Below are 56,556 nucleotides of genomic sequence, written 5' to 3' on the forward strand. Positions count from 1 at the left end.
AGCGTTCAATCTGAGCCATGATCAAACTCTTCAATTTAAGATTTTGTTCGGCTCAATGAATACTGAACATTACATAAGTAATGTTTGAATTGACTGTGCTGAATCTTTCGATTCAATGGTCACTTCGTTTCATTGACACCTAATTTGATACCGCTTTCCGTTAAGAAAGAAATATCTAATTGGATTATCATCAACGAGTGCCCACACAGATTGATAGGTCTATATTGTTAAAGAGCTTGCTTCGTAAGCTTTGCTATCGAAGCGGAGGCGTATTCTAAGGAATTAATTTTCAGTGTCAAACACTTTTTTAAATTAATTTTTAGAAGTTTTCTTTCGCCTTCTTGCCAACCGCTTTTGCGTTTCCGCTTTGCCCTGACAACGGAGGCGCATTATAGGGAGATGATTTTTCTTGGCAACCCCTTTTCAGAAAAAAATCAAAAAAAAGCGTCGAATGATTAAATCTCACTCAAACGCTTATTTTTAGCACTCAGTTGTTAACTTCAAGTAGCAAATAGGCAATCAATATGTGTCTAGCCAAGACTCTTCAAAGCCTGTGATATCGAGACTCATTGATTGCGCCGCTTCGATTTGCTCGATAGCCTCCAATTCTTTATTTACACTGCTCATCGTCAGTGTGTTGTTGTCTAGCTCAAACACCTGACTTTGAGTCGTATAGTAGAACTTAAGGATCGTCAGCGCTTTTACATCGCCATTGTTCGCGGCTGCTTTAATGCTTTTTAGTTTACGAAAGATCTTGTTGTGCAGCTGCTTGAGTTTCCAAACGTACAGCACTTCTTCCATGTATGGTCGAGTTTTAATTTGATTCAATAAAGAGAGGGAAGTTGCAACTGCGAGAACGACACCAATCAAATTCCAATGGAAATTGCCCGTTGATTGTTCTGGTACGACTTCAGTGTTGCCAAACAAAACAATCAACAAGGTACTAAAGGCAAGAGAGGAGATGGCGAGCAACGCAACAAAACCGCCAATCACAAGGTTTACTTTCTTTTTATAAATGTCTTTATTTATCTGTTTGATTTCCATATACCACTCCTAACAGGGTTGCCTCCTATTCTAGCCAGCACACCCAGCTCCACAATCGAAGCTTTGTAAGTAAGTTCACATTTGCTATTAAACTCGCATCCCTTCCCTGCTTGGGTATATACTTCCGCGCATTCACTCTTCCTATATAGAGGCTAAATTCATGCGCTCTTTTGTTTTACGAGCTCGCGCGGCGCCAACCACCAGCAAAGCACTGTTAGAAGGTGTTGGTAATGAAGCGCATACAGAGATTCTTGCTCATACCATGATGAACACGATGTTCGTTGCTCAATCACACCGTGAAGATGTGGTTGTTCACTTGGTTTTAGAAAGCACAAAAGATTTCTCACGCACCATTACTATTCGCTCCAACGACATCACCAACATTGGCGGCTTCCATGAGTCAACCTTGATTGCAGCAGTGGCTCGCGCTTTGGATGCTTCGGTTGGTATGGGTAAAGAGCAACTTCGTGAAGTCGAACCTGGTATTACCGTTCGTACAGTGAGCTTTGAACGCCTAGTACAAGAACTGGCAGAAGATCACCAACTATATATGCTGGATAAGAAAGGCGAATTTGTTCGTGATGCAGAAATTGGTGAAAATCCATGTTTCTTGCTAACTGACCATATACCGATGCCGAAAAAGTCTTTTAACAGCTTAAAGCGCCTTGGCACAGAGAAGATCAGCTTAGGTCCTAAGATGCTTTTCGCTTCTCAGTGTGTAGTATTGATCCACAATGAGTTGGACATACGCGAATTCTAGTTATTCGCGCACACGTTGCTAGATAATGAAAGAGGACTCTATTGAGTCCTCTTTTTGTTTCTATAGTAATGCTAAGTTTACTTACCACCAATGCTCAAACGAGCAAAACGAACGTCTGGCGAGAAGAAAGTTCGGCTATCGTTAATTAGCTGAGTATCACCTACTGCCTCAACTTCTTGCAGCATATTGTAGAAGTTACCCGCTACCGTGATCCCACGAACTGGTTGAATGCGCTTACCATCACGGCACAAGAAACCACTCGCGCCAAATGAGAAATCACCACTCACTGCATCCGCACCAGAATGGACACCTTGAAGTTCGACTAACTCTAGGTACTCACCCGCTTTTACTTCTGACGGACTGCTGTTACCCGTCGCAATCACTTTGTGATTAGCTGATACGTCTAGGCTCGATTTTGCACCGCGAGCGGCACTTGCTGTCGAGACTGCGCCCAAGTAACTTGCGGTCTGGCTGTTATGTAGCAAGGTTTTCAACTCACCATTAGCAATCATGACATTATCTTGAGTAGCGAAGCCTTCACTATCAAAACTCGCGATTGCCATACCATTTGGCATGTAAGCCGTATCAGTAAAGGTAATTAAATCACTCGCAACACGTTGACCAAGCTTGTCACCCAGTGGCGTAATGCCTTTCATCGCGCTTACGCCAGAGAAAGCACTGCCGAAAGCACCGAATAAACTTGCTAGCGCATTGATGTGGAAAATAGCAGGGTAGTTACCTGTCGCAACCGGAGCGCCTTCCAGAAGATCACGAGCAAGGTTGTAGCCACCTTCTATACAGTAAGCTGGATTCAACTCATCAAAACGGCGACCCAGTGACATTCTACCCGCCATTGACTGTTTGCCGTCTTTTTCAAACAAGGTATACGCGTAACAAGTGAACGAGCGCTCGAAGTGTTGACACAATGTGCCTTGAGTATTGGCAATGATCAGTTGTGTTTCGCCATCGCTGTAACCATTGTAAGGTGCGCTAGAAGCGTGAGGCAGAGCCACTACGCCTTGCTCAAGTGCGAGAGACAGTTCAATTTTTTCATCAACCGAAGTTGTGTCTTCTTGAGCAATCTCAGCCACGTCAGTCGTGATTTGGCTGTTCACACAACTAATGGTCTGATGTTCATCTTGCTTGGAAAAACGAGCGCTTTGCAGTGCATTAGTCAGCATCAAATCTAAGCTTGGTTGTTCTAACGACTCAGAATAGCTCGTTGCAACACGCGCATCTTTCACAACACGAACACCCAGCACTTGGCTTGAACTTACTTTGTACTCATCCAGCTTTCCTTGGTTCGCTTTCAGAGAAAAGCTGCTGTTGCGGTTTACAATGACGTCCGCTTCTGCACCTTGGCGTTTTGCTTCTGATAGGACGTAATCAACCGCATTGAGAAGTTGTTGTTCTTGGCTCATTAGTTACCGCCTCCTACCAGAATGTTATCGACTTTCAGCGTTGGCTGACCGACTGTTGTTGGCACTGAACCACTTACGGAACCACACATGCCCGGCGCAAGCGCCATGTCTTTGCCGACCATGCTGATTTCTTTTAACACTTTTGGACCCGTGCTGATCAGCGTTGCTGTTTTCAGAGGCTTGGTGATTTTGCCATTTTCAATGAGATAAGCTTCACGAACAGCAAAGTTAAACTCACCCGTACCCGGTTGAACCGAGCCGCCGCCCATCTTCTTCGCATAGATACCACGTTCAATGCCTGCAAGCATGTCATTAAGTGAATGCTCGCCCTCTTCGATAAAGGTGTTACGCATGCGCGAGGTTGGTGCGAACTTGTAGTTTTGACGACGACCAGAACCCGTAGGCTCATAACCTGTCTTCATGCCACCCATTTTATCGACCATGAAGCTGGTTAGCTTACCGTCTTTGATCAGTTGAGTGCGCTGAGTCTTCATACCTTCATCATCAATGTGAATCGAGCCCCATTCGTTGGTCATGGTGCCATCATCGACTGCATTCACTGCGGTGTGAGCAACCATTTCGCCCATCTTGTCGTGGAAGACTGATGCTTTCTTCGCAACGGAAGTGGTTTCTAGCAAGTGACCACATGCTTCATGGAAGATAACGCCGCCAAAGCCGTTACCAATCACCACCGGCATTTCACCCGATGGACAAGCATCCGCGCCAAGTTTTACTAACGCTTGCTGCGCGATAGTTTGACCTAGCTCTTTGGCATCAAGCTGTTCACTGAATTCCCAACCAGCAAGAGCGCCAGGACCTTCCATACCAGAAGACTGCTCATTACCTTTTTGAGCGACAGTATTACCAGCAACTCGTATGTAGTGACGGGTATCGTCAACGTGTAGACCTTCTGAGTTGAAGATAGACACTTGCTGTTCACGCTGAAGCACACTGCCAATGAACTGGCTGATATGTTCACTCTCTGCGCGTGCGGCTTGGTCAACTTGCAACAGGAAAGCAATTTTAGAATCTAGGTTAGCGTCTTTGCCAAGTGGCATACGACAACCATGTTGAATTGGGTAGCGGTTCAGATTGAGAGAACCTGCTGACGCGATTTGCTCACGCTTGTCTTTTGCTGCAAGCAGTGAGGTTACGCGTTTAAGTTCGGCTTCATCGGTGCTGTTGGTGTAACCGTAAAGCACTTTATGACCGAAGAAGAGACGAATACCGATACCAAAATCGATACCCGAGTTAACCTTGTCCACCTCACCAGATGCGATCTGGACAGTGTTGGTTTGGTGATGTTCAACGAATAGTTCAGCGAAATCAGCCCCCAAAAAGAGTGCATGATCGATCACTGACTTCGCTGTTACAGAATTAAGCATGAAGTCTCCTTGCTCGATGATCGTCTTAGCCTTCCTAATTAACTGTGAAAAAGTTCAACAAAGTTAAATTGGCAACACGTTAAATTTTAACAGTTTTTTAACCTTGTTTTGTGCTAATCCTTGCTTAACGAGACCACGATTATTTATTAAATATTCCAGGTTCTGCTCATTCACCAGAGCGTTGCACTAGTAAATTCCACACAGCAAACCATTTAGGTGCTTACTTTATCACTCACCTCGCATAATTGAATACTCATTATAATTACGCTCAAAAAACGTATCCCTTCCGCAATGGTCCTGCTATCATCCGAACGAAATAGTCGGGGGGCCACACGACAAGTGTTGGCTGAGATCGAAATTCGAGACCCGTTGAACCTGATTCAGTTAGCACTGACGTAGGGAACTATGCACACTTTGCCTTTCGTCGCCCCTCTTAGGTAAGCGATAGCGATCGAAAAATCGATCTATCTGCAACGGTCAAAGTCAGTTCCTATACGTCTTGTAGTAGGAGCGACCATGACGCAGCAATCACAACCTCATTCACATCAAACGCCAGCCTTGCCTACCCCTATCGTATTGACCATCGCGGGTTCAGACAGTGGTGGCGGTGCAGGTATTCAAGCCGACATCAAAGCGATGTCCGCAACCGGCAGTTTTGCTTGCTCGGTAATCACGGCGATTACTTCGCAGAATACCCAAGGCGTTTCTGCGATTTTCCCCATTCCTCTCGACCATGTAGAGAGCCAACTTGATGCAGTATTTACCGACCTCAACATCGTTGCAGTCAAAGTGGGCATGCTGGCCGATTCCAACATCCTCAAAGTCGTTGCAGACAAAATTAAACAATACCAGCCAAAACACCTCGTGATTGACCCTGTGATGGTGGCCACCAGCGGCGATCTATTACTGGAACAATCGGCAATCAGCACTTTAAAAGAAGAATTGATTCCGCTCGCAGACATCATTACCCCTAACCTACCCGAAGGCGCAGCATTGACGGGTAAGCCAATGCCTCAATCAGAATCTGAAATGAACGATATGATTACCGACCTTCGTGCGCTTGGCGCCAAAGCTATTCTGCTCAAAGGCGGTCACCTTGAAGAAAATGAAAACAGCAACGATCTGCTTATCATGCAAGACAGTGCCGAGTTAATCAGCGCTAAACGCTTTCCAACCAAAAACACTCATGGCACAGGCTGCACGCTGTCTTCTGCTATCGCGTCTTATCTTGGCCAAGGCAACAACCTACACAAAGCGGTGCACCTGGGTAAGCAGTACATCAGCCAAGCTATCGCACACGCTGATGAATTGGATGTAGGTAAAGGCCATGGCCCTGTGAACCACTTTTTTGCGGGTCATACTTATGTTCGCTAACGCGATTGGCATTCAGCTTTCCGATGCTAGTCTGCGATACAAAGATAGCCAAACACCGACTTTAGCAGGAATGAACATGACCATTCCCGTCGGTAAATGGACGGTATTACTCGGACGAAGTGGCTGCGGGAAAACCACAATATTGCGTTACTTAGCTGGCCTGCTGGATGACCAAGTTGACTGGCATGGCGAACTCATCACAACGGATGGCGCTGCACTGCATGACCGTATCGCTTACATGGCTCAGCAGGATTTATTGCTACCGTGGTTGAATGTGTTAGACAACGTCTGCCTCAGTTCTCGATTTTCTCAAGAGCAAGCACCAGAGAAAAATAGACAACGTGCACTGATTTTACTAAGCCAAGTGGGACTCGCCGATTACGCGGATGCTAAGCCAGCTCAGCTCTCTGGCGGCATGAGACAACGTGTTGCCCTTGCTCGCACTCTGATGCAAGACAAGCCTCTAGTTCTGATGGATGAGCCTTTCTCTGCACTGGACGCGGTTACTCGTCATAAGTTGCAAACCTTGTCTGCCGAATTGCTGAAAGATAAGACGGTTGTTCTGATTACCCACGACCCACAAGAAGCGGTGCGATTAGCTCACCAACTCTATGTGTTGCAAGGCACACCTGCGCAAGCTCAGCACTTGGTCGTTCCAGACTCCAAGCCGCCCCGAGTTCTCGATGGAGAGTGCGCCGCGCTTCAACAAGCGATTTTGGATCAATTGGAGAAAGACTATGAGTGATATGACTCAGTACAACTCCGTTTCGGCACGTATTAGTAAAAAAGAACGCGTGACCCATCCGGCTCTGCGCTTAGTTATCAGCACAGCGGTGATCTTGGGATTGTGGCAGTTGGTCGTGGTGATATTCGACATGCCAAGCTTCATCTTACCTTCACCAATTGAAGTGCTGGATAGATTGGTCACTCGTTACGATGTCCTGCTCAAACATACTTGGGTTACCGCGCAAGAGATCTTATTTGGCTTGGCGCTTGGATTATCGATGGGTTTGCTGTTCGCATTGCAAATGCTGATGTTCGAGCCGCTGAAGCGTTGGTTATTGCCTATTCTGATTGCTAGCCAAGCGATCCCTGTGTTCGCCATCGCGCCAGTGCTCATGCTTTGGCTGGGTTACGGCATTGCATCAAAAGTAGTCATGGCGGCGATCATCATCTTTTTCCCCGTCACGACATGTTGCTACGACGGTTTGCGCAATACACCAACAGGTTACCTCGACCTTGCCAAGACCATGGGCGCCTCTAAATGGCAGTTACTTCGTCATATTCAATTGCCAGCCGCGCTACCAACGTTAGCTTCAGGTATTCGTGTTGCCGTCGTTATTGCGCCAATTGGAGCAGTGGTCGGTGAGTGGGTAGGTTCAAGTGAAGGCTTGGGTTATCTGATGCTCCAAGCCAACGCTCGCATGATCATTGATGAGATGTTTGCGGCGCTGTTTATCCTCGCCATGCTGTCTATCTCACTCTACTTCATCACCGATAAATTATTGAAAAAAGCCATCCCTTGGGAAAGCAAATAATTGCAAAAAATAACCAAAGGAAATTGGGAAAGAAAAGGAAGAACCCCGTGAATAAAAACAAACTTATGAGCGCTGCTGCTCTACTCGCTTCAGTGGTATCAACCAACGTGCTTGCCGCTGAAAAAGAGATGACACTGATGTTGGATTGGTTCGTCAATCCAAACCATGGTCCTATCGTGATTGCCAAAGAGCGTGGTTACTTCAAAGAGCAAGGTTTGAAGGTCAACATTCAAGAGCCGGCAGATCCAAGTACACCACCTAAGTTGGTCGCGGCGGGTAAAGTCGACATGGCGATTTCTTACCAACCAAGCCTGACCATCGATGTCGCGGCTGGTTTGCCACTAATCCGCTCTGCGACTCTGATTGCTACGCCACTCAACACGCTGATGGTGTTGGACAACGGTAAGAATGAAAACCTTGGCGACTTAAAAGGCAAGAAGATCGGTATTGCGATCGCAGGCAACGAAGAAGCGACAATCGGCACCATGCTAGCGCAAGAGAACGTGAAGTTTTCTGACGTACAAATCATCAACGTAGGTTGGGCGCTGTCTTCGTCTCTTGCATCTGGCAAAGTGGATGCGATTTGGGGCGGTCTACGTAACTTCGAAACCAACCAACTGGCACTAGAAGGTTATAAAGCTAAAGCCTTCTTCCCTGAAGAACACGGAGTACCAGCGTATGACGAGTTAGTCTTCGTAGCCAATGCAAAAACCTACGACAAACAAGCCATCAAGGCATTCAACAAAGCACTAGAGCAAGCGACCACTTACATCGTTAACCATCCAAAAGAGTCGTGGAAAGAGTTTGTGGCTTATTCACCAGACACACTCAACAACGAGCTTAACCAACGCGCTTGGAATGACACTCTAACTCGTTTCGCTCTTCGTCCATCTGCAGTAGATCTGAAACGCTACGATGATTATGCCGAATTCATGTATTCACAAAAAATCATCGAAACACTGCCAAAAGCGAAAGATTACGTACCGAACTTTGACTAATGCTACTGACCTTAGGATCTAAGCCTAGGGTCTTTTGATAACGAGATACCCATAATGAAATACCAAGATTTGATCGACGCTTGCCGCCAAGATTGGCAAGAATACACTGAGCATGCTTTCGTACAGCAATTGGCAAAAGGCACTCTGACTCAGCCTTGTTTTCTGCATTACCTAAAGCAGGATTTTCTTTTCCTAAAGCAGTACGCACGAGCTTACGCATTAGCGATCTACAAAGCGCGTACTTTGGATGACATGCGCCGCGCTCTCCCAAGCGTACATGCATTGCTCGATTCTGAAATCGCCCACCACGTGACTTACTGTGAGCAATGGGGACTGACAGAATCCGACTTAGAAAATGAGCCAGAAGACTTCGGCACGGTAGCTTATACCCGTTACGTATTAGATGCTGGCATGACCGGCGATCTTGTTGATCTATACGCGGCACTGGCGCCATGCTCTATCGGTTATGCAGTTATCGGTAAGATGCTGATTGAAGATGAGAACACGGTAATCGAAGGCAACCCATACGCAAGTTGGATCAACCTCTACGGTGGTGAAGAGTTCCAATCTGGTGTCGCAAAAGGTACAGAACACTTTAACCAGCTGCTAGCAGAAATCGACATCAACAGCCAACGCGGTCAAAACCTGATTCAGGTATTCAAAACTGCAACGCGTATGGAAGTAGCATTCTGGCAACAAGGTCTGAATGCTCAGCAAGATTAATCGGAGAGTCTCATGTTAATTGAACAAATCACCCAAGCATTAACCGCAGTGCGCCAGCAAAAACCATTAGTCGTCAACATAACTAACTACGTGGTGATGAACAACACGGCAAACGCCCTATTGGCTATTGGTGCTTCTCCAATCATGGCACACTCCAAGCAAGAAATGGCAGAGATGATGTCGTTCGCTGGCGCACTGGTTATCAACATCGGTACCCTAGATAGCGTTTGGACACCGCGCATGAGCTATGCCGTAGAGCAAGCCAATGCCAATGGTAAAATCGTTGTACTCGACCCTGTCGGTTGCGGAGCAAGCTCACTACGTACAGAGACATCACGTGAGATCGCACGCCTTGTAGACAAGTTGATCATTCGTGGTAACGCTTCAGAAATCATTGCTCTTGCCGGCGAGCAAGCACAAAGCAAAGGCGTCGATGCGTTAGACAGCAGCGACGCAGCACTTGGCGCAGCCAACTTCTTAGTCTCAGAGTATGGTGCGAGCGTGGTAATTTCTGGCGAGACTGATTACATCGTCACGAAGGAACAAACCGTGCAACTGAACAATGGTCACGAGATGATGCCATACGTAACCGGAATGGGTTGTACGCTAACGGCACTGACGGGTGCTTTTGCTGCTGTTGGTGATAACACCGGACTTGCTGCAGCGGCGGTACTAGGCGTTGTTGGCGAGATTGCAGCGGAACAAGCTCGCGGCCCAGGTAGCCTGCAAATGAACCTGTTGGATGAGCTTTACCAGCTAGATGAAGAGACACTGGCAAAGCGCCTAAAACTGCAAGTGAGCTAAGCTTTTCTCTCTTTTAACACTAGCCTCTCAATCCTCTTTCAATGAGAGGCTTAAAGGAAACCCAATGAACGCCTATCGTTTATATTTGGTCACCGATGACCAACAAGATTTAGCCACACTAAAGCGTGTTGTGAGAAAAGCCGTGGAAGGTGGCGTGACTATGGTACAAGTCCGCGAAAAACACGGTGATGTGCGTGCGTTTATCGAACGTGCTCAAGCCGTCAAGACGATTCTTGAAGGCACTGGCGTCCCGTTAGTCATCAATGATCGTGTTGATGTTGCCCTTGCCGTCGATGCCGATGGTGTTCACCTCGGGCAGTCAGACATGCCAGCAGAGATCGCTCGTCAATTGATTGGCCCAAACAAGATTCTCGGCTTATCGATTGAGACTGAAGAGCAGCTGGCAGAAGTAAACTCTCTGCCGATTGATTACATCGGTTTGAGCGCTATCTTCGCGACGCCGACCAAAACCAACACAAAAAAACATTGGGGTATTGATGGTTTGAAAATGGCGTTAGAGACGACTTCACTGCCGATTGTTGCCATTGGCGGCATTAACGAAAGTAACATTCCACAGCTTAGCGCCACTGGTGTTCACGGCTTAGCTTTGGTTTCAGCGATTTGCCACGCAGAAGATCCAAAAGCCGCATCGGAATATTTATTAGGGTTGGTGAGCTAACCTTGCTCACGCCTGAACAAAGCGCTTATGGATGAGCGCGTTTGCCTTTCAGTACTTTCAACAACCTCTCCTTTCACAACGAAGAGCTGCAATATCACTTTCACGCTCGAATTGACAGAGCGTTGATAAGTTTTTCACGCCAGATAACGTAAGATAAGCCCCTTATTTTAACGTGGTTGAATAACCCTCAATAAAAACAAAACGCTCTCAATGAAAACCAAAAAATATGGATTGATGATGCTCGCCTTGTTTGTTCTTGGCATCATCCCAATGTCGCTGTTTGGCTCTTATCACAATCTCACTTCACAGGTGCCTGAAAGTCTGGGTATTACTTTTACTTTGCTCACAGATTCTGCTGGTAGCAAAGGTTTTTTAATTACGTTAACACTGCTACTGCTTTCTTTATTTCGCTTTAAACCAAGTCGCATTGAGTGGATACAAAAACTCTCAATGTTAGGGTTGTTACTGGTGATTGGCTTTGCCAGCAAAACGGGGCTAAAACTGATGACAGAAAGCCCGCGTCCCTACGCCGAACTGCTTGCTGCAGAGCAATTGATTGAGCACCCAGAAGCGTTTTATCAGTTGGATACAAAGCAGCAAGCCAACGTAATTAACCAGATTTCTGAACACGTCAGTGATTGGCGAACGCGCCATTGGCAAGGCGAGAAAGACTATTCTTTCCCATCCGGCCATACGATTTTCGTTTCGATTTGTTTGGCTTTCTTTGGCGGGTTGTTCTTACAGAACAAGTGCTATATCTCTGCACTGTCATTATGGATGTGGGGAATGAGCGTCGCATATAGCCGCTTATGGCTGGGGATGCATCGCCCTGAAGATTTAATAGGCTCAGTCTTGTTTGTCGCGATTGTATTTACTTTACTCCCGACATTTCAAATTAAGAAACAGATGCCATTTGTTTCTCTCGCTTCGCGCTAATGTGAACGATTACTAGATAAAAAAGAAGCCAGCGATTCGCTGGCTTCTTGCTTTAAAACGCTACTTTTTTCTAACCATTTCTTGGTGGTTCAAACGCTGTTAGTTCTAATTCTGGGCCAGTGTATTTTTCAATACGAACCAGTGCCGAGTTCGCCGCACAGCCGTTTGCAAGTCGAGAGGTCGGAATATCCAACGTTAACACGTTACAACCGCCGTTCTTACAAATGCCGGTTTTCGGATCCAGATCCGGCCAGCCGCCTTCATGAATACACACTGAACCTTGCTTGATTCGGTCAGTCACTTCTGCACCAACCAATACTTGGCCACGGTTGTTAAACGCACGAACTAAATCGCCCGTTTTAATACCACGCGCTTTCGCATCTTCAGGGTGAATCCAAATAGGTTCACGGTTTGCAATTGCGTACTCTTCGCGAATCTTCGCGTAGTTAAACTGGCTGTGTAGACGATGCGCTGCGTGCGCGGTCATTAGCTGCAACTCGCCGTCTTTTGCATTGCCAGTGTACTCGGTTGGTGCCATCCACGTTGGGTGTGGAGGACAGTCTTCCAACTGATAACCTTCAATGGTTTTCGAGAAGATTTCGATCTTACCACTTGGTGTACCGAGTGGATTCATGATCGGGTCTTCACGGAAATCTGCGTAACGAACAAACTGTGCGTTCTTCTCGTTCCACTTCATCTCGATCAGTTGGTTATCTTCCCAGAACTTGCTGAAGTTCGGCATTGCTACGCGAGAGCCACGGCCACCTTGTTGCGCCGCCTTGTAGAAGCCGTACAGCCATTCCATTTCAGTTTTGCCTTCGGTGTATACGTCACGGCCACCCGGAGCTAGCATCTCGGCCATGTCCGCGAATACATCGAAGTCATTACGCGCTTCACCTTGCGGCTCAACCACTTGCTTCATTGGCACCAAGTGTTGGTTACTGTAGTCACCCGTCATCGTTAAGTCGTTACGCTCGAACGATGTGGTGATTGGCAGAACAATGTCCGCGTGCTTCGCAGCCGCCGTCCAGTAAGGCTCTGAAATCACGATCAGCTCAGGCTTTTGCCACGCTTTGATCAGACGGTTGGTGTCTTGGTGGTGAGTAAAGTTCGCACCACCTGCCCACCAAATCATCTTGATGTCCGGGAACGTCAGTTCATGACCGTTATGATGGTAGGATTGACCTGGGTTTTCCAACGCCTCGACAATACGCGCCACAGGGAAGCTTTGCACCGCGCCAGACACCGCCCAGTCGTTCCCCGCAGAAGAGCCGCCACCCAGCGATGCCGAAATCGCAGGAAGTACGCCAGCATCACGAGCAGGGTTACCACCGTTTGAGTAGTGGTAAGAGAAACCAAAACCACCGCCCGGTAAACCGATTTGACCCAACATTGTTGCCAGTGTAACCAGCATCCAGTGACGCTGCTCACCGTATTGTTGGCGCTGCATGCCCCAACCCGCCATCAGCATGGTGCGGTTTTTACTGAAGATGTCAGCCAGTAGCTCAAGTTGCTTCGCAGGTACGCCACAGATTTGTGATGCCCATTCTGCTGATTTTTCTACGCCGTCTTCTTCGCCCATCAGGTACGCTTCAAACTTGTCGTAACCTGCGGTGTATTTATCGAGGAAGGCTTTATCGTGCTTACCTTGTTTCACTAAGGTGTGTGCGATACCCATCATCATTGCCACGTCGGTCATTGGGTGAGGAGCAATCCACTCCGCATTCTCGCCAAAGAACTCGATGGTTTCAGAACGAATTGGGTCAATCGCAATGATCGTCTTGCCTGATTTTTTCAATTGATGGAAGAATTCAAGACCAGCACAGTCTGTTGAGCTCCACGCGATTTTTAGGGTGTTGATTGGGTTTAAGCCCCAAAGCACAACCACATCACTGTGCTCTAGTACCACTGGGTACGTGGTTTGTTGCTCGTACACTTCGATAGAGCCCACAACGTGCGGCATGATGATCTGCGCAGCACCCGTTGAGTAGTCACCCAAGTGGCCTGAATAACCGCCCGCCATGCTCATGTAACGTTGCAGCAAGGTTTGTGCTTTGTGCAGCACGCCACTTGAACGCCAGCCGTAAGAACCAGCAAACACAGAAGCCGGGCCATATTCTTTGCGAATTCGCATGTGCTGTTCGTGGATCAGCTTGTAAGCCTCATCCCAAGACACACGCACAAACTCATCACTACCGCGCACACCTTCTGGCGACGATGGGTTTGCCAAGTAACCTTTGCGAACCATTGGGTACTTAACACGCGCTTTAGTGTGCACTTGGTCAGGACCGGTGCTTTGTAGGCTGTTTGGTACCGTTTGTGGCAATGCGTTCGTGGTTGAAACCAGCTTACCGTCTTGCACTTCACACAGCATTGGGCCCATGCGGCCCGCCGTTAGAATGCCTTTGCCGCGAGCATTAGAAGAAGCAACAGACATAGGTGCAAATGAAGTGAATGCCATTGCACCAGCCGCCATACCAGTGCCTTTTAGAAATCCGCGACGGGTCATATTAGTCATAATCTTATCCTTCTATTTATCGTTAGTGACCAACCACATCTTTCGCGTGGTGCTGGAAGAACTTGGTTAGAATTTCTAGGTTCTCGGCTGAAATATCAGTTCGATCACCCATACTTTTCGCTACCGGTCCCCATGCATTCACTGTGAAGTGATTTGAAGGAATTTTCGCGTGACAAGTTGCACAGTAAACGTTGTCCAACTCTTCTGCGTATGACCATACTGGTTCAAGCGTGTCAACAACTGGAGAATCAATAGCGCCAGTTAGAGAAACCGCGCGCCATTCGTTGCCGTAAACATCTGCCTCAAATTCACCAGTTTCAAGCGCTTGTTGGCCTTGCTCTGTTAGCGTTGCAACGATGGCACGTTGACCTTCTCCCATGTAAAGCACTTGCTCTGCGCCTTTCATTTGGAATGCGTTCAACTTAACAGTGCGGTTGTCGCCTTCAGAGCTGATTACTTCCAACTTCGTCGTTGGGTTAATTTTACCCATCTCACCCATTGCGATTTCAGTCACAGGGTAAACAACCTTGGCATTAGGTGATGTTTTTGTGGTGAAGCTCATCAACGTTTCAAATGCCTTGCTGTCTAGCTCTGCTTCTGGTGCAAAGTGCGCCACACCTTTATGACAATCGATACACGTTTGATCGTTTGCTTTCGCGTAAGCGTGCATCTTCGCCGCATCACGTGATTGCTCAAACTCTTCCATTGCATCGAAATCATGACACGAACGACACGTCGCTGAATCATTTTCACGGAACTGAGCCCATACCGTTTCAGCCATATCTTTACGATGTGCTTCATATTTCTCTGGCGTATCGATCTTACCTGTCACAAATTCGTGGTAAATGTCTTTCGACGCACGAATTTTGGTGATCAGGTAATCCATTGGTTCTTGAGGAATATGACAGTCAGAACATTCCGCGCGAATGCCCTTTGCATTACTGAAGTGAACTGAGCCTTGATACTCTTTATAAGGGATTTCCATAGAGTGGCATGAGACACAAAACTCAGTGTCAGACGTGTAGTGCATCACCGCTGCACTGCCGCCCAAAGTTAACCAACCCACACCAACGCCAGCAGCAACTAGCAATGCAATATATCGTTTTTTTATTGACATAATTCGCAACACTTCCAAATAAAATGTAATTATAGGTCGCAAATTACTACTTTGTGGGTAGATAACTCTTGATCCACATCATTACCGTGTTGCTCTGTATGCCTCAAGTATGAAATTTTGTTATTTGCATCTCAAAGATGAATATATGGCAATAATCCATTACCCAGCCAACTATTCACCACATAAATCACTTTTATGAATGCAACTATTTGATTAAACAGATAAGAGGATGAGAGACTGAATCTCCACATTGATGCAGTAAGGACACGCATGTCAGTTTACATCGAGACGCACAGAAGCCAATTAAGACCCATCAAAGCCAGTGACTGGGAACTCTTTCAACGATTACTCTCCGAACAAGAGGTTATTGCGCTCTGTTTCGATCGTCCCAGCGAAACAGAAATAAGAGAAAAATTTGCTTCGCGATTATTACCATGGACCCCAAATTGCCAGCATTGGCTTTGCCTTGTAATACTCGATAAGCAATCTGAACAACCCATCGGCATCACTGGCTTTGCTATTGAAAACGGTAAGGCAGAGGTAGGTTACTTACTTTTGCCGGAATTTCATGGCCAACAGTTTGGAACAGAAACTCTTCAAGCGCTTCTATACTGGGCAACCTCGACACATAACATCAACCACTTTTCCGCGACGGTCACTGAAGGCAATATTGCGTCAGAGCGTGTCCTGATAAAATGTGGTTTCGAACTCATTGAGGTCATTCCAGACGCATACCAAATTGGTGGCAAACCCTACGCCGATAAAATCTACTCACTACATAAATAAGGACGTATTTTGAATAAAGTAGTCATCATTACCGGCGCAAGCCGAGGTATTGGAGCCGCAGCGGCGAAAAAGCTGGCCGAGCAAGGCTATCGCGTTTGCGTTAATTACCGCACTCAGCAAGAGGCCGCCGACCAAGTTGTGGCAGAAATACAAGCAAACGGTGGCAAAGCGATTGCCATAGCCGCAAACGTAGCCGATGAGAAGCAAGTGCTCTCCTTGTTTGATGAAACAGAACGTGAATTTGGTGCAGTGACGCACTTGGTCAACAACGTTGGCATCCTATTTACTCAATCGCCTTTGTCAGAAATTAGCTTGGAACGCTTTCAGAAAGTAATGAACACCAATGTGAATAGCTGTTTTCTCTGCTGTCGAGAAGCGGCGAGGCGATTCAGTGCAGGCGGTGCAATTGTGAATGTCTCCTCTGGAGCGTCGCGCTCAGGAGCGCCATTTGAGTATGTCGATTACGCCACATCAAAAGGCGCGATGGATACCTTAACTAAAGGGCTCTCGCTAGAGTTGGCAGAGCGCAATATTCGCGTCAATGGCGTTCGACCTGGTTTCATTTACACTGATATGCATGCCGACGGCGGAGAACCAAACCGAGTAGATAGACTCAGCCCTCAAATTCCTCTTAAACGCGGTGGCACGGTAGAAGAAGTAGCAAATGCGATCGCTTGGCTATTAAGTGACGAAGCCTCTTATGTCACGGGATCATTTATCGATATTGCAGGGGGCAGATAGAATGCAAGTCCATATTCGACAAGCGATTCCCGATGATTTAGACGAAATTTTTCAGCTTAATTTTCAAATTAATTCACTGCATTTTGCGAATGCGCCAGAAGCCTTTGTTGCGCCTTCAGAAGCTGACCGTAAATTTCTTGCACAAGCACTAGAGAACAAAGAGCGACTCTTTTTGATTGCCGAACGCGAACAGCAAATTCTCGGCTTCTTAACCGCGATGATCACCCAAAACGACACCGTCAGTTTTCTGATCAAAGACCCAATTTGTCGCGTGGGAACAATTGTTGTCGATGAAGCGCAAAAGCAGCAAGGAATCGGCCGCCAACTGCTCCAAACCTGTGAGCAATGGGCGCGCGATGCCAATGCCACACAAGTTCGATTGGAAGTGATGGAATTCAATCAGCCAGCACAGCGCTTTTACGATAATCAAGGTTTTAAAACTAACTCACGCATTATGCTGAAACATTTGTAACGATAACGACAATTAAGCGCTTTTCACGACTAAACCCACCTAAATCGCATTTATCGATGCAATTTACCCCCCTGATTTTAGAAAAAGACGATATGATGTGCGGATAAGGAGATTCGAACATGATTTATCTTTTCGATTGGGGGAACACCTTGATGGTAGATTTCCCTCACGCACAAGGAAAAATGTGCGATTGGGAACACGTAGAAGCTGTTCCTCAAGCCAGAGAAACACTGGCAATACTTTCCCAAAATCATCCCATCTACATTGCGACCAGTGCATCTGATTCCAACATGGAAGAGGTTCAGCGTGCATTTGTTCGCGTCGACTTAGACCAATACTTAAATGGCTATTTTTGTTTTGCCAACCTCGGCATCGCTAAAAACCAACCTGAGTTTTATCTCGCCATCGCAAAACAGTTAGGGGTTAACGTGAGTGGAATAACCATGGTTGGCGATTTACCTCACAAAGATATTTACCCTGCGATGAAAGCGGGCGTAAACACAATTTGGTTTAACCCAACGGGCGCTGATGCACCAGCCGAAGCCATTCCTAACCAAATTCGTTGTTTATCTGAGCTTATCCCCTAACCGTTACTAACCTGCACTAATCAAGGAAGATGAATGCAAATCAGATCCATCAAGGTGAGCGATATCGCGCGCTTCACCGCGCTGTGGAATCGAGTGTACTCCGAAGGGGAATTTTTGATTTCTCCTGCACCCGATAACGCAACGCTTCGCAGAATCCTGCAACGTGTGGAAAACGAGTCCATCCCTCAGTTTGTCGCGTTTGACCGCCAAAAACTTATCGGTAGTGTTGAAATCTACCCAGCTGAGATGTGCGGTTACGAAAGAGGGCAACGCCTTCGCGTCGGTATTCTTGGTATTCACATCGACAAAAACTACCGAGGCAAAGGATTGGGGCGGAAACTATTGGCAGTCGCGATCGCACGTGGTTGGGAATTTGGTTACGACCAAATCACACTCTACGTATACACAACCAACACACCAGCGATTGCTTTGTATGAACGGTTTGGATTTGAACATCAGGGGGAACTTGGGGAAGTGACCTTGCCAAATGGTAAAGTCTTGATGAGTCAAAAAATGGTATTGTATAAAGCGCAAAGCCGTTCGAAAAACCCCGATTTGTAGAGTCACGATAACCGTTGTTCGCAACACTTATTCGAGGTTAACACCCTTGCGTCACATGCCCTCGAACAATTGAATCGTTAGAGGCTTGATTCACGTAGTAGAAATAGCACGCTTCTTCTGCCAATGTGTAACCCTGCGGCCAAATGTACACCACGCGATCAACGCCCGATTTATCTAAGAACTGATAATCAGGAATCGCGACAAAATGAGCGCTGTTCGGGTGCTGCTGACCGATGATACAAAAATCACTGCCTTTGCACGGCACGTCAATTTTCGAGTAACCTCTGGCTGGTAGATCGATTTCTAACAAAGCTCGAATACTATCGGCACTCGCTTCTGGCATGCCTTTGCGTGTTTTGACTTGTTGGTCAATGTAGTGAACGTGCTCTTGGCCGTAAGCGTTATCAATCACTGATTGAGCATGGAAGAACTTGAGAGCCGTACCCAAAGAAGACTGAGAACTGTGCAGCATCGCAGCGTATGCTTGGCGATGAATATCGAGTAGTACTGGTAAAGCAGCTAATGCGATGAAAGCCAAAATGGTAAGCACTATGGTGATTTCCATCAGCGTAAATCCCTTTGATTTCACGTTTCTTATCTCAACTAGCCCAAGACAATAGCCCCACATCCATGTGAGACCGAGCCAATATATCGCCAATTTTTTACGATTAAAGGCCCAAAGGGTAAGAAGAGACAAACACCACGCAAACTTGAGAACAGCACCCAAAGAGCAGTGTAACAAAACGACGCTATGTGTCAGATATTAGACGATTTTTACTCTCTAGTTACTGAGTAAAGGCACATTATTTCGCACCAGACCACGACGAACATTCGTGCACATTTTGCCAAAACGACGAATCTCATCGAACTGCGGAACAATGCCGCGCTCCATGGCTGACTCCCAATAAGTGACTTCTGAATCGACCATTTCCAACAATTTCTTCGGACAGCCAATGCACTGCCCTTCTGGTCCACATACAAACGTTTCTGGTTCATAAATTGGTAGTTCCGCTTTTACTTGCTCGATGATGCTACGCATGGCGGTCATTCGATCTGGCTTTACCTTCATCATTCTGCTCCACGGATTAAGATGAAGCAGATTGTACCCACTGGTACGCAAATGTCCCTACCCAATTTAGGTATATTCTGTTTGAATCGATTTCTTTATCGTCAGATCCGGCTTTTTAACCACCAAATACACCGCCGTAGCTGCCAGTACGAAACCAGAAATCCCCATCCAATCAAATGACTCTCCAAACGCGAGCCAAGCCTGAATCGCCGTCGTTGGCGGCACCAGGTAGAATACAGAAGCTACGCTCGATGCAGCACCGTTCTTAACCATGTACAGCAGCAGTAGAATAGCTACACAAGAGAGCACGACGACCAACCACAACACAGTCAAAATAAACTCCAGTTCCCACTGCACTTGCATGGTTTCAAACTGCATCGCAACGGGCAGAAACATGACGAGCGCGGCCAAATATTGCACCGTCGCACCACCCACCATATCCACTTGTTGGCAATGTTTTTTCTGATAAAGCGTCCCTAGCGTGATACCAACCAAAGCCAACAAACACAAACCAATGGCCAACACTTTATGCTGCTCGGATTGCCACTCCATTTTGCCCATCAACACCATAGCGATACCGACAAAACCAAGAGCCAAACCCAACCATTGCGAGGGTTTAAATTCCTCACGAACAAACACCACCAGCAAAGCCGCGGTTAAAATCGGTTGAATACCCACCAGCAACGAACTCAACCCCGCAGGCATACCTAAGGCGATAGCGAAATAAGTACCGCCCAGATAGAAACCGTGGATCAATGCACCAACCACACAGCTGTGCCATAAATCTTTTCCTGTCGGCAACCTTCTACGCAATACCGCCACAAGAACCAAAAACAATAAGACATTGAATGCCATACGGATAGAAAGTAGTGTCGCTGGCTCGGCATATTGCAAACCAAAACGCGCACCAACGAATCCAGAAGCCCAAAGGATGACAAATACAAAAGGGATGGCTCGGATTAACATGATCGCCTCACTCACGCTTGTTTTATGTTTTGAGATACTGCTAATGTAATTAGGTACAGTGTTTTCAAAAAGTGACAGATGGAAGTGTTTTTATGGGTACAGATTTATTGGGAAGCGGTGAAGGGAATAAGTACCTCGTGGTGGAAAAACACCTCAAACAAGCCATCAGTGGTGGCGTTTATCAGGCGGATGATCGACTGCCCTCCATTCGCTCGTTGAGCCAAGAATTAAACGTCAGTAAAAATACCGTGATTCGTGCGTATCAAGAGCTGGAAGCACAAAACTTGGTGTACTCGGTTCCCAAATCGGGTTATCGAGTTAAAGTCGCTTTGCCGACCTCTCGCTCAATTCCGGATCCGACTCGCGTGGATTTGCTCTCGATCTGCAAAGAAATCCTTACTTATCCTGAATACCAAGAGCGTTTGCCTACCGGTTCTGCCCACCCAAACATTGATTCCCCCGCGATCAAAAGCTTGTACGCCGAGATCGGCCGCCACAGCCGCCAGCAAACGCATGTACCGAGCCATTACCAATTACCACCCGGTGATCACCTCTTAATCAAACAACTAGCGAAAATCACACAAGATTTGGGCACGCCAGCCAAGTTGGATGAGATCATGGTGACGCACGGCGCGCAACAAGCCATTAGCCTAGCGCTGCGCGCAACGACACAAAAAGGCGATATCGTCGCGGTGGAGTCCCCTTGCTATTTTGGCAACTTATTGATGCTAGAATCACTCGGCCTCAAAGTGGTGGAAATTCCGAGTTGCCCACGCGACGGTATGTGCCCCGAAGCCTTAGCAAAAGCAATGGCGACATGGGACATAAAAGCGATCATCGTAACGCCAAACTTCACCAATCCAACTGGTGCCATGATGCCGCTAGAAAAGCGTCAACAATTACTATTGGCGTCCGGCAATATTCCTATTATCGAAGACGATGTGTTTGGCGGGTTAAGTTATGATAAGCCGTTGCCAAGCTTGAGATTGCTCGATGACAAGCAACGCGTAATTTACGTAAATTCGTTATCCAAAACGCTCGATTCGCGTTTGAGAATTGGTTGGATGTTGGCGGGGCGATATCGAGATCAAATTGAGCAATATCTACTGTGTGAGAACATGGGCAGTTTGAACCTGATGCAATCCGCCGTGGCAACGTTTCTAACGTCAGGCAAGTATCGAACGCATACTGCGCGAATGGGTCGGGTTTATCAAAACAACATGCGACGATTTATCCAGATGCTTCATCAATACTTGGATGAATACGAACCTCTAAAAAATCGATACCAGATCAACGCCGTACAAGGCTCGTTCTTACTTTGGTTGCGACTGCCCGAAGACACGGACAGCTATGCGTTGTATCAAGCATGCAATAAGCACAGAATCAGCCTACTTCCCGGCACCGTATTTGGCACTCAAGGGCAATATCGGCATTGCGTACGCCTCAGCGTGGCAAACTTTGGTCATGAAACCGATTGGAGTCAAGCGATGCAAACACTGGCAAAATTGATAGCAAAGCATGCCTGTTAACTCGCTCTTGCTAAATGAACTTATGCCTACACACGCAAACACGTAACAACAAAAAACTCCACGCAAAGGTGGAGTTTTTCATATCGTCATCGCCTTCAGTGCGACTTAATTTGCCACATTCTCGCGACGTTTTCGGCTAAGTTAGCAACGTTGACGTCGGCCTCTTTCATGGCCTCAGGTAAGCTCATCGCCCTTGGTACACAAGCAAACACCGCATCAATGCCGCACTCATAAACCGCCTGATAGTTGTCGCCCACACAGCCTGCTAATGCAATGACTGGTAAATTACACTGCTTGGCGACCTGAGCAACGCCCATCGGCGTTTTGCCATGTGCGGTTTGATGATCGATTCGACCCTCGCCTGTAAATACGATATCCGCATCCGCAACATGCTGAGCAAGTTTGACCGTTTCAAGCACAATCTCAATTCCCGGTTGCAAACGTGCTGGCGTGTACCCGAGCAAGGCCGCGCCCATACCACCAGCAGCACCCGCCCCTTCACGAGTCAGTACATGCTTACCCGTCGCTTGTTCCGTCAACTCGCCAAACTTGCGCAATGCGTTATCGAGCAGAGTAACGTCTGATACGGTCGCTCCCTTTTGCGGGCCAAAGATAGCCGACGCGCCTTTGTCACCACAGAGTGGGTTATCAACATCGCACGCTACCAACACTTCGCAAGTTGCTAAACGAGGGTCAAGACCAGAAATATCGATGGACGCAAGCGCCGCTAACCCGCCTCCATTTGGGGTAATTGCATGACCAGATTCATCAAGAAACGCCACCCCCAACGCGGTCAACATGCCCACGCCACCATCATTGGTAGCGCTGCCGCCCAAACCAATGATTAAGCGTTGAATACCTCTATCTAGCGCGTGTTTGATCAGCTGTCCAGTACCAATGCTACTGGTCAGTTTTGGGTCGCGAGCATCACTCGGCACAAGGTGTAGCCCACTGGCCTCCGCCATTTCAATAACCGCGGTTTCGCCGTCGCCGAGAATGCCATAAAACGCTTCAACATCATTCCCTAATGGCGCGGTCACTGTTGTGAAGACTTGTTCGCCTTGAGTTGCATCTATCAAAGATTGAACCGTGCCTTCGCCACCGTCTGCGACCGGAACCGTAACAAACTCAGCATCATGCCATACGCGAGCAAGACCTGTTTTGATCGCCTCGCTCACTTGTTTGGCGGTTAAGCTTTCTTTAAATGAATCAGGTGCAATTACCACTTTCATACGTATTTCCAGAGACTTATAAGAGAACGAGGCTCAAAATGTACACCAATGCCATTGCCGTGACACCTTGAACGAGCGTAGCCATGGTTTGCGCGCGGTACGCTAAGCCCACCGACATGCGGCTAAACTGCGAAACTACCCAGAAGAAACTGTCGTTTGCATGAGAAACCGTCATCGCACCAGCACCGATCGCCATCACCGTTAATACGCGGCCCATTTCTGAATCGAGCCCCAATTGCGTAAGCATAGGCGCAACCAAAGCCGATGTGGTCACCAATGCAACCGTTGATGAACCTTGCGCCGACTTTAGCGCAGCCGCAACGATAAATGGCATGAAAATACCCACGCCCAGCGCCGATAGCGTCGTACCTAAGTATTCACCTAGCGGCGTGGCTTTTAATACCGCGCCAAATGCGCCACCAGCACCAGTAATCAAAAGAATAGGCGCAGCAGCCGTAATACCTTGGCTGATTCGCTCGCCAAATTCTTCAATCTTGTTGTCTGATTTGAGTAGGCGAACAGAAAGGAACAGGCCAATCACCAATGCCGTTAGTGGCTGCCCTAAGAAAGTCAGAACATCAAACACAAAACCTTCGCCCAGCGGTAGGCTTGGGAATTTCGCGATAGAGCCAAAACAGATCAATAAGATAGGAACAAAAATAGGAGCGAATGCTTGGCTCGCCGTTGGCAATTTGCCGTAAGACGCTTTGAGTGCTTGCCAGTCTTGCTGAATTTCTTCTGCGGCTTCAATGCCATCTGGTTCAACATGTTGGAATCGGTTCGCCCACAACATCCCCGCTAACGCCGCAACCGCTGCAACAAACACACCCACACCAATCACTAAACCAAGGTTAGATTCCAGGCCTAAGTTACCCGCAGCGGCAATCGGGCCAGGAGTTGGCGGCACAAACGTGTGCGTTGCGTATAGGCCAGTTGCCAACGCCACACTCATCGCAACGCTTGAGGTTTTTAAACGCTTAGCGAGTGATTCTTTGAGCGAGTTCAGAATGACAAAGCCTGAATCACAAAATACTGGAACAGAAACGATGTAACCGATGATGCTCATGGTCAATGTTGGGAAACGCTCACCCAACACTTTGATGACCGTATCGGCCATGGTGATCGCCGCACCACTTTTTTCCAAAATAACACCAATGATGGTACCCAAAACGATAACCAAACCAATGTAACCAAGGATGCCGCCAAAGCCAGAAGCAATGGTTTTGGCAATGCTATCTGCCGGTAAGCCGTAAGCAAATGCCGCAAGGAACGCCGCGATGATCAGCGCTAAAAAGGGATGTAATTTGAGTTTGGTGGTCGTGAGCACAATAAATGCGATCACCCCAAGCAGGATTAATATAAGGTTCATGATAACTCCATTTATTCTTATTTTGCTGAGCGAGTCCGTGTTGGCTCACTCAACATGTAGGGACGCATGAATTATTAATCGTTTGCTTTCGAATTCCTTTAGGCGGAGTGACAAATGATGTGGTCAAAAAATAACGCGTATTGTGCAAATGCACAACATCACGCCATTTTTGAGAGCCGAGTCGCAATATAAAGCTCCGCTAACCCCACAAAATTGGTGGTTGGCAACCCTGTTATCTCGGTGATTTTCTCTAACCGATAGCGCAGAGTGTTCCGGTGAATAAACAGCATTTTAGAGCATTCTGTTACATTGCCATTGCATTCAAACAGTGCATCTAGGGTTTTCAATAATTGCCCAGATTTGTCTTTCTCTTTCAACCGTTTCACACCATCAATAATTTGTTCACCTTGCCAAATATCCGCCAACGGCGCTAACAAAACAGGCAAACGAAGTTCATCGAACAGGTACTTACGTTTCTCTGGGTAGAACTGCTTGCCAATAGCTAATACCTGCTTCGCACTTTGGTATGACAACGCGACATCTTTAGGCTCATTAAACAGCTGTCCTAGCGCAATGTGAAACGTATGCGAATCGTGATCGCTTAAACGCGACATCAACTTATCAATGCGTTCACTTTCGATTTGGCTATCCCACTGCTTGGCGGAATGACACGGTTTCAGCACCACAATTTCATTCACTGAGACAATCGCAACTAGGTTGTTACGCTCTGGGTATTCAAGCAGCTCAACAATATTGCGCACACTCTTCATGCTTTTCGAGGCGGACGGCGTCGAGACTTCAATCACCGTTGCCACCCGTGATTGAGTAACATCGATAGAAAGACGCATCGCCCAATCTTTCAGCTCTTCATCGGTCAATTTGCCATTGATCCAAGCCAGAATAAACTCTTCACGATGACGTCTGTCCCACTGAAATTTTTCCACCAGCGCAGCTTGCTCGATTGTCAGTTCAGCGGTCATTTTAACCAGTTTTGCAAAATCTCGGATTTTCTCCGGCTCGCCTGTGACGCCAACAATACCGACCACGTCGCCATGTAATTTCAACAACATATTGATACCGGGTTTGACACCCTGCAACGTCAAACATTGCTGCTCATTAAGCTCTAGCGAATCGCCATGATTCAGCGCCAGTACCGCGCCATCATGCACTTGCCCAACACGTTTAGGGTCGCCACTGCCAATGATGATGCCTGCCGAGTTCATCACATTCACATTGTGACCAATGATGGACATGGTTCGATCAACAATTTGTTGTGCTAAAGCGTGGTCGAGAATCACCATTTCGAGTTTCCAAATTGACCGTTTAATCACTCAATAAATCACAAATGGCAAACTATCGCGATGCTGCGGTTCTAAATAACGGAAGCAGCTCAAAGCATTATCCAATTAACCATATTTAAAAAGTGGATTAAACCTTCATTTTTAGCAGAGGGTTATATACTTAGAACAAAGGTTAGCAATGCATTCTTCACTGTGCATTGATGCCACTCGTCTACCTACAGAGGAGAGATCAACATGGAGTTACGGAATAAATCGGGGGAAGTTGCAAATATTGCTGATAACCTCACTTTGAAGGAAATCACAGAAATGGGCTACACCGTAGATTTATGCGATGAAGCATTTGCTCCTGGAGAGCATTGGAAAGCGGAAGGTAAAACGCAAGGTATGGGCGAGTATCCAGAGGAGTAAACGTCCTGACGAACCGGCGTACAAAAGCGTTCCACAAACAGAAAAACCGAGCGACTTAACGCTCGGTTTTTTACTTTTGAACTTCTTGAATAAACAAGCTCATCTCTTCAAGATAATTGCCGTTTGAGCATCCCCAGTCGGTGACCTCAATCAACTCAGTAACTAACTGTCCAGACTCATCATCTTGCACTCTCTGCACAAACGCTTCAAAACGTTCCAGTTGTGCCTGACTCTTAACGCCATGCACGGCATATTCTACAAGCAAGCCGTTGTACGTCTGCCAGCGCTGATCGCCCGCAACATCATTGCTTAAAATCACAGAGCACTTTTGTTGAATGCTTTCAACCGCATCATTTCTTGGTGGCGCGACTGTGGAACATCCAACTAAAATCGTACCTACCGCCAATAACGTAACTTTTGTCTTATTTATCATATCGTTTCCAACTGTATCGCCACGATATGGAAATCTTATTACACCTGATAAGGATCATCGATAGCGCACCGCAGATTAATTACTTAATAAACTGTAAACTCTATACCAGTCTTAACACTGCAAGCTCATAACTCCTATTAACTCACCCAAATGTAAACAAATAGTAAAATCACCTTTACGCGATGCAAAATCGACAAATGAGATTAGCGTTCCTTTCTCGCGACCAAGCGTGCAATAATCAACTGTCTACATAACGAAACCATTTGAAGGATCAAAATGACCGCAACGGATTACCTCAACGACCTCAATCAACGTTACCTTGCGATTCACCGCACCAAAGAAGATTTCTTTTGGGAAACTTACATGGGGATCAGCGATGACCATGATGGCTCGACGCAAGCACAAACGGCATGGACAAGCTTTTTAAGCAACGCCGAGCAAATTACTGCCATCAAACAACAACTTGAAGCCGCGGACTCAATTACCGACCCACAAGAGAAACAACAAACCATTACGGGTCTATCTGGTTGGCTGGCGATGTTTGAATCTCACGCTATCGAGGGCGAAAAAGCACAAGCGTTGAAAAATCAGCTCATTGCCTTTGAAGCTGAGCTCTTCGAGAAAAAACAGAACCACGTACAAACATTTACCGATGAGAACGGCGAGCAAGTAGAAGGTTCACTTCCAGTATTAAGCTCAACCATTCGCACCAGCAATCATGAAGAAGTTCGCCAATCGGCTCATCAAGCGTTGCTGAACCTTGAACAATGGCTACTGCAAAACGGCTTTATTGAACTGATCAAACTGCGCAACCAGTTCGCTCGCTCACTGGGTTATGCGACTTTCTTTGATTACTCCGTGCAAAAAACGGAAAAGATGAGCACTGAGCAGCTATTCGAGATTTTGGAAGATTTCGAACAACGCACGCGAGATGCGCACCTAAACAGCTTAGAAAACTTGGCGAAAGAGAAAGGCGCAAGCGCACTAGCAGGCTACAACTTTGTTTACTCATTCGCGGGTAACGTTATGCGTGACCTTGACCCATACGTGCCGTTCTCAAAATCTCTGAGACGCTGGGTAGAATCATTTGGTCGCCTAAATATTGATTACTCTGGCGCGACGCTAACGCTGGATTTACTAGATCGCAAAGGTAAGTACCCGAACGGGTTCTGCCACGGCCCTATCCCTTCTTTCTATAATCAAGGCGAATGGGTCGCAGCGCAGGTGAACTTCACCAGTAATGCCAAACCAGACCAAGTGGGCAGTGGCTACGATGGCATTAACACGCTGTTCCACGAAGGCGGCCACGCAGCACACTTTGCGAACGTAAAAATGAACGCGCCTTGTTTCTCGCAGGAGTTTTCGCCGACGTCAATGGCTTATGCAGAAACTCAGTCGATGTTCTGTGATAGCCTGTTAACCGATGCCGATTGGCTAAAACAGTACGCACTGGATGATGAAGGGAATCCGGTTCCTGATGAGATTATTCAAGCGATGATCAACAGTCGTCAGCCATTCAAAGCTTATGAAGAACGTAGCATCTTGGTTGTGCCGTACTTTGAACGCGCGTTATATCAACTGAGCGATGACGAGTTAACGCCAGAACGCATCACTAAGCTGGCTCGCGATTGTGAAAAACAGATCCTTGGTTTGGAATGCAGCCCTCGCCCACTGATGGCGATTCCACATTTGCTATCCGACGAAGCAGCTTGTGCGTATCAAGGTTATCTACTCGCGCACATGGCGGTGTATCAGACCCGTGCATACTTCCTTGAGAAGTTTGGTTACCTGACGGATAACCCAGAAATTGGCCCACTGCTGGCAAAACACTACTGGCACGCAGGCAATCACTTGTCGCACAACGAAACCATTGTCAGCCTGACTGGCGAAGGCTTCAATGCCAAATACCTTGCAGACGTGTGTAACCTGTCGCCAGAACAGGCATGGGAAGTGCAGCAGAAGAAAATCGACTCACTTGCGACGCGAGAGCGAGCATCAGTCGCTTCACTGAACGCCGCGATTAAAGTCGTCGACGGCAGTAAAGAGCTGGCAAGCAACGCCATCTCTGACGAACAAATGTGTGACGATTTTGAACGTTACATCGTAGAGACTTACGGTCGATAACACGCAGAAAGCCAGGAGCTCGCCTTCTGGCTTTTTATTCTTTAGCTAATGCAATAAGAAGGAAGATCCATGTACCAAGAAGTCATCAAATTTTGGTTCGAGGAGCTATCGCCCCAAAATTGGTTTGAAAACAACCCAGAACTGGACAAGTGTATTGCATCGCGATTTGCCTCGGTATTAGAACAAGCCGCTCGTTGTGAACTGTTTAATTGGCGTAACAGCGCACAAGGACGATTGGCCGAAATCATCGTCCTCGACCAGTTTTCACGTAATGTGTATCGCAACACCCCAAAAGCGTTTGCACAAGACCCACTCGCATTAGCATTGGCTCAAGAGGCAATTCGGTTAGGTTACGACAAAGAATTAGCGCCTGAGCAGCTAAGCTTTTTGTACATGCCGTTTATGCACAGCGAATCTCGCCTCATTCATGTCCAAGCTGAAAAATTGTTTCGCGCATCAGGGCTTGAAAATAACTACGATTTTGAGCTAAAACACAAAGCCATCATCGACCAGTTTGGGCGCTATCCTCATCGCAATGCGATATTGGGAAGAAAGAGCACTCCCGAAGAGTTAGCATTTTTGCAACAACCTGGGTCAAGTTTCTAAATAACAATGAATAATGAGTTAACCATGAGAGACCACGCAGTATGCTGGCCATGCTTGCTAAAACTAGACGGCGACGATGAGCTGATCTATACGCATTCCCAATCCGACTTGGACTCTGAATGCGAAGCCCTCATTTTTGGGCAAGATGATTACGTTATTGACTCAAATGGCAACACGTTCGAATTGAAAAACAATGGTTCGAACACCACTCTTTTACACCCAAAAGAACGAACGCTGTCCGTAGAAGAGGTTACGTCATTAATCCAATCGCATGAATTCAGCCTCGCGCAACGGTGCATTATCAAGATTCATTTCACCTCGGTGAGGCAAGCTGTTGAGGCCTTAGCTCACTAACTCAATCCCAACATGTACAACATTAAATAAAATTATCATTTTTATAATTTATGATAATTTCATGTAATCAACATCACGCCATATACTCTCCCACATCGAAACAAGACAACGTTCAAACACACATGTTGGGAGCAAACAAATGAAAATGAATCATGTCGGTATTATGGTCGGAGATATGGACAAAGCGGTTGAGTTTTACACGCAAGCGCTAGGTCTAAAAGTCGTTATGGGCAACACGAAAGTGATTGAAGAACGCGAAACGGCAATTGGCAGAATGTGTATTGCGGTCTTTGGGGAAGGCTTTAAAGGCTTCAACATTGCGCACCTTGTGACAAGTGATGGCATCGGCCTTGAGTTATTCGAAATGAAAGAGCGTCAAGAGCGCCATGAAGTGGATTTTTCTCGCATCGGTATCTTCCATTTCTGTTTGCAGACAGACGATTTTGAAGGTGCTATCAAACGCACCGAAGCACTAGGTGGCAAAGTTCGCATGGACATCATGCGTTACCATCCAGAAGACGATAATAAGCCTGCGAAAATGGTTTACCTAGAAGACCCATTCGGCAACCTATTCGAGCTTTACTCACACACTTACGAAGAAACTTACGCTTCTGATTACGAGTAATAGCCCCATCCATATTCCAAAAGGCTAGCAATACGCTAGCCTTTTTTGTTTGCTTTGAGTTGCAGTGTTTCTGCACTCGCTCTAGAAAAAAACATCTGGAATTTGATCATTTCTCTCACCACTTTTAAGGTCACTTTATACTTACCTCAACACAATGCAAAAAGGAGTGAAGCATGCCCACCAAAAATCCAATCGCCATCAAAGCGCTTGATCATGTTGTATTAAGGACCTGTAACCTCGATGCTATGTTGCATTTCTATCGAGACATTTTGGGCTGCCCTGTCGAACGCGAAGTAACGGAACTTGGTTTAACTCAACTTAGGGCAGGTAACGCATTGATTGATGTAGTGACGGTAGACAGCGAATTGGGCCAACTCGGCGGTAAGCCACCAGTTCAAAATGGTCGTAATATTGACCATTTTTGCCTGCAATTGGCGCCTTTTTCCGAGGATGAATTACTGGAATATCTGCGTGCGCGCGGCATTGAAACCGAAGAGTTTGCGAAGCGGTATGGCGCACAAGGGTTCGGTAGATCACTCTATATACATGATCCGGAAGGAAATGTCGTCGAGTTAAAACCTCAAGTGATTGATGAGTAAGCGAGTAAAAACCTTGTTATATTTTTAAAATAACAAGGTTAACTTCTCAAATAATTATTGAAGTAAGAACATATTATTAAGTCAAAATTCTAGCTGGCTCACCTATTTCTTTTTCTCGCCACCACTGTTTATTTATATGTTCTTGATGAACGTAAAAACTCTCCCCCGGCATTGGCGTCAGCAGCGTTATATGTTCTTTTTGACAATGGGCAAGCAAATCTAAAATCGGTTCGTCCCAACGGTGAGTAAATAGCTCGTATGTAGCCCAATGTACGGGCAACAGTTTTTTCGCATTTAAATCGTGAAACGCTTGCACGGTATGGTGAGCCTGCATGTGTCCCCAGTTTTCGACCGGATAACCTTGGCCTTTCACATCGGCAGCCACTTCCAAACAGGCAATGTCGATTGGTCCACATCGCAGTGCGATCTCGGAAAAATGCGAATCGTAAGCTGAATCGCCACTAAAATAGAGCGTCTCTTCTTTTCCTTTGATGACCCAAGAAGCCCACAGGGTCGCGTTTTTATCGAAATAAGTACGACCCGAATTATGGTTAGCAGGCGTACAAATCAGTTCAGTTCCGGCATAGTGCACGCTATCCCACCAATCGAATTCCACGATGTTGTCTGCGCAAACGCCCCACTTTATCAGATGCTTGCCAACCCCTAAGGGCACATAAAACGTCACGGGTTTATCGGCGTAGAAACGTATGGTCGATGCTTCTAAATGGTCGTAATGATCGTGCGAAATCACGATAATTTCAGGAATCGGCAAACAATCTCTGGCATGGGTATTGGGAATATTGCGTTCAAACCACGCTTTTGCGATGAACGGAGAAGCGTAATCAAATACCGGATCAGTCAGAATTCGAATGCCATCGACCTCCACCAGCATGGTGGAATGGCCCAGCCAAGTAACGCGCATCGATTCACTTCGCTGCGCAAACTGCGTAGGTTGAATTGGGAAATGTGGCAGATGTTCGTTAGGACTCAATGGCGTTCTACCACCAAGATAGCTCCAACACACCTGCCAGAATGATTGCGGGCTAGGGACATTTGGCATCTCGTTTTTAACGCGGCCGTTTTCAAATTGAGGCGAGTGGTGAACACGGTGCGCCAACTGCGCATCGTAGGTTTGAGGGGACATCAGTGAACTTGGCTTTTGTGTCTTTTGTTCACTTGTTAGGTATGTGCGCTTAAGTGTCGTCTCAGACATATCGTAGTTTTGTCTCGCTTGTGAACGCTCAACAGTAGGTTTATTAAAACGTGCGTGTATGTCTATTTCGTGACCAAAATGAGGTGTAAGATGAAGATTCAGTTTCAATCAAACGTCTCCTATTTAAGGATACGGTTCTCAAACCTTCTGAATACTGCGTCGGTTTGAAAGGAGAAAACTATGGTGACTTGCAGCCAATACGATTTTATTGAAATCGCCTGTATGTTTAAGCTCCCTATCGAGATCACACTAAAAAATGGTGAAACTCATCAGGGCAACGCGTTCGACACAGGCTACGACATGCAGCGACAAGAGTGCTTGTTTTTAGATATGGATGGTGAGCACACCGCTTTCCCGACTGAACAATTAGTCGCAATGCGCGCGCTCAAAACCAATCCGCATTTTGACGAAGTGACGTTTGAGTAAACGTCCTTCTTTCACTGGCACTGTCCAATAAAAAACGCCTCTCAAGCTGACACAACTTGAGAGGCGTTCTCTTACACTATTCACCGGAACTTCATGTTATTCACGCGACCGAATGAAAACCAGCATCGGCATCATGATCACGAACATCACTCCCACAAGCTGGAAGGTGTGCACAAACGCGACCATTTGCGATTGCTGCTGCAACATCTGTTGGTATTGGTCTAACGCAACCGGGTCGGTAATAGAAAGCCCCTGATTGGCCGCCCAGTCATGCAAGTTAGGATTATAAGGATTAATACCCTCTCCCAGTGCATGCCATTGCTGCTGACTATCACGATATTGGAACGTGGTGGCGATAGAAATACCAAACGAGCTACCAATAGTACGGAACAGATTGTAAATACTTGCCGCCGCGACAGATTGCTCTTTCGGAATCGTTAAATACGCCAAGGTGGACAGCGTCGAGAAGGTTAAACCAAGCCCCATCCCCTGAATCATACTCGGCATCACAATCCAAAATGTATCGATCTGCAGTGAGTATTGCGTCATCAAATAACTACCAATCCCGATGCAGCTTAAGCCAAAGACTATTTTGATTCTGGGATCGAATTGCGGATTGAGCTTAATCACCAAAATCAACATCGCCGCTGACGCCAACCCACGCGGTGCCATTAATAAACCAGTGGTTGAGACCGGATAATCCAGCAAGCTTTCCAACAGCATTGGTTGTTGAGTCGTCAGACCAAACATCGCCATCGACACCACGGCAATCATCAATGACGAGACCATAAGGTTTCGGTCTTTCAGTAGCCACAATGGCGCTATTGGACTTTTGGTTTTCCAACTGCGATAGATCCACATCACCAATCCCATGACTGCGAGCAATATCGCGGTCTGAATCATACGTGAGTCGAGCCAGTCGTCTTCATTCCCTTTATCCAACACAAACTGCAACGCGCCCACACCTAACGCCATGTAACCGATGATCCACCAGTCAAAGTTAGGTTTGGATTTGTTGTCGATATGGATATAGCGATAAATCAAAGAGGTACAGATCAAACCGAATGGCAAGTTGATGTAAAAAATCCAGCGCCAGTTAATGTTGTCGGTGATCACACCACCTACAACTGGGCCCAAAATAGGACCAAGCAAAATGCCGATGGAGAAAATCGCCATCGCTTTGCCTTTTTGCTCATACGGATAGATCTGCACTAACGTCGACTGCGCCAATGGAATCACCGACGCGCCGAAAGCGCCTTGGATAATGCGAAATAGCACCATCTCTTCAAGAGACTGTGCTTGCCCACAAAGCGCACTGGCAATCACAAAACCGACCACGGCAACCAGCATGACTTTGCGTTCACCAAAGCGCGACACCCAGAAACTGGTCATCGGAATGAAGATCGCTTCCGCCATGCTGTAACCCGTCAGCACCCAAGTAATTTGGTCTGCCGTTGCGCCCAACGCGCCCATCATGTGCGATAGCGACACGTTCGCAACGGTCATATCGATTAACACCATGATGGCAGAAAGCATCACGGCGACGGTGGCAATCCCCCGTTTGTCTGCCGTAATTTGATGGCTCATTGCACGCTACTTTGCAAATCAATGGTGACTTCTGAGCTCGCACCCACGCGAAGTTGCGGCGCATCGGCCGGTACTTCTAATGCCAAACGTACAGGGAAACGCTGTTTGATTTTAACCCAGTTACCCGTTGCGTTTTCTGGTGGCATCAAAGAGAACGATGTACCACTCGCAGGCGACAGCTGTTCTACCGTTGCTTTCCACACCACGTCTGGGTACATATCAATCACCACATCCGCATGCATGCCAGGTTTGATATGCGTAAGATCGGTTTCTTTGAAATTCGCGCGTACCCAATAGCTGCCTTTTAAAATCACAGGGAACAGCGTTTGACCCACGCTAACGACCGAGCCTACGTGCGTATTGATTTCACCGGCAATGCCATCCACTGGTGACGTAATGTCGGTGTAGCTCAAGTTCAGCTCCGCTTGCGCTAACTGTGCTGCAGCTTGTTGAACGACCGCAGCCTCTGCGCCTTCTTCACCACGGTTCGCAATGGCTTTTTCTACCGTCGCGCGCGCTTGCTCTAGGCTCGCTTGGGCATTGGCGAGTTTGTTTTTCGCCGTATCTAAATCTTGGTCCGACGCCAGTTTGCGTTTCACTAGGGAATCCGCACGTTTGTACTCTACTTGCGCTTCTGTCAGGTTAGAGCGCGCCGCATCTAAGCCCGCAACAGCTTCAGTTACCTGCTTATCGGCAACGTCATGTTGCTGGACCGCCAATTGGTATGCCGCTTTTGCTTGCTTCACTGCCAACAAATATGGGCGTGAATCTATCTTCAACAGTAGGTCACCTTTGTTAACAGATTGGAAATCTTTAACATCCACAGAAACCACTTGGCCTTTTACCTGAGGCGCTACCGACAAAATTTTTGCCCTAACGTAGGCATCTTCCGTGCTTGGGTGACTGTCTGAATACTGCCAAGACCAATACATCGCACCAAATGCGATAACACAGAGAGTAAAGAAAAGAGTTTTTACCAGCTTAGATCTGGAGGAGGAATGCTTTGCGATGTCGTCGCTCATTTATATTGTCCACTTGTTCAATTATGTGATCAGTGTAGGACTTTTCGATCTTCCGACAATAAAATGATCTGCAAGGTAAAGATCCAATTTTGCATGTTGCTAAGTGGAGTAAATGATGTGCAATCAAAACGAGGATAAAAAAGAGGGGCAGTCCCCGTAACCGCCCCCAAAGTCATGCCAATAATAGTAATGTGCGTGTAACTACTGGTTTTTCTTAGAACTTGTAACCGCCGCTGATCATAAATACCCAAGGGTTAATTTTGACGTCGGTTTTTTGCTTCACTGCACCTGCTTTGTAAGTTGCTTCTGTTTCAATGTTTGCGTACCACGCAGCAGCGTTGAAGAACCATTGATCGTTGATCATGTAGTCCACACCAATATTCGCTGCTAGACCGAATGAGTCATCCAACTTAAGATCTGAAAGACCAGCGCCTTTACCCGTACTATTGAAGCCCTCATCAAAGAACATGGTGTAGTTGAGACCTGCACCCACGTATGGACGGAACTTACTTTGTGGCTCGCCAAAGTAGTACTGCACCATAAGCGTTGGTGGAAGGTGTTTGGTGTCCGCGATATCACCAAGACCTAACAAGTCTGTTGAAATATCGTGGCTGAATGGTGTTGCTGCTAGAAGCTCTAAACTGATGTTGTCTGTAAACATGTAGCCAAACGTCAAACCAAGCTGCGTATTTGAGTCAACTTCTAACTCTTCTTGAGAACCAAGAATCTTATCGCTGCTGTCGTTTGGAACGACAGACGCCGCACCAACACGAAGAACGAAGTCACCTTGTTTATGAGCGAAAACACTTGGTGACACGAGTGCAGCAACCACTGCTAGACTGCAGATTGTTTTTTTCATTTTTATTTCCTTTCGTAGGGCTTCATTATGTCGTACCCAAAGGGGTGCCTACTAACTGATCTGAGATTTCAAGTAAACTCAGCGCCTTGAAGCACACGGGTATCTATATCTTTTTGAGCTGTGCGCAATCTAGCACATAGAAACCCTACTATTTTGATGGAAATCAATTTGTGAAAAATATAGGTTTTTTGTATGGAGAAACGCCATATTGATCAACAAATTATGCAAATAGGATACAATTCTGTAATGCAAACTGTGCGTGTGAGTTGCCATGCATACCCATAAATGCGAATCCTCTCGTTAAGGCTCGTAGCCAGCAAAAACTTTTTTCGTCCTCTACGTCTTCTATTTTCAAAAAACAACCCACTTAAAACGCTCGTTTGCCCCCTTAAAATCGCGATTTGAGGGGTTTGTAAAGCACTGAAATACAAGAAGTTATTTTTATGGAAAATCAGTCACTTGGAGTGCTAGTCTGCTCGCAGCTAAGGAGAAGACATGTTAAAAACCTATCTCATTTTTGAACGAGAAAACTTTTCTCATCACGATTTTCAGAATGCTACCTTTAAAAACTGCCACTTTTATATGTGCTGTTTCGACCATGCCGATCTGCGCGATGCTAAGTTCATCGACTGTCGCTTTATCGAATCCAAAGCGCTAGAAGGGTGTAGTTTTCGCTTCGCGAACTTAAAAGACGCTAGCTTTACGAACTGCATGTTGGCGATGAGCCTGTTTAACGGCGCAAATTGTATGGGCTTGGAGCTGCGTAAGTGCGATCTCAAAGGGGCAAACTTCCAAGGTGCGAACTTTGCTAATCGCGTCAGCAATACCATGTTTTTCTGTTCTGCTTTTATTACTGGCTGCAACCTCACCTACTGTAACTTCGAACGAGTGTTACTAGAAAAATGTGACCTCTTTGAAAACCGTTGGAACGGTGCGAACCTCGCAGGGGCAACTCTCAAAGGCTCGGATTTATCTCGCTGCGAATTCTCGCCAGAACAATGGGGAACCTTTAACGTTGAGCAGTGTGATCTGACTCATGTCGAACTAGACGGGCTGGATGTTCGCCGCGTTTCTCTGTTTGGTGTTAAAATTTGTGATTGGCAACAAGAGCAATTGCTTGCGCCTTTTGGACTGATCATTCTCTAAGGAAAGGCCATGAACCTGTTTAAAGACTTACCGAATAACCTCGACGAGGAAGTGTTCGAAGACCTGCTGACCCACAAAAACCTGCGTATAGAACGCATTGTCTCAACGGGGCAAACCTCGCCCGAAAGTGGCTGGTACGATCAAGAAGAACATGAATGGGTCTTGGTTCTTAAAGGAGCAGGTGAGCTGACTTTTGAATCAGGTGTCGTGCAACGACTTGAGGCAGGCGATCACGTTACGATTCCAGCTCATACCAAACACAAAGTGAGCTGGACTGACCCAACGCAAGAAACCATCTGGTTGGCGGTGTTTTATCAATAAACACAAAACGATCTTAAACCAAAAAATAGGCGCTGAATTTGCTCGATACTACTAAGCCGTCACTGGCACTGTTTGATTTTGATGGCACCATCACCCGAGAGGATATGTTTAGCCTTTTCCTCCACTATTCTGCTTATGGCCTGCGCAAACGAGTAGGAAAGGTCGCTATCATGCCATTTTATGCGCTGTACAAACTCGGAGTGTTACCCGCTCGTGTTATGCGTCCTCTCAGCAGTTTTATTGCATTTTCAGGGAAAGAAACGCAGAAAATTGAAGCGATTGGCACTCAGTTTGCCCATGAAGTGATCCCGCTGTACTTACGGCCAGAAGCGATGGAAAGGCTGGCTTGGCATCAACACAGAGGCGATACCATTGTGGTGGTGTCGGCATCACTCAATGCGTATCTCAAGCCTTGGTGTGAAGCGAACGGTTACCACTTGCTGTGCAGTGAACTGATCTCAGAGCAGCCAAAACTGAGTGGCTTTTACCAGCAAGGTGATTGCAGTTTAGAAAGAAAAGTCTCGCGCGTGAAGGCGGCGTTTTCGCTCGACGAGTTTGCGTCTGTTTATGCCTACGGTGATACACACGAAGACATTCCGATGCTCAAACTGGCAGACTACGCGATGCTCAACTGGAGCGAGTGGAGAGCAAGCGAATAACGATATGTGCTCTGATTTTCAAGACAACCACTCGACCAAAGTGATCGTTTTAGGCTAAAAAAACAAACCCTTCTCACATGAGAAGGGTTTTATTGATCAGGGCCCGAATAACTGGCTTAACGCCATACCCCCCATTGACCCGTTGTGCCTGGTTCCTCACCAGACGTCCACCACTGAGCGGTCCATTCTTTACCGTTGTGCGTCACCACATCACCTTGGTCGTAAACAGCCGTCTTGTCCCACAAGTTGGTTGGTTCAACTGGTGGCGGTACATCCGCTTTGATCAGTGACAACGCATAACTGAAGTCTGCGCTTGGCGCTAATACTTGGTTCGCATTCACGTTGTTACTATCGAACATGTAGTGGTTCATCTCTTGATGCCAAATGCCCACGTACCAATCGCCCGTTTGCTGCGCGTTAAATTGATCCGCAATTTCTGCCGCCCAAGTCGTCGTATTGTTTGCGCTGATTGGCAGTGAAATATCGACAATTTCATTGCCTGTCGCATTAAACGTACGGAAACGGATGGTGTCACCCGCTTCTACTGGTCCGAAACCTTGCTGAACAAAGTAGCCTAGAGATGTCAGATTATTGCCCGGTTCGGTTGGATCAACAGGGTCAGTCGGTGGCGTCGTGCCTGTTCCGTTTAACGTAATGTCACTACAGTTGTAGAAACCTTCCCCAGCGACATCAATACGCTGCCAACGAGTGTAAAGTACCGCATCGCCCGAACGATCAGCAGGGAAAGTCACCTGAATACGGTAGCGTTTTTCCGCATCAACATACACATCACCTGCGGTGTCGATCAGCTCTAAATCACTCCAAGTAAGAGGTTTTGAATCATCATAAGTTGGCTTGGTGAGATAGAATTCCCAGTATGATGGGTTGTGCGGCGCTTTGCCGTAAAACACCAATTCAATCTGGTTATTTGCATCTGGCGTAACATTGGTGCGCTGCCAGTTTGGAGAAGGAATGTTCAAGCCTTTCTTAGCTGTATCGCCAGCAGAACATAGCTCACCGTCGCGAACCACGGCTTTCACATGCTCCATATCTCGGTAATTTGGTACGTTTGCTGCAATTTCGCTGCGTTGCACAAACGGGTACGCACCAGATTCTTCAAAAGCCGCTTTACACGCTTGGTTAGGGATCTCGTTGGTCCAAAAGCCACCGTCTAAATAACACGTATTTTGACGAGCACTTGGAAACTCTACCCAGCCGTGGGCGTTGACGTTAAATGAGCTCAATGCGGCAACAGCGCTTAAGCTCAAAAGAGGAAGTGTTACATGTGATTTCATCGTTCATCCTTAATTTTGCTGACTCGCCGCTCTGAAACACAAGCGGTTTAAGCAAAACTAGCAGGATGGGATTATTTAGAAGGTGAGAATAAATATGGAAATTGTAAGAGTGCCATCTGCTTTCCAGCATTTGTTGTGAACCATTCTCATACTCGACTGACTCTTTCGAGTCACTTCAAATTCATGTGCCACAAAAACTGTCACTCTCGTTTGGCTATCGCTCGTCTTTTGGTGTGTCCATCACCACCATCGTTGTGATCGACTTGACGTGTTCGCACTCACCCAACACATCAGCATGGAACGCTTTATAAGCGGCGAGATCTTGCGTCTCTACGCGTATGAGATATTCGTTAGATCCCGTAATGTTGTGACATTCCACCACCTCGTTTACAAAACGCACATGCTCTTCGAAACCCAGCTGTGCCTGCTTAGAGTGCGAGGCCAAACCAATCGACACATAAGCAACAAAACCCACGCCAAGTTGCTGATTATCCAGTACTGCTCGGTAGCCTTTGATCACGCCTTTACGCTCTAAATCTTGCACTCGGCGTAAGGTTGCAGATGGAGATAAACCAACGCGTTCCGACAGCTCCACATTGGAGATTCTTCCGTCTCGTTTGAGCACTTGCAATATTCTTTCGTCAAATCTATCCATGATGATGTTTCATTGCTTATTTAGTTTCTAATCATCAAATAAAAGCACAATATTGACCTCAGTTCTACTTATAGTTGTTCTCAACTTATCGAGAACTGATTCAAGGAACAATCTATGGAATATCATCAACTGGGCGCTTTGGCGTTGTTCGCTTTTGTCTCCACTTTTACGCCGGGTCCCAATAACATTATGTTGATGACCTCAGGGGCAAATGTCGGCTTTAAACGCACTATCCCACACATGTTGGGCATTACCTTCGGCTTTGGTGCCATGTTAATTTTGGTGGGCATTGGCTTGATGAGCCTGTTCCATGCCTACCCGCTCACCCACTCCATTTTGAAAGTATTGAGCTTGAGTTATTTGCTGTACTTGACGTACAAAATCGCCACCAGCGACAAAACAGAAGCAAAACACGATTTTCGCCCGATGTCTTTTTTAGGGGCTGTCGCATTCCAATGGGTGAACCCAAAAGGTTGGTCGATGGCGTTGACGGCCATTACGGTATACAGCATTGGCGGTGCATGGCTCGAACTGACTTTTATCGCCGGTATCTTCTGCTTAGCTAACTTGCCATCGGTAACATTTTGGACGGCGGCAGGTATGCAATTGCAGCGTTGGTTGACCACCGATAAACGCGTTAAGGGGTTCAACTACAGCATGGCTGCGCTGTTGCTGTTGTCTACGATTCCAATGATATAAGTCTATTTTGGGTTAAAAAACGACTCACTTTACGTAATTGGGAAAGGACAGATACTGCATTTTGCTTGAGGCTTTGGCGTTAATTCACAGTGTAAATTTGTTTAAAGACGCTACCCTCTTGTTAGGGAACTTGATAATCTTTAAATGAGAAAGAGAATAATTATCGAGTAAAGTAACAATGAAAAAGAAGCCTCAACCTAAAACGCTTGTTGTCACAGACACAGAAACCATCACTCCAAACATGCAGCGCATTACCTTGCAAGGTGAGGCGCTGAGCCACTTTCCTCGTGACTGCGAAGGCAGTTACATCAAATTACTGTTTAACGATATGGGCGGCGCGGATCTGAGCATCCTGCCAGAAGACGACCGACCAATCATGCGCACCTACACTATCCGACGCTTTCATCCAGAAACCAGTTCAATCGAAGTGGATTTCGTCCGACACGTAACGCAAGATCTGCAATGCGGATTTGCAGCGCGTTGGGCAATGGCCGCGCAAAAAGGCGACACGATCAGCATTGTTGGGCCAGGTAGCATCTCCAACTTAAATACTGAGGCGGATTGGTTCTTCATGGCTGCCGATATGACAGCACTTCCAGCACTTTCTGCGAAAATTCGTACGCTGCCAGAAGAGGCCAAAGGCTACGCTGTGATCAGCGTGATGTCTCCAGCCGACATTCAACCCCTAAACACGCCAGCCGGTATGGAGTTGATTTGGCTAACTGAACAGCAAACCTTGGCTGATAGCGTTCGCGAACTCGAGTGGTTAGACGGTAACGCTTCGATATGGTGTGCGTGTGAGTTCGATTCAATGCGTGCGCTGCGCCAATATTTCCGCAATGAGAAAGAAGTCGATCGCGAGAATATCTACATCAGCAGCTATTGGAAGCAAGGCGTGTCTGAAGATGGGCACAAAGTGATTAAACGTGAAGACGCGGAATCCAACCAATAGTGGTTCATGTCTTTTCGATTCCAGCTCTCATCCTAATAAAAACGCCCGGCATCACCGGGCGTTTTAGCGATTTCAGTTGTATTAAAGTTATTGAAAACTCTAATCCGCTAGTTCCTGCGCTAAAAAGTCGATCAACAACCTCACTTTGGGCGATAAATTTCGGCTTTGTGGATACAGTGCCCAAATGCCTTCACGGTCGTCTCGGTAATCGGTCAGCACCTCGACTAGCTCACCGTTATCTAGGGCTTCTTGAACGTAATAGTCCGGCAACTGCACTAAACCCAAACCACGTTTGGCGGCGCCCATTAGCGCAAAACCACTATTGCATTTAATCCTCCCCGACACACGCAAAGACTTATCACGTTTATTTTCCTTAAAATGCCAATAATCGACCGAACCAACCAAGCACTGATGTCGAGCCAGTTCGGATAATGTGTGAGGCTCGCCAAATCGCTCCAAATACATAGGGCTAGCACACACGTAATTTTGACGCGACGAAAGACGCTTTGCGATCATGCTGGAATCTTGCAGGCGGCCAAGACGAATCGCCACGTCTACCCCTTGCTCTATCAAATCCAGTTTTTGATTGGTCAGAACTAAATCGAGGTCCACACGCGGGTACTTCTCCAAAAACTGATGCAAGAGCGGTGCGAGGTTCATTTCCCCATAGGTCACAGGCGCTGTCACACGCAGCAAACCTCGCGGTTCGGTTTGCATTTGCGTTACAGCAAGCTCAGCCAGTTCTAGCCCTTCGACCAAGTGTTTGCACTGCTGATAATAAAGCTGTCCAGCTTCAGACAGAGAAACTTTTCGCGTCGTGCGATGCAGTAACTTAACCGCAAGACGCTCTTCAAGTGCCGATACACGGCGACTGATTTGTGCCACTGACGTTTTCAGTTTAGCCGCGGCAGCTGTAAAGCTGTTAGTTTCCGCTACGGCAACAAACTCGCTGACTCCTTCCCAATTCGCCATGCTGTATTCCTGTCGACCTCTTCTAGACAAATAGTGATTACATTGTTCTCGTCGCGCTACGCTTTGAAAACTGGAAAACTTTACGCGTCAGGTAACGGACGAAGTTCGTCGTATTGCGCATCAAGCTCAATGCCAAAATATTCTTTCAACGCATCCAGGTAGGTTTGACCTGGCTCTAGCTCTATTTCTGTTAGCTCTTCATGATTGGTGCATCTGAGTGTGTAGTTAAGCAGCGTCACCAACCCACTTTCTGTCGCTCTAGCAGCGACCCTTGCGCTAGTAAAACGCGAATTAGGCGAAGTCGAGGTAAAGAAGTTGCTACATGCAATGTCACCAGCACACACGAACTCTAGGTCAAAGCTGTATAGATTGCTCCACACGTCCGTTCCATCGATTGAAAGCACTTGGAGGAAATAACCAAACTGAGCATCTTTGACAAAACGGAAGGTTTGTAAATCCGTCTGAATCACTTGGTCAAGGATAAATGGCAATGGCGATCGAGGGGTATTGGAGCCAAAACCCACATCGACAATCCATGTTTGTTCCTCTAACGTCACTAACGTGATTTGATGACTACGACCTGTTGGTGTACCAGACACATGTACACGCCCTAGCAAACTTCGCGCTTCAAACCCAAGAGTGTTGAGCACATCAAGCATTAAACCATTTAATTCAAAGCAGTAACCACCGCGAGAGTGGTACACGGTTTTTTGAATAATATCTTCAATCTCAACAGAGACGCCTCGCTGCAATGCGATGTCAAAATTCTCAAACGGCAGGCAACGATGCTGCGCCACGTGAATTCTGTGCAATGACTCCAAATCGGCGGGCAATTCACTAGGCAAGCCTAGCTTGGTTAAATAGGCACTCAGATCCGTCTTATTCATAATGACTCTTACTTAGCTGATGGTTTGACTGTTTTCTACTTTAGCCCCTCTATCTAACTTCAGGTCAATCACCTTTTCCATTTCCCTTCCGCTTTAAGGAGGCATAGCACTCTTTTTACACGCTCACCTTATCATTATTACGCATATGTAAAAATTATTTTCAAAATGGACGGATTATCATTTTTACTGAAACACCTAAAATGAGCACCAACAAAACGACGAAGCGCGGTAAGCAAACCTTAACTACGCTTATTACGTCACTCCATATACTGAAAATATAAAGGAAACATCCAATGTCGCTTGAAATCAAACCTGGTCAAACTCACATAAAATCAAAAGCAATGGTCGCTTGGGCTGCAGGTGAGCCGCTTAAAATGGAAGAAGTTGATGTACAACTTCCAAAAGCCGGCGAAGTGCTAGTACGCATCGTAGCAACTGGTGTTTGTCACACTGACGCATTCACACTATCAGGTGACGATCCAGAAGGTATCTTCCCTTCAATCCTTGGTCACGAAGGTGGCGGTATCGTTGAAATGGTTGGCGAAGGCGTAACAAGCGTTGAAGTTGGCGACCACGTTATCCCACTTTACACTGCTGAATGTGGTGAGTGTAAGTTCTGTAAATCTGGCAAAACGAACCTATGTCAGGCCGTTCGTGAAACGCAAGGTAAAGGCCTAATGCCAGATGGCACAAGCCGATTCTCTATCAACGGCGAAACTATCTTCCACTACATGGGTTGTTCTACTTTCTCTGAGTACACGGTTCTTCCAGAAATCTCACTAGCGAAAGTAAACAAAGAAGCACCACTTGAAGAAGTTTGTCTTCTAGGTTGTGGCGTAACCACTGGTATGGGTGCGGTATTAAACACAGCTAAAGTTGAAAAAGGCGACACAGTGGCAATCTTTGGTCTCGGCGGTATCGGTCTTTCTGCAATCATCGGTGCTCGCATGGCTGGTGCCAGCCGCATCATCGGTGTAGACATCAACGAAAGCAAATTCGACCTAGCGAAACAACTTGGTGCAACTGACGTAATCAACCCACAAAAATTCGACAAGCCAATTCAAGAAGTGATTGTTGAAATGACAGACGGTGGTGTTGACTACTCATTCGAATGTATCGGTAACGTAAACGTGATGCGCCAAGCACTTGAGTGCTGTCACAAAGGTTGGGGTGAGTCAGTCATCATTGGTGTTGCTGGTGCAGGTCAAGAGATCTCAACTCGTCCATTCCAACTGGTAACTGGTCGTGTATGGCGTGGCAGCGCTTTCGGTGGCGTTAAAGGTCGCTCTGAGCTTCCAGAAATCGTAAACCGTTACATGGCTGGTGAATTCGGCTTACAGGAGTTCATTACCCACACAATGGGATTAGCAGACGTCAACAAAGCGTTTGATCTGATGCATGAAGGTAAGAGCATCCGAACAGTTATCCATATGGATCAATAATGCTGCCTCAGGCTCTCCTTTTGGGGAGCCTGAATTCCTTCTGCTAATTAGAGAGTTTATTCATGACCATTGAAAATGTAAGCCAAGCCAAAGTGTTTGGCGGTTGGCACAAGCAATATACACACGAATCCAATGCCCTAAACTGCACCATGCGCTTCGCGATATTCTTGCCACCTAACGCAACGAAATCAAATCCCGTACCCGCGCTATACTGGCTCTCTGGTTTAACGTGTACCGATGAGAACTTTATGCAGAAAGCGGGCGCATTTCGTATGGCGGCCGAGCTTGGCATTGCGATCATTGCACCAGACACAAGTCCGAGAGGCGAAGGTATCGCTGACGACGAAAGCTATGACCTAGGAAAAGGAGCTGGCTTTTACCTTAATGCGACGCAAGCACCTTGGTCACTGCATTACTGTATGTACGACTATGTGACTGAGGAGTTGCCTGCGATCATCGAAAGTAACTTCCCAGTCTCTGACGTGAAGTCAATTTCCGGTCACAGTATGGGCGGCCACGGAGCGCTCACCATTGGTCTGAAAAATTCAGAACAGTACCGTTCTATTTCAGCGTTCAGTCCAATCAGTAACCCAATGCAATGCCCTTGGGGACAAAAAGCCTTTACTGCTTACTTAGGCAAGGAGCTTGAAAGCTGGAAGCAATACGATGCAAGTGAACTTCTAAAACAACAACAATCACCATTACCAATTTTGGTTGATCAAGGTGATGCTGATGGCTTCTTAAATGAGCAGCTTAGACCGGAAGCGCTGATTGCTGCGGCAAAAATACACGATTCAAACCTAACCTTGAGAATGCAACCAGGCTATGACCATAGCTATTACTTCATCTCAAGCTTTATTGAAGAGCACCTCAACTTCCATGCAAAATATTTGTTTGCATAGTTAATTTAAGTAAGCTCATGAAATAAAAAATAAAGTCACCAAAACTAGGTGACTTTATTTTCTTTACGTACTAACAAATACATATCTGAATATCGATGATTTAAATATGTAAAATAATGTAACTTAAGAACAAATTCGACGTCCATTTCTCGCCTTATTAAATTCTCATTTCCGACACAGTATCTTTATTAAAAATGAAACAAAGTTGCACTAAAAACCAATTAAATACCGCGAAATCATTACGAAACTCTACCATCATCCCAATACTCTGAGCTTTTAATTAAGAAGCAACTTAATAACCTTGACGTGACGTAAACCGACAGTTATTTTTGAAACATAACGTATTATAAAATCTCATCCGGTTGGCTCTATAATTATAAATAAATTACCGCTAGCACCTTTGTCCTAGCTAAGAAAAAAGAATAAAACTCAAAAGGGCATATGATGAAAAAGATAGTCGCGCTAGGTCTGTTTTTTGTTGCGCCATTCTTGTCTGCAAATACGATCGTATTTAGTAGTAGCCAGCAGCCTAGTGTCATACTGGAACTGGAAGAGATCCAAGCTTTACCTACCACTAGCTACACGATGACATTGCCTTGGCTTCCTGCCTCGTCAGAGTTTTTAGGCGTTAAACTCAGCACGCTTCTTACACACGTCTATGGAAAGGTACCAGAGCAGGTTGATATCAGCAGCTTAAACGACTATCACTCGACATTGTCCCGACAAGATATTCTTCGATATCAACCAATACTGGCTTATCAACAAGATCAGAATTACATAAAAGTCAGGAATAAAGGCCCTTTCTGGGTGATATATCCACTCAATCTCTATCCAGAGCTAAACTACAATAAATATCATGCGCAAATGGTATGGCAAGTAAATGAAATAAAAGAAAAATAATAAGAATGAAGTTATCAGAACCCTATTCTAAGAAACAAAGAATATTGCAATATTCTACCACCAGCAAAATGCTGCTGGTGGTGTTTGCCGTTTCTTTGCTTCTCGCGAATGTCGTGCTTTTACAGCAAACACGTTCACTCTCACAAAATTTTAATAACGAACAAAAACAAGCGACTTGGTTTTTATTCCAACTCTCCAAAGAACTATCAGAACTTGTCGGCGAGGCCAGACGGTTAGATGAAAACGTATTGAATATTGATGGTGCAGAGCTTCAATACGAGTTAGCGTGGAGTCGCTTTGACTTATTGACCAGTAGCACGAAAGCCAATAAGTTCTTTTCTCGGAACAACATGCACCTTTACTTCATTAACCTTTTTGAAGAGTTCAAAGAGCTAGAAAAACAACTGGTAGAAGCTAGAACAGGTGATAGCCAAGCTGCTGCTGCATTTTATCGTTCAACTCAAACACTATATTTAGGCTTAATAGACTTCGTTAATCAAAACTTCCGTCTAAGCAGTAAAGCTTATGAAGCACAAAAAGGTCAAACCCAGCGCTTAATGCAAGCACAATATATGTTGTTTGCGACGTTCGTTTTGTCGATTATCTCTTTAACTTATTTCTTTTATCGTGAATCCCATTTTCATAGAAAATTGGCGCTCAGCGACCCTTTGACGAGCCTAGGGAACCGCAATGCACTATTCATTACCCTAAACAAATTTACTCAAGAAAAAAGGCCCTTTTCTCTCTGGATTCTAGATTTAAATGGTTTTAAAGAAGTCAACGACACACACGGACACCAAGTTGGCGACACTGTACTGCGGGAAATCGCTAGGCGGCTTAATTCTATGACACTCAATGATTTTACTGTTTATCGCATGGGAGGAGATGAGTTCGCGGTTATACTTGAAGGTGAACATCTCAATGAAGAGAACGTACGTGAGCAGATAAATACCGTCTTTGATGCACAAATATTAAACTCCGATAAAGTCTCAACACTTTCAACAAGCATGGGCTTAGCGCAATACCCTAAAGACAGTGACAATGTTGACTTTCTTATCAGCATAGCGGATAAGCGCATGTACAAAATGAAATTTCAACGTTAAACGGTATATATGATGAGAAAGTTCATGCAAGTACTGCTTCTACTGGCAGTCATTGCGGCAGGTGTGTTGGCTTGGGTATTTATTCCATCGCACGAAACCATCGGGCAAAAAACGCTTGAGCAGGCACTCAACGACGACTACAGCCTAGTTGGGCATCGAATCTACTCAACCGATCCGGATGCTGGCAACCGATTCGGCTACTTCGTATTGGCAACGGGCCAGAGCATTGAAGAGCAAGAGCCGTTTTTGGTCACTTCGGATCAGTTTATTCGCATGGAGAAAACGGGTGATAATACCTTGTCTGTGACCGTCAATGGCCGTATTTACCATTATCATAACGACTTGTGGGTGCCAAAATCAGACGGGAAATTGCAACACTTTTTAGTCAGTGCAACCGCCAAGTACGTACGCTAAAACGGGAACCTTACTCCCCCCAAAAAAACAAAGCCCCGCATACACTGCGGGGCTTTTTACGTGAAGAAGAAAATAACATCGAAAGAATGAGCGTTACTTCGCTAATACTTTCTCTTTAATCACTTTGAGTACCCCAGCCTCTTGGTTGCTTGGCGCAGAATAACGAGCAATTTTCTTAATCTCTTCGTGCGCGTTGGCAACCGCGTACGAATGCTCACTGACTTGCAGCATTTCGAGGTCATTGAGGTAGTCACCAAACGTCATAGTTTCTGCCGGAGTAAAATTCATCGTCTCTTGAAGATGCTGAATGGCCGCACCTTTAGAGGCCTCGGCATTCATCACATCCAGCCAGATTTTTGCACTCACCACGACTTTATGCGTTGCGCCAAACTTTGCGTTCATGGTCGGGAACAGGAGCTCTTCCGAACCGTCAAAGTGACAAATTGCTACCTTAATAAACTCGTCTTCGACCTCAAGCAAATCCGGCACATATTCACAGCGGTGGTAGTACTTTTGAAATTCTTCCAGCGATTGCTGATCATGCGTTTCGATGTACGCCGAGCGCTTGCCACACAATACGATGTTCGCCCCGTCAATCTCACGAGCCGCTTTCACAATCTCCAACACTTCCGCTTTAGGAATGGTACAACTGTAGAGCTCATTGTCTTGGTACATCACTAAGGTGCCGTTTTCAGCCACATACAACAGCCTGTCTTTGATTGGCGCGAACGTGTCTCGCAGACTGTAATACTGACGACCAGACGCAGCGGAGAACAAAATACCTTGCTCTTCCAGTTGCAAAAACAGATCGAAAAACTCCGGATCCAAACGACCGTATTGGTCAAGCAATGTGCCATCCATATCGGAAGCAATAAATTTGATGCGAACTTGTGACATTAACTAAAACTCTAAATGATGCTGCGAAAATATATCCATGTAAGGTACAGGATCTTGTATGAATCTCAAGTCGGGATGACGACGCCTTTCGCGATTACCAAGGGTGCTGTTTAAAGTAATCTTCACTGTGATCGATGAAGGCTCTCACCGCAGGGGACAAGTGTTTACGCGATGAATACAGCGCGTAAATGTTGAGATCATTTGGCTTCCAATCCGGCAACACCGACTCAAGCTGACCCGATTTAAGATAGATATTGCTCAAGTAAGTTGGCAACATCGAAATACCCATGCCTTGTAAAGCGCCATGCAATAACGCCGTGGCCTCATTGCTGGTTAGGCGACACTCAATTCCCACCGATTCGAACTGGTCGCCCTGAGACAAATGCCACACGTGACGCTCAAAGTTTTTGTATCCCAAACAGTCGTGTGAAGATAAATCTCGTGGATGCGCGATCGCGTGGTGAGTTTGCAAATATTGCGGTGATGCCACCAACACCGATTCACACACCGCAATCGGCTTACCAATCAAAGAAGGATCGGGATCTGACGCAATTCGGATCGCCAGATCGATACGTTGTTCGGTTAGATCACTCACTGAATCTTGCAGATCTATGTCGATATGCACTTTGGGGTGCTTTTGCATAAAACTGTTTACTACGGGGATCAACTGTGAGAATCCAAATGAAGTACTAGACGCAAGACGGATTTTTCCGGACAGCTCACCATCAGCGGCAATGTTCGACGTCAACGTATCGGCCTGTTTTAACCAGCGCTCAATCTGAGGCAAGCTGCGTTCCCCAGCGGTGGTGAGCGACACCTTACGCGTGGTGCGGTGCAACAAACGAGTTTGCAACCAGTTCTCCATCGCCTCTACATAACGAGTCACCATTGGCCGAGACATGTCTAACCGTTCTGCGGTCGCGGTAAAACTGCCAGAATACACCACATCCACAAATACTTTTGCTGCCGTTACTCTGTCCATACATTTGCTCGAAATAAGAAATAGTGATGCACATTATTGTGTATTTTTCCGAGCGTATCAATTTCCTAATATAGCTCCCGTTTCCAAGCCATGATCGCTTGGCCCCAAATTCTTTAGGAACTTATTATGAAAAAATTCACTTTGATTGCTGCATCCATTTTAATGGCAAGCCCTGTTCTAGCGGCAAACCACTCTCCCCTTACTCTTGAGGTTTACAACGCCGACGGTAACAGCTTCCACGTAAACTCAACCTTGGTATACGGTGAGACTGACGCCATGGTTATCGACACTGGCTTCACCAAAGCTGACGCGATGCGCATTGCCGCTAAAGTGCTGGACTCAGGCAAAACGCTTAAAACCATTTTTATCAGCCAAGCGGACCCAGACTACTACTTTGGCGCAGAGGCCTTACACCAACAGTTCCCTGATGCGCAGATCATCACAACGCCTGCGGTTCAAAAAATTATTAAAGAGAAATTGGCTGGAAAGCTGGCGTACTGGGGACCAAAGCTTGGCGCAAACGCACCGGTAAAACCAGTGATCCCTGTCGCGTACGATAAAGCATCATTGGAGCTAGAAGGTCATAAGATTGAAATTCGTGGTAACCATGGCACATCAGCACACCGCCCTTACCTATGGATTCCAGATAACAAAGCGATTCTAGGTAACGTAGCCGTGTACTCAAACGTACATTTGTGGATGGCAGATGCCGCTGACCAGACCGCCATCAATGCTTGGGAGCAGCAACTTAGCGAGATGCTTGCGCTTAAACCTCAAGTGGTCATTCCTGGTCACATGAAAGCAGGCACAAAGCTGAACGCAGACACCATTCGCTACTCGCAACAATACTTGCAGGATTTTCAGCAAGCGAAAAAACACAGCAATAACAGCGTTCAACTCATTGACACCATGTCTGCGAAATACCCAGAAGCTCAATTGCCAATCGCGCTAGAAATCGGTGCGAAAGTGCATACTGGTGAAATGTCATGGTAACCGTGCATTACTTCTTCGATCCCATGTGTGGTTGGTGCTACGGGGCATCACCACTCATCGAAGCCTTGATGGACACCTCTCAATTTAAGGTAGAGCTTCATCCCGGCGGTATGATTGAGAAACGCGCGATTGAACCTGAATTTCGTCAGCACATCATCAACAGTGACGCTCGTATTGCAACCGAAACCGGAGCGACGTTTGGTGAAGCATATCTGCAACGCGTGAAAAGCGAAGATGCGTTTGTTCTTGATTCTTATCTACCAACACAAGCGATCTTGAGTGCGGAAAAAATGGGGCTGAATCCATGGCACATGCTAAAGGCCATCCAATCTGCGCATTATCAGCTCGGGTTAAAAGTGAATGAAGCATCGACGCTCAAAGCCATTGCAGAATCGCTAGGTTTAGCAAGTGATGCGTGGGAGCAAAATATGACGTTAAGCGAAGCCGAACTAGGTGAGAGAATTCGCTCTAGCCGACAATTGATGCGCCAGTTGCACGTTGGTGGTTATCCAACCCTGAATGCAGAAGTAAATGGCGAGTACCTGACCTTGCCGCACTCGGCCTACTACGACAAACCAGCACAGTGGAAGCTTGCATTACGAAAACTGCAATAAGCTCTTCCCCACTCGCTCTTGTCCTTAATCCAAGAGCGAGTGCCAACACCGACATGGCAATCCTGACTCAAACAGGTACAATCCTCGCTCGAATTTTTACTCGCGCGGATACCCACCATGCACTCGCCTGAACATTGTTTTACTCGTTTTACTGCTGATACTTCTGATTATGAATTACCAACGCAGTTTACGTTTCCGTTCTACTACACGCCGCATCCTCTTTGCGTTATGGCCGCAAAGCAATTGCAACAGCACTTATTAGCGCAAACCGACTTCGAACACGATTTTGGTTTGGTTAATGAAGAAACGGGGCGAGGCAAAATGTTTGGCGTATTGGTGGTAAAAAGCCCTCAAGGCGAGCTCGGCTTTTTAAGTGCGTTTTCTGGCAAAATTGCTGACCAAAACTTGATTCCAGGATTTGTCCCTCCTGTGTACGACATGCTGACCGATGAAGGCTTCTTCCGCGCAGAAACGGATGCCATCAACGCCGCCAATGCGGAGTACAAAACCTGTGCCGCGAATCCGGAATTGGCGGATCTTAAAGCGCAAATACAAGCCGACCGAGCCGCTTATCAACAAGAAGAGCAAACACAACGCCAAGTGATGATTGACGGCCGCGCCGCTCGCAAACGACAGCGTCAACAGGGCGAGCAAACACTCAATGCCGATGACCTCAAAATCTTATTGGATGAATTGGGTAAACAAAGTGTCGCCGAGAAAAACGTTCTCAAATACTTAAAGCAAGCGTGGGATGAAAAGCTTGCAATCAAAGAAGCGCGATTGGCTGAGTTAGAGCAGCAACTTGCTCACCTGAAAGAGCAGCGCAAAACGCTCTCCAACGCTTTGCAGCACAAATTGCATAAACAATACCGCTTCCTAAACAACCATGGCGAAGCACGCGACTTGGTGGACATTTTTGCTGACACCACAAAACCAATCCCACCAGCAGGTGCGGGGGAATGTGCTGCGCCAAAACTGCTCCAATACGCGTTTAAACACGGATTCAAACCGCTGGCGTTGACAGAATTTTGGTGGGGTGTTTCGCCAAAGTCTGAAGTTCGCCAACACAAAAAATTCTACCCATCGTGTAATAGCAAATGTCAGCCGATTTTAGGCCATATGATGCAAGGGCTGAACGTCGAACCTAACCCATTGGCGGAGAATTGGGCAGAAGACAAAGAGCTAGAGATAATCTACCAAGACGACGCTATGGTCGTCGTCAACAAGCCCTCGGGCTTGCTTTCAGTGCCTGGTAAAACTATCAAGGACTCTGCTTATACGCGCCTACAAGCGATGTACCCTGATGTGGAAGGGCCGTTTGTGATTCATCGTCTCGACATGGCGACCTCTGGCATTTTGGTGTTTGCCTTAACTAAGCGCGCGAACAAAAGTCTGCAAAAACAGTTTATGGCTCGCGGCGTACAAAAACGTTATATGGCACTGCTCGAAGGCGTATTAAACGAGCCTGAAGGGGAAATTTCACTGCCAATGCGTGGTGACCCAGACGACCGCCCACGTCAACTGGTGTGTTTTGAACACGGGAAACATGCAGAAACCTACTGGCAACTGATTGAAGTCAAAGATGGACGCAGCAAGGTATATATGTATCCGAAAACCGGGCGAACTCACCAACTACGTGTACACAGTGCTCATCACATGGGGTTAAACATGCCGATGGTTGGTGATGGTTTATACGGCGAAAAATCGAATCGCTTACACCTGCATGCTGAGATGCTAGAGCTGGATCATCCATACAGCAAAGAGCGTATGGTGTTCCAAGCTGAGTGCGAATTCTAACGTCTTCCCGATTTTAAATAACAAAAAGGCACTGACTATCAGTGCCTTTTTTTTCTAACACCAGAATAAGCGTGATGCGCGATACCGAAAACCGTTAGCTCACCTTAAACTTGGTCCACACCTGAGAGCGCCAACGTCTTGCCATGATGATACCACGTACCCATTCATCGAGAGCGATTGCCATCCAAGCCCCTAAAACGCCATAACCCAAGTGGATGCCAAAGATGTAAGAGAAAAGCACGCCTAGTCCCCACATACTCAAAATCCCCATTTGCACTGGGAACTTGATGTCACCCGCGCCTTTGAGCCCCGCGATAAAAATCAGGTTAAACACACGTCCGGCCTCGAGCAAAATTGAGCCCATGACTAACGAACCTGCCAATGCGAGGATCTCTGGTTGATCGGTAAATACGCGCAGAATCTCTTCTCTAAACAGGTAAATCAGTGTGGTTGCCGCCGTTGATGCCACAAATCCTACTAAGAAGTAGATTTGTACGCGTTTTAAAATGCTGCTCACCCAACCTTTACCGATGTAGTAGCCAGTCTGAATTTGCGCTGCCTGACCAATTGCCAGCGCGAAAGCAAACGAGAAACGGGCAATGTTTTGCGCATAAGTGAAAGCCGCTAACGATGCCGTCCCCATTTGCACCACAAAATACACAATGCAGATTTGCGCCACGTTGTAAGACAGCACCTCACCCGCGTTCATGCCGCCGATTTTTAAGATCTTTTTGTAAATCTCTACGGGCACTTGTTTCATGGTCGACATTGGTAGCTCAATGCTGCTGCGCGCGAGAATAAACCATAACATTAACGTACCGATGACTTGGCTGACGACGGTTGCTATTGCTACACCTTGCACACCATACACAGGTAAACCGAATGGCTGGTAAAGCGCAATATAGTTACCAATGATGTTGAACACACCCGAGATCAAATTCACCACCATTGGGGAACGTGAATAACCATGACTACGCAGAATAGTTGTAAAAACAACGCCAATCGTAACGTTAAACGTCATCGCACCGCTTATCAGCAGATATTCATGAGCGTACTGCTCGACTTGCGCTTCCAAGCCGTAATACGGGAGTAGATATATCGCACCAAGCACGGCAATCACACTCAATAGCGCACCGACGAGCACAGACAACGCAATACTCGCAACACCAACGCTCACTGACTCTTGCTCGCGTCCAGCGCCATTGTATTGGGCAATCAAAATCCCCGTACCGCTACTGACAAAGGTCGAAACGATGATTAAAAAGAAGGTAATCTGCGTGATCACACCAACAGCGGATACGGCTTTGTCTGAGTAGCCACTCAGCATGAACACGTCACTGGTTCCTAAAGCCGTCCGTAGCAAAATTTCGACAAGAATTGGCCAAGCTAATGCCACGATGGACATTCGTTGGTTGATGTTTTGGCTTTTAGGCATGCTTGTAACCTTTCCTACAACTAAAAACTGCCTCACAATATTTGTGAAGCAGTTTAAAAATAGTGACTCGAACGAAGCTCGATATGAGGTTGTGATTTAGCGCGGATTCTAGTCGCATATTGGTCATAACGACAACAATATTTCGCCCTGTTTCGGAAAAATATTTCTAATGCATTTTCGAAACGACATATGCCTTGACGATACGTAGAGCAGAGATTGGTGAACAATACTCTCAATCAACGAGCACCGAACAGAATCAGGATAATCAATATAAATGCGTCTAACTAGATATATTACTTTGAGTTATCAGTCCAACCATATAGAGCCATGAAGAACCGTCATGAAAACCTGCATGCGCCACCATTCCTCTTTGAACACTCGCACCAAATCACACTGATGGCTTTGCACTAAAAATGACTGATATCACATTTGGAAACTTTGTTGTTCTATTTATCGCGAAAATACCGCCTAGAATAAGCGTACACGTTAATTAAGCAAGGATACGTAATGTCGACATTGGCTGGGGCGCGCTTAGAAGAAATGGCGGACATCCGCTCAACAAGAAAAAAGAAAATTGTCTTTTTATGCTCCAGTATCGCCGCTGCCTGTTTAACTTATGGTTCCATTGCTCAATCACTTGAGAATAACTGGGGTTTAAGCTTTTTCCATGCTTTATGTGCCCTGGCATGCTTAGCAATCAGTTATGTAATAAAAGTCCAGCGGCACCATCAATACGCCGACTTATGGCTAAGTGCTGTCTTAATGTTCGAAGGGTTATTGTTACTTCTGTATAACGACGCTCCGTCAGGCAAAATGTTATGGCTATATCCTATTGTCGCCACTCTGGTATTAATTAATGAGTTTAAGGTCGGTCTGCTGTTCAGTGGCACCTACATTTTACTGATCTTTTTTGGGGTCGCTTTTTTAGATCGACTGCCAACAGCCACAGAAATCATAGAGCGGAGATTGATGCTGACCCTGATAGCGACCGCGTTTGTGTGTCACACGTTCTCGTATTACTACACGAAAGTCCTCAATTACATTCAAACACTGTATCGTGAGGGGATTGAGGAGTTAGCATATTTTGACCAGCTCACTGGGCTTGCCAATCGCTGGAGCTTTGAAACTTGGGCGCGCGCAAAGCTCGATGAAATCAAGCACTCATCTGATGACAGCATCACCGCATTGGTTTTTCTCGATATCGATAACTTCAAGCACATCAACGACACCTACGGGCACGATATTGGTGACCAAGTACTTCAAGCCTTCGCAACTCGATTAAAAAATAACATTCGCAACAAAGACAGAAAAACAGATAAACACGA

Annotated in this window: 59 protein-coding genes and 1 riboswitch (1 of these 60 only partly in view); of the genes, 36 read left to right on the forward strand and 23 right to left on the reverse strand. The window is 46.4% G+C overall.

All coding sequences use genetic code 11. The features are described 5' to 3' along the window. Window positions 1–519: 519 nt before the first annotated feature. Window positions 520–1,044 (reverse strand): DUF3087 domain-containing protein, encoded by a 525-nt coding sequence (locus tag R7Z78_RS19100; RefSeq protein WP_033907183.1) that lies wholly within the window; start codon window positions 1,042–1,044, stop codon window positions 520–522. 160 nt (window positions 1,045–1,204) lie between these two features. Between R7Z78_RS19100 and trmY the strand changes: the two genes are divergently transcribed. Beyond that, window positions 1,205–1,804: a tRNA (pseudouridine(54)-N(1))-methyltransferase TrmY gene (trmY, locus tag R7Z78_RS19105; protein WP_017634347.1), complete on the forward strand. Its 600-nt coding sequence runs from the start codon at window positions 1,205–1,207 to the stop codon at window positions 1,802–1,804. A 77-nt stretch (window positions 1,805–1,881) separates the two neighbouring features. On the opposite strand, the gene R7Z78_RS19110 is transcribed toward trmY, so the two are convergent. Both R7Z78_RS19110 and R7Z78_RS19115 read right to left on the reverse strand, forming a co-directional pair. Then, complete coding sequence (locus R7Z78_RS19110; protein WP_104976328.1) at window positions 1,882–3,225, reverse strand: TldD/PmbA family protein; 1,344 nt, start codon at window positions 3,223–3,225, stop codon at window positions 1,882–1,884. Continuing rightward, complete coding sequence (locus R7Z78_RS19115) at window positions 3,225–4,610, reverse strand: TldD/PmbA family protein (protein WP_104976329.1); 1,386 nt, start codon at window positions 4,608–4,610, stop codon at window positions 3,225–3,227. Before R7Z78_RS19115 ends, R7Z78_RS19110 begins: the two co-directional genes overlap by 1 nt. Before the next feature lie 311 nt (window positions 4,611–4,921). After that, window positions 4,922–5,029: riboswitch (TPP riboswitch) on the forward strand. A 97-nt stretch (window positions 5,030–5,126) separates the two neighbouring features. Here R7Z78_RS19115 and thiD point away from each other — a divergent pair. The 8 genes from thiD (at window position 5,127) to R7Z78_RS19155 (ending at window position 11,662) form a co-directional block, all read left to right on the forward strand. After that, window positions 5,127–5,984 (forward strand): bifunctional hydroxymethylpyrimidine kinase/phosphomethylpyrimidine kinase, encoded by an 858-nt coding sequence (thiD, locus tag R7Z78_RS19120; protein ID WP_104976330.1) that lies wholly within the window; start codon window positions 5,127–5,129, stop codon window positions 5,982–5,984. After that, entirely contained in the window at window positions 5,974–6,729 is a 756-nt protein-coding gene (locus R7Z78_RS19125) for an ABC transporter ATP-binding protein (RefSeq protein ID WP_064354467.1), read from the forward strand. Before thiD ends, R7Z78_RS19125 begins: the two co-directional genes overlap by 11 nt. Continuing rightward, a complete protein-coding gene (locus tag R7Z78_RS19130) occupies window positions 6,722–7,522 on the forward strand; it encodes an ABC transporter permease (protein ID WP_104976331.1) in 801 nt (266 codons plus the stop codon). The genes R7Z78_RS19125 and R7Z78_RS19130 overlap by 8 nt, the downstream gene beginning before the upstream one ends. A gap of 47 nt (window positions 7,523–7,569) precedes the next feature. Beyond that, window positions 7,570–8,520, forward strand: a complete 951-nt coding sequence (locus R7Z78_RS19135; RefSeq protein ID WP_104976332.1) for an ABC transporter substrate-binding protein — start codon at window positions 7,570–7,572, stop codon at window positions 8,518–8,520. 54 nt (window positions 8,521–8,574) lie between these two features. Further along, window positions 8,575–9,243 (forward strand): thiaminase II, encoded by a 669-nt coding sequence (gene tenA / locus R7Z78_RS19140; protein ID WP_104976333.1) that lies wholly within the window; start codon window positions 8,575–8,577, stop codon window positions 9,241–9,243. Between the two features lie 12 nt (window positions 9,244–9,255). Then, window positions 9,256–10,047, forward strand: coding sequence for a hydroxyethylthiazole kinase (thiM, locus tag R7Z78_RS19145; protein ID WP_104976334.1), 792 nt, complete (start codon window positions 9,256–9,258; stop codon window positions 10,045–10,047). A 64-nt stretch (window positions 10,048–10,111) separates the two neighbouring features. Further along, window positions 10,112–10,726: a thiamine phosphate synthase gene (thiE, locus tag R7Z78_RS19150; RefSeq protein ID WP_025768775.1), complete on the forward strand. Its 615-nt coding sequence runs from the start codon at window positions 10,112–10,114 to the stop codon at window positions 10,724–10,726. Between the two features lie 210 nt (window positions 10,727–10,936). Continuing rightward, the gene (locus tag R7Z78_RS19155) at window positions 10,937–11,662 is read left to right on the forward strand and encodes a phosphatase PAP2 family protein (protein ID WP_025768774.1); all 726 of its coding nucleotides are present in this window, start codon (window positions 10,937–10,939) and stop codon (window positions 11,660–11,662) included. A gap of 70 nt (window positions 11,663–11,732) precedes the next feature. Here the strand turns inward: R7Z78_RS19155 and R7Z78_RS19160 are convergent, their stop codons facing one another. Next, a complete protein-coding gene (locus tag R7Z78_RS19160) occupies window positions 11,733–14,180 on the reverse strand; it encodes a trimethylamine-N-oxide reductase 2 (RefSeq protein WP_104976335.1) in 2,448 nt (815 codons plus the stop codon). 22 nt (window positions 14,181–14,202) lie between these two features. Continuing rightward, entirely contained in the window at window positions 14,203–15,297 is a 1,095-nt protein-coding gene (locus R7Z78_RS19165; RefSeq protein WP_104976336.1) for a NapC/NirT family cytochrome c, read from the reverse strand. Window positions 15,298–15,567: 270 nt separating this feature from the next. Here R7Z78_RS19165 and R7Z78_RS19170 point away from each other — a divergent pair, with 270 nt between their 5' ends. The 5 genes from R7Z78_RS19170 (at window position 15,568) to R7Z78_RS19190 (ending at window position 18,444) form a co-directional block, all read left to right on the forward strand. Next, window positions 15,568–16,083 carry a GNAT family N-acetyltransferase gene (locus R7Z78_RS19170; protein WP_005374306.1) on the forward strand — a complete coding sequence of 172 codons (516 nt, stop codon included), beginning with the start codon at window positions 15,568–15,570 and terminating at the stop codon, window positions 16,081–16,083. A 9-nt stretch (window positions 16,084–16,092) separates the two neighbouring features. Further along, window positions 16,093–16,824 (forward strand): glucose 1-dehydrogenase, encoded by a 732-nt coding sequence (locus R7Z78_RS19175; protein ID WP_104976337.1) that lies wholly within the window; start codon window positions 16,093–16,095, stop codon window positions 16,822–16,824. 1 nt (window position 16,825) lies between these two features. Further along, the gene (locus R7Z78_RS19180; RefSeq protein ID WP_054702128.1) at window positions 16,826–17,296 is read left to right on the forward strand and encodes a GNAT family N-acetyltransferase; all 471 of its coding nucleotides are present in this window, start codon (window positions 16,826–16,828) and stop codon (window positions 17,294–17,296) included. A 119-nt stretch (window positions 17,297–17,415) separates the two neighbouring features. After that, on the forward strand, window positions 17,416–17,883 hold the full coding sequence (locus tag R7Z78_RS19185) for an HAD family hydrolase (protein ID WP_005374312.1): 468 nt from the start codon (window positions 17,416–17,418) through the stop codon (window positions 17,881–17,883). 33 nt (window positions 17,884–17,916) lie between these two features. Further along, window positions 17,917–18,444, forward strand: a complete 528-nt coding sequence (locus R7Z78_RS19190; protein WP_104976338.1) for a GNAT family N-acetyltransferase — start codon at window positions 17,917–17,919, stop codon at window positions 18,442–18,444. Between the two features lie 37 nt (window positions 18,445–18,481). On the opposite strand, the gene R7Z78_RS19195 is transcribed toward R7Z78_RS19190, so the two are convergent. From R7Z78_RS19195 to R7Z78_RS19205, 3 genes are all read right to left on the reverse strand, one after another. Next, window positions 18,482–19,072, reverse strand: coding sequence for a type II secretion system protein (locus R7Z78_RS19195; protein WP_225452350.1), 591 nt, complete (start codon window positions 19,070–19,072; stop codon window positions 18,482–18,484). Window positions 19,073–19,225: 153 nt separating this feature from the next. After that, complete coding sequence (locus R7Z78_RS19200; RefSeq protein ID WP_005374318.1) at window positions 19,226–19,513, reverse strand: hypothetical protein; 288 nt, start codon at window positions 19,511–19,513, stop codon at window positions 19,226–19,228. Between the two features lie 66 nt (window positions 19,514–19,579). Then, window positions 19,580–20,479 (reverse strand): DMT family transporter, encoded by a 900-nt coding sequence (locus tag R7Z78_RS19205; protein WP_005374320.1) that lies wholly within the window; start codon window positions 20,477–20,479, stop codon window positions 19,580–19,582. 92 nt (window positions 20,480–20,571) lie between these two features. Between R7Z78_RS19205 and R7Z78_RS19210 the strand changes: the two genes are divergently transcribed. Further along, window positions 20,572–22,008 carry a PLP-dependent aminotransferase family protein gene (locus R7Z78_RS19210; RefSeq protein ID WP_054575249.1) on the forward strand — a complete coding sequence of 479 codons (1,437 nt, stop codon included), beginning with the start codon at window positions 20,572–20,574 and terminating at the stop codon, window positions 22,006–22,008. Between the two features lie 95 nt (window positions 22,009–22,103). Here the strand turns inward: R7Z78_RS19210 and R7Z78_RS19215 are convergent, their stop codons facing one another. The 3 genes from R7Z78_RS19215 to R7Z78_RS19225 form a co-directional block, all read right to left on the reverse strand. Next, window positions 22,104–23,240, reverse strand: coding sequence for a glycerate kinase (locus R7Z78_RS19215; RefSeq protein ID WP_042522351.1), 1,137 nt, complete (start codon window positions 23,238–23,240; stop codon window positions 22,104–22,106). 16 nt (window positions 23,241–23,256) lie between these two features. Then, entirely contained in the window at window positions 23,257–24,609 is a 1,353-nt protein-coding gene (locus R7Z78_RS19220) for a GntP family permease (RefSeq protein ID WP_054575250.1), read from the reverse strand. Between the two features lie 158 nt (window positions 24,610–24,767). Next, window positions 24,768–25,910: a sugar diacid recognition domain-containing protein gene (locus R7Z78_RS19225; protein ID WP_081107476.1), complete on the reverse strand. Its 1,143-nt coding sequence runs from the start codon at window positions 25,908–25,910 to the stop codon at window positions 24,768–24,770. Between the two features lie 234 nt (window positions 25,911–26,144). On the opposite strand from R7Z78_RS19225, the gene R7Z78_RS19230 reads away from it, so the two are divergent. Continuing rightward, a complete protein-coding gene (locus tag R7Z78_RS19230; protein WP_005374332.1) occupies window positions 26,145–26,318 on the forward strand; it encodes a hypothetical protein in 174 nt (57 codons plus the stop codon). Between the two features lie 70 nt (window positions 26,319–26,388). On the opposite strand, the gene R7Z78_RS19235 is transcribed toward R7Z78_RS19230, so the two are convergent. Next, a complete protein-coding gene (locus tag R7Z78_RS19235) occupies window positions 26,389–26,751 on the reverse strand; it encodes a hypothetical protein (RefSeq protein ID WP_017634365.1) in 363 nt (120 codons plus the stop codon). Window positions 26,752–27,027: 276 nt separating this feature from the next. Here R7Z78_RS19235 and R7Z78_RS19240 point away from each other — a divergent pair, with 276 nt between their 5' ends. From R7Z78_RS19240 to R7Z78_RS19260, 5 genes are all read left to right on the forward strand, one after another. Next, window positions 27,028–28,875, forward strand: a complete 1,848-nt coding sequence (locus R7Z78_RS19240; RefSeq protein ID WP_064376360.1) for a M3 family metallopeptidase — start codon at window positions 27,028–27,030, stop codon at window positions 28,873–28,875. Between the two features lie 69 nt (window positions 28,876–28,944). Then, window positions 28,945–29,481 (forward strand): DUF924 family protein, encoded by a 537-nt coding sequence (locus tag R7Z78_RS19245; protein WP_017821016.1) that lies wholly within the window; start codon window positions 28,945–28,947, stop codon window positions 29,479–29,481. A gap of 24 nt (window positions 29,482–29,505) precedes the next feature. Further along, the gene (locus R7Z78_RS19250; RefSeq protein ID WP_033907198.1) at window positions 29,506–29,835 is read left to right on the forward strand and encodes a DUF4144 domain-containing protein; all 330 of its coding nucleotides are present in this window, start codon (window positions 29,506–29,508) and stop codon (window positions 29,833–29,835) included. Between the two features lie 139 nt (window positions 29,836–29,974). Further along, on the forward strand, window positions 29,975–30,460 hold the full coding sequence (locus tag R7Z78_RS19255) for a VOC family protein (protein WP_005374344.1): 486 nt from the start codon (window positions 29,975–29,977) through the stop codon (window positions 30,458–30,460). Between the two features lie 173 nt (window positions 30,461–30,633). Then, the gene (locus tag R7Z78_RS19260; protein WP_017634369.1) at window positions 30,634–31,059 is read left to right on the forward strand and encodes a VOC family protein; all 426 of its coding nucleotides are present in this window, start codon (window positions 30,634–30,636) and stop codon (window positions 31,057–31,059) included. 76 nt (window positions 31,060–31,135) lie between these two features. Here the strand turns inward: R7Z78_RS19260 and R7Z78_RS19265 are convergent, their stop codons facing one another. Continuing rightward, entirely contained in the window at window positions 31,136–32,272 is a 1,137-nt protein-coding gene (locus tag R7Z78_RS19265; protein WP_104976602.1) for an MBL fold metallo-hydrolase, read from the reverse strand. Window positions 32,273–32,452: 180 nt separating this feature from the next. On the opposite strand from R7Z78_RS19265, the gene R7Z78_RS19270 reads away from it, so the two are divergent. Beyond that, entirely contained in the window at window positions 32,453–32,698 is a 246-nt protein-coding gene (locus tag R7Z78_RS19270; protein WP_005374351.1) for a Rho-binding antiterminator, read from the forward strand. Between the two features lie 96 nt (window positions 32,699–32,794). Here R7Z78_RS19270 and R7Z78_RS19275 read toward each other — a convergent pair whose 3' ends face one another. The 3 genes from R7Z78_RS19275 to ompW all read right to left on the reverse strand — a co-directional run bounded on the left by R7Z78_RS19275 (window position 32,795) and on the right by ompW (window position 36,166). Then, on the reverse strand, window positions 32,795–34,285 hold the full coding sequence (locus R7Z78_RS19275) for an MDR family MFS transporter (RefSeq protein WP_033907201.1): 1,491 nt from the start codon (window positions 34,283–34,285) through the stop codon (window positions 32,795–32,797). Next, window positions 34,282–35,307: an HlyD family secretion protein gene (locus R7Z78_RS19280; RefSeq protein ID WP_104976341.1), complete on the reverse strand. Its 1,026-nt coding sequence runs from the start codon at window positions 35,305–35,307 to the stop codon at window positions 34,282–34,284. Before R7Z78_RS19280 ends, R7Z78_RS19275 begins: the two co-directional genes overlap by 4 nt. 214 nt (window positions 35,308–35,521) lie before the next feature. Beyond that, window positions 35,522–36,166, reverse strand: a complete 645-nt coding sequence (gene ompW / locus R7Z78_RS19285; RefSeq protein ID WP_104976342.1) for an outer membrane protein OmpW — start codon at window positions 36,164–36,166, stop codon at window positions 35,522–35,524. Between the two features lie 495 nt (window positions 36,167–36,661). Here ompW and R7Z78_RS19290 point away from each other — a divergent pair, with 495 nt between their 5' ends. From R7Z78_RS19290 to R7Z78_RS19300, 3 genes are read left to right on the forward strand one after another with little or no spacing between them, the layout of a single operon-like run. Next, a complete protein-coding gene (locus tag R7Z78_RS19290; protein WP_169644031.1) occupies window positions 36,662–37,312 on the forward strand; it encodes a Qnr family pentapeptide repeat protein in 651 nt (216 codons plus the stop codon). Window positions 37,313–37,321: 9 nt separating this feature from the next. Further along, a complete protein-coding gene (locus tag R7Z78_RS19295) occupies window positions 37,322–37,633 on the forward strand; it encodes a cupin domain-containing protein (RefSeq protein WP_005383281.1) in 312 nt (103 codons plus the stop codon). Window positions 37,634–37,671: 38 nt separating this feature from the next. Then, the gene (locus R7Z78_RS19300) at window positions 37,672–38,292 is read left to right on the forward strand and encodes an HAD-IB family hydrolase (RefSeq protein WP_033907205.1); all 621 of its coding nucleotides are present in this window, start codon (window positions 37,672–37,674) and stop codon (window positions 38,290–38,292) included. 116 nt (window positions 38,293–38,408) lie between these two features. Here the strand turns inward: R7Z78_RS19300 and R7Z78_RS19305 are convergent, their stop codons facing one another. Both R7Z78_RS19305 and R7Z78_RS19310 read right to left on the reverse strand, forming a co-directional pair. After that, window positions 38,409–39,587, reverse strand: a complete 1,179-nt coding sequence (locus tag R7Z78_RS19305; protein WP_053308042.1) for a lytic polysaccharide monooxygenase — start codon at window positions 39,585–39,587, stop codon at window positions 38,409–38,411. Between the two features lie 214 nt (window positions 39,588–39,801). After that, window positions 39,802–40,242: an Lrp/AsnC family transcriptional regulator gene (locus R7Z78_RS19310; protein WP_005374369.1), complete on the reverse strand. Its 441-nt coding sequence runs from the start codon at window positions 40,240–40,242 to the stop codon at window positions 39,802–39,804. A gap of 114 nt (window positions 40,243–40,356) precedes the next feature. Between R7Z78_RS19310 and R7Z78_RS19315 the strand changes: the two genes are divergently transcribed. After that, window positions 40,357–40,941 (forward strand): LysE family translocator, encoded by a 585-nt coding sequence (locus R7Z78_RS19315; protein WP_104976343.1) that lies wholly within the window; start codon window positions 40,357–40,359, stop codon window positions 40,939–40,941. Window positions 40,942–41,119: 178 nt separating this feature from the next. Next, the gene (locus R7Z78_RS19320) at window positions 41,120–41,893 is read left to right on the forward strand and encodes a siderophore-interacting protein (RefSeq protein WP_104976344.1); all 774 of its coding nucleotides are present in this window, start codon (window positions 41,120–41,122) and stop codon (window positions 41,891–41,893) included. Between the two features lie 99 nt (window positions 41,894–41,992). Here R7Z78_RS19320 and R7Z78_RS19325 read toward each other — a convergent pair whose 3' ends face one another. Together R7Z78_RS19325 and R7Z78_RS19330 are read right to left on the reverse strand one after the other, a co-directional pair. Next, window positions 41,993–42,865, reverse strand: coding sequence for a LysR family transcriptional regulator (locus tag R7Z78_RS19325; RefSeq protein WP_017633836.1), 873 nt, complete (start codon window positions 42,863–42,865; stop codon window positions 41,993–41,995). Window positions 42,866–42,945: 80 nt separating this feature from the next. Then, complete coding sequence (locus R7Z78_RS19330) at window positions 42,946–43,752, reverse strand: arylamine N-acetyltransferase family protein (RefSeq protein WP_104976345.1); 807 nt, start codon at window positions 43,750–43,752, stop codon at window positions 42,946–42,948. A 293-nt stretch (window positions 43,753–44,045) separates the two neighbouring features. Between R7Z78_RS19330 and R7Z78_RS19335 the strand changes: the two genes are divergently transcribed. From R7Z78_RS19335 to R7Z78_RS19355, 5 genes are all read left to right on the forward strand, one after another. Continuing rightward, entirely contained in the window at window positions 44,046–45,194 is a 1,149-nt protein-coding gene (locus R7Z78_RS19335; protein ID WP_017633834.1) for an S-(hydroxymethyl)glutathione dehydrogenase/class III alcohol dehydrogenase, read from the forward strand. Between the two features lie 62 nt (window positions 45,195–45,256). Next, entirely contained in the window at window positions 45,257–46,096 is an 840-nt protein-coding gene (gene fghA / locus R7Z78_RS19340; protein WP_005374382.1) for an S-formylglutathione hydrolase, read from the forward strand. Window positions 46,097–46,540: 444 nt separating this feature from the next. After that, window positions 46,541–46,996, forward strand: a complete 456-nt coding sequence (locus R7Z78_RS19345) for a hypothetical protein (RefSeq protein ID WP_005374384.1) — start codon at window positions 46,541–46,543, stop codon at window positions 46,994–46,996. 5 nt (window positions 46,997–47,001) lie between these two features. Then, entirely contained in the window at window positions 47,002–48,099 is a 1,098-nt protein-coding gene (locus R7Z78_RS19350) for a GGDEF domain-containing protein (protein WP_085569480.1), read from the forward strand. Window positions 48,100–48,123: 24 nt separating this feature from the next. Further along, window positions 48,124–48,513 (forward strand): hypothetical protein, encoded by a 390-nt coding sequence (locus R7Z78_RS19355; protein ID WP_005374387.1) that lies wholly within the window; start codon window positions 48,124–48,126, stop codon window positions 48,511–48,513. Between the two features lie 93 nt (window positions 48,514–48,606). On the opposite strand, the gene R7Z78_RS19360 is transcribed toward R7Z78_RS19355, so the two are convergent. Beyond that, window positions 48,607–49,410 carry a Cof-type HAD-IIB family hydrolase gene (locus R7Z78_RS19360; protein ID WP_017633831.1) on the reverse strand — a complete coding sequence of 268 codons (804 nt, stop codon included), beginning with the start codon at window positions 49,408–49,410 and terminating at the stop codon, window positions 48,607–48,609. Between the two features lie 94 nt (window positions 49,411–49,504). Beyond that, window positions 49,505–50,392 (reverse strand): LysR family transcriptional regulator, encoded by an 888-nt coding sequence (locus R7Z78_RS19365; RefSeq protein ID WP_005383264.1) that lies wholly within the window; start codon window positions 50,390–50,392, stop codon window positions 49,505–49,507. Window positions 50,393–50,518: 126 nt separating this feature from the next. On the opposite strand from R7Z78_RS19365, the gene R7Z78_RS19370 reads away from it, so the two are divergent. The 3 genes from R7Z78_RS19370 to R7Z78_RS19380 all read left to right on the forward strand — a co-directional run bounded on the left by R7Z78_RS19370 (window position 50,519) and on the right by R7Z78_RS19380 (window position 53,796). Continuing rightward, window positions 50,519–51,385 carry an MBL fold metallo-hydrolase gene (locus R7Z78_RS19370; protein WP_017633829.1) on the forward strand — a complete coding sequence of 289 codons (867 nt, stop codon included), beginning with the start codon at window positions 50,519–50,521 and terminating at the stop codon, window positions 51,383–51,385. After that, a complete protein-coding gene (locus R7Z78_RS19375) occupies window positions 51,379–51,999 on the forward strand; it encodes a DsbA family protein (protein ID WP_104976346.1) in 621 nt (206 codons plus the stop codon). The genes R7Z78_RS19370 and R7Z78_RS19375 overlap by 7 nt, the downstream gene beginning before the upstream one ends. Before the next feature lie 117 nt (window positions 52,000–52,116). Continuing rightward, window positions 52,117–53,796, forward strand: a complete 1,680-nt coding sequence (locus R7Z78_RS19380) for an RluA family pseudouridine synthase (protein ID WP_104976347.1) — start codon at window positions 52,117–52,119, stop codon at window positions 53,794–53,796. Between the two features lie 94 nt (window positions 53,797–53,890). Here the strand turns inward: R7Z78_RS19380 and R7Z78_RS19385 are convergent, their stop codons facing one another. After that, entirely contained in the window at window positions 53,891–55,231 is a 1,341-nt protein-coding gene (locus R7Z78_RS19385; RefSeq protein ID WP_104976348.1) for an MATE family efflux transporter, read from the reverse strand. Window positions 55,232–55,738: 507 nt separating this feature from the next. Here R7Z78_RS19385 and R7Z78_RS19390 point away from each other — a divergent pair. Continuing rightward, on the forward strand, window positions 55,739–56,556 hold the 5' portion of the coding sequence (locus R7Z78_RS19390) for a GGDEF domain-containing protein (RefSeq protein WP_104976349.1). Its footprint extends 331 nt past the window's final position; the window shows 818 of its 1,149 coding nt (coding positions 1–818); it begins with the start codon at window positions 55,739–55,741; its stop codon lies beyond the right edge, outside the window.

The organism is Vibrio sp. 1167, assembly GCF_033340375.1.
Taxonomy (GTDB): domain Bacteria; phylum Pseudomonadota; class Gammaproteobacteria; order Enterobacterales; family Vibrionaceae; genus Vibrio; species Vibrio alginolyticus.

Coding starts and splice junctions, on each gene's coding strand:
- R7Z78_RS19100 (WP_033907183.1), bottom strand. CDS start 1,044: ATGGAAATCAAACAGATAAATAAAGACATTTATAAAAAGAAAGTAAAC.
- trmY (WP_017634347.1), top strand. CDS start 1,205: ATGCGCTCTTTTGTTTTACGAGCTCGCGCGGCGCCAACCACCAGCAAA.
- R7Z78_RS19110 (WP_104976328.1), bottom strand. CDS start 3,225: ATGAGCCAAGAACAACAACTTCTCAATGCGGTTGATTACGTCCTATCA.
- R7Z78_RS19115 (WP_104976329.1), bottom strand. CDS start 4,610: ATGCTTAATTCTGTAACAGCGAAGTCAGTGATCGATCATGCACTCTTT.
- thiD (WP_104976330.1), top strand. CDS start 5,127: ATGACGCAGCAATCACAACCTCATTCACATCAAACGCCAGCCTTGCCT.
- R7Z78_RS19125 (WP_064354467.1), top strand. CDS start 5,974: ATGTTCGCTAACGCGATTGGCATTCAGCTTTCCGATGCTAGTCTGCGA.
- R7Z78_RS19130 (WP_104976331.1), top strand. CDS start 6,722: ATGAGTGATATGACTCAGTACAACTCCGTTTCGGCACGTATTAGTAAA.
- tenA (WP_104976333.1), top strand. CDS start 8,575: ATGAAATACCAAGATTTGATCGACGCTTGCCGCCAAGATTGGCAAGAA.
- thiM (WP_104976334.1), top strand. CDS start 9,256: ATGTTAATTGAACAAATCACCCAAGCATTAACCGCAGTGCGCCAGCAA.
- thiE (WP_025768775.1), top strand. CDS start 10,112: ATGAACGCCTATCGTTTATATTTGGTCACCGATGACCAACAAGATTTA.
- R7Z78_RS19155 (WP_025768774.1), top strand. CDS start 10,937: ATGAAAACCAAAAAATATGGATTGATGATGCTCGCCTTGTTTGTTCTT.
- R7Z78_RS19160 (WP_104976335.1), bottom strand. CDS start 14,180: ATGACTAATATGACCCGTCGCGGATTTCTAAAAGGCACTGGTATGGCG.
- R7Z78_RS19165 (WP_104976336.1), bottom strand. CDS start 15,297: ATGTCAATAAAAAAACGATATATTGCATTGCTAGTTGCTGCTGGCGTT.
- R7Z78_RS19170 (WP_005374306.1), top strand. CDS start 15,568: ATGTCAGTTTACATCGAGACGCACAGAAGCCAATTAAGACCCATCAAA.
- R7Z78_RS19180 (WP_054702128.1), top strand. CDS start 16,826: ATGCAAGTCCATATTCGACAAGCGATTCCCGATGATTTAGACGAAATT.
- R7Z78_RS19185 (WP_005374312.1), top strand. CDS start 17,416: ATGATTTATCTTTTCGATTGGGGGAACACCTTGATGGTAGATTTCCCT.
- R7Z78_RS19190 (WP_104976338.1), top strand. CDS start 17,917: ATGCAAATCAGATCCATCAAGGTGAGCGATATCGCGCGCTTCACCGCG.
- R7Z78_RS19195 (WP_225452350.1), bottom strand. CDS start 19,072: ATGTGGGGCTATTGTCTTGGGCTAGTTGAGATAAGAAACGTGAAATCA.
- R7Z78_RS19200 (WP_005374318.1), bottom strand. CDS start 19,513: ATGAAGGTAAAGCCAGATCGAATGACCGCCATGCGTAGCATCATCGAG.
- R7Z78_RS19205 (WP_005374320.1), bottom strand. CDS start 20,479: ATGTTAATCCGAGCCATCCCTTTTGTATTTGTCATCCTTTGGGCTTCT.
- R7Z78_RS19210 (WP_054575249.1), top strand. CDS start 20,572: ATGGGTACAGATTTATTGGGAAGCGGTGAAGGGAATAAGTACCTCGTG.
- R7Z78_RS19215 (WP_042522351.1), bottom strand. CDS start 23,240: ATGAAAGTGGTAATTGCACCTGATTCATTTAAAGAAAGCTTAACCGCC.
- R7Z78_RS19220 (WP_054575250.1), bottom strand. CDS start 24,609: ATGAACCTTATATTAATCCTGCTTGGGGTGATCGCATTTATTGTGCTC.
- R7Z78_RS19225 (WP_081107476.1), bottom strand. CDS start 25,910: ATGGTGATTCTCGACCACGCTTTAGCACAACAAATTGTTGATCGAACC.
- R7Z78_RS19230 (WP_005374332.1), top strand. CDS start 26,145: ATGGAGTTACGGAATAAATCGGGGGAAGTTGCAAATATTGCTGATAAC.
- R7Z78_RS19235 (WP_017634365.1), bottom strand. CDS start 26,751: ATGATAAATAAGACAAAAGTTACGTTATTGGCGGTAGGTACGATTTTA.
- R7Z78_RS19240 (WP_064376360.1), top strand. CDS start 27,028: ATGACCGCAACGGATTACCTCAACGACCTCAATCAACGTTACCTTGCG.
- R7Z78_RS19245 (WP_017821016.1), top strand. CDS start 28,945: ATGTACCAAGAAGTCATCAAATTTTGGTTCGAGGAGCTATCGCCCCAA.
- R7Z78_RS19250 (WP_033907198.1), top strand. CDS start 29,506: ATGAGAGACCACGCAGTATGCTGGCCATGCTTGCTAAAACTAGACGGC.
- R7Z78_RS19255 (WP_005374344.1), top strand. CDS start 29,975: ATGAAAATGAATCATGTCGGTATTATGGTCGGAGATATGGACAAAGCG.
- R7Z78_RS19260 (WP_017634369.1), top strand. CDS start 30,634: ATGCCCACCAAAAATCCAATCGCCATCAAAGCGCTTGATCATGTTGTA.
- R7Z78_RS19265 (WP_104976602.1), bottom strand. CDS start 32,272: ATGTCTGAGACGACACTTAAGCGCACATACCTAACAAGTGAACAAAAG.
- R7Z78_RS19270 (WP_005374351.1), top strand. CDS start 32,453: ATGGTGACTTGCAGCCAATACGATTTTATTGAAATCGCCTGTATGTTT.
- R7Z78_RS19275 (WP_033907201.1), bottom strand. CDS start 34,285: ATGAGCCATCAAATTACGGCAGACAAACGGGGGATTGCCACCGTCGCC.
- R7Z78_RS19280 (WP_104976341.1), bottom strand. CDS start 35,307: ATGAGCGACGACATCGCAAAGCATTCCTCCTCCAGATCTAAGCTGGTA.
- ompW (WP_104976342.1), bottom strand. CDS start 36,166: ATGAAAAAAACAATCTGCAGTCTAGCAGTGGTTGCTGCACTCGTGTCA.
- R7Z78_RS19290 (WP_169644031.1), top strand. CDS start 36,662: ATGTTAAAAACCTATCTCATTTTTGAACGAGAAAACTTTTCTCATCAC.
- R7Z78_RS19295 (WP_005383281.1), top strand. CDS start 37,322: ATGAACCTGTTTAAAGACTTACCGAATAACCTCGACGAGGAAGTGTTC.
- R7Z78_RS19305 (WP_053308042.1), bottom strand. CDS start 39,587: ATGAAATCACATGTAACACTTCCTCTTTTGAGCTTAAGCGCTGTTGCC.
- R7Z78_RS19310 (WP_005374369.1), bottom strand. CDS start 40,242: ATGGATAGATTTGACGAAAGAATATTGCAAGTGCTCAAACGAGACGGA.
- R7Z78_RS19315 (WP_104976343.1), top strand. CDS start 40,357: ATGGAATATCATCAACTGGGCGCTTTGGCGTTGTTCGCTTTTGTCTCC.
- R7Z78_RS19320 (WP_104976344.1), top strand. CDS start 41,120: ATGAAAAAGAAGCCTCAACCTAAAACGCTTGTTGTCACAGACACAGAA.
- R7Z78_RS19325 (WP_017633836.1), bottom strand. CDS start 42,865: ATGGCGAATTGGGAAGGAGTCAGCGAGTTTGTTGCCGTAGCGGAAACT.
- R7Z78_RS19330 (WP_104976345.1), bottom strand. CDS start 43,752: ATGAATAAGACGGATCTGAGTGCCTATTTAACCAAGCTAGGCTTGCCT.
- R7Z78_RS19335 (WP_017633834.1), top strand. CDS start 44,046: ATGTCGCTTGAAATCAAACCTGGTCAAACTCACATAAAATCAAAAGCA.
- fghA (WP_005374382.1), top strand. CDS start 45,257: ATGACCATTGAAAATGTAAGCCAAGCCAAAGTGTTTGGCGGTTGGCAC.
- R7Z78_RS19345 (WP_005374384.1), top strand. CDS start 46,541: ATGAAAAAGATAGTCGCGCTAGGTCTGTTTTTTGTTGCGCCATTCTTG.
- R7Z78_RS19350 (WP_085569480.1), top strand. CDS start 47,002: ATGAAGTTATCAGAACCCTATTCTAAGAAACAAAGAATATTGCAATAT.
- R7Z78_RS19355 (WP_005374387.1), top strand. CDS start 48,124: ATGCAAGTACTGCTTCTACTGGCAGTCATTGCGGCAGGTGTGTTGGCT.
- R7Z78_RS19360 (WP_017633831.1), bottom strand. CDS start 49,410: ATGTCACAAGTTCGCATCAAATTTATTGCTTCCGATATGGATGGCACA.
- R7Z78_RS19365 (WP_005383264.1), bottom strand. CDS start 50,392: ATGGACAGAGTAACGGCAGCAAAAGTATTTGTGGATGTGGTGTATTCT.
- R7Z78_RS19370 (WP_017633829.1), top strand. CDS start 50,519: ATGAAAAAATTCACTTTGATTGCTGCATCCATTTTAATGGCAAGCCCT.
- R7Z78_RS19375 (WP_104976346.1), top strand. CDS start 51,379: ATGGTAACCGTGCATTACTTCTTCGATCCCATGTGTGGTTGGTGCTAC.
- R7Z78_RS19380 (WP_104976347.1), top strand. CDS start 52,117: ATGCACTCGCCTGAACATTGTTTTACTCGTTTTACTGCTGATACTTCT.
- R7Z78_RS19385 (WP_104976348.1), bottom strand. CDS start 55,231: ATGCCTAAAAGCCAAAACATCAACCAACGAATGTCCATCGTGGCATTA.